Origin of the sequence: Picosynechococcus sp. PCC 11901 (genome assembly GCF_005577135.1) — a bacterium.
Lineage (GTDB): Bacteria > Cyanobacteriota > Cyanobacteriia > Cyanobacteriales > MRBY01 > MRBY01.
The window spans coordinates 3040439-3081514 of sequence record NZ_CP040360.1 but is presented as its reverse complement, the minus strand read 5'-3'; the positions used below and the strand labels follow the sequence as shown (position 1 = coordinate 3081514).

Genomic DNA, 41076 nt, shown 5'->3' with positions numbered 1-41076 from the left:
TGGTACTGCACAAAATAATTTAAAAAGAGGATTTAAAACCTAAGAAGTTACCGACCAATATAACGAAGCTAAGGCGATCGCCACCGTTGCTCCCACCAAAGTATTGAGAATGTTCACCACCTCATTGGTAAGAACCGCAAATTTTTCTTGAACCGTTGCGCCGATCACGCTTTCGATATTCGTTGCCACAAAAGCCGCTACCACACACCAGAAGATTCCCAGAGGATCGATTAAGCCGACCCCATACCCCACCAAGGCGATCGCCACCGAAGCCACCATCCCAGCTAGGGTTCCTTCTAAGCTCACGGCCCCTTCTGTACCCCTAGGGACAGCTTGGAAAGTAGTGATTAAAAATGTGCGTTTCCCGTAGGCTTTGCCCACTTCACTGGCGCTGGTATCCGAGAGCTTCGTGCAAAAACTCGCCACATAACCGAGCAAAAGTAGAGGTTGAATCGTTTCTGGGGCAATTAAAGTTCCCAGGGCGCAAATGGTGCCGATTAAGGCCGAGCCCCAAACATTTTCTGGCCCCCGCAAGCCCCCCCGACCTTCAGCGATCCCAGCGGCTTCTTTAATGTTTTTGCCAATTTTTGTCACCCCTACCCCCACGAGGAAATAAAACATCACCACCCCATAGCCCTGCCAACCCAGACAACCCCACACCAGTACCCCCAACAGCCAAGCGTGGAGATAACCCCAGGGGGTCAGTAATTTTTTCGGCACCAAGAAGGCAAGCAAAATCAGGGTTGAATTTAAGGCGATCGCCACGACCCAATTATTTGTCAGAACGTCCATCACAAAAACCAAACTCACTTTTCAATATCTTATTGAATCGCTTTCCCCATTGACCTTCTAGCCGAGGGGAGAGTCTATGATGAAAGCAGATTGTATTTGCGGTGTCAGTAATGGTGAAAAAATCTTGGTTTGCTGTCGGATCGATCGCTCTTTTACTGGGTGTTGGTGGGATCGCGGCCTTTAGTCAATCCCAGGCCCAGGGGGATCAGCTCCGCCTAGTCGAAAATCAGACGCCAATACCCAGCCAGGTGATCGCCGCAGAAGTTTACCGGACGCCTACCTGTGGTTGTTGCGGCGCTTGGGTGGATCATTCCGAAGCCAATGGCTTCACTTTTACGGACAATATTCAGCCGGACATCACCGCCATCAAAGAACAATTCGGCATCACCCCAGAACTTGCGTCTTGTCACACCACTGTCGCCAATGGCTATGTGTTTGAGGGTCATATTCCCGCCGCTGATATCCAACGGTTTTTAGCCAATCCTCCCGCCGATGTCGTCGGTTTGACCGTGCCAGGGATGCCCATCGGTTCCCCAGGGATGGAAGCGGGCGATCGCCAACAGGCTTACCAAGTTCTCGCGCTCCATAAAGACGGCACAACTTCTGTATTCCAAGAATATCCAGGTAATTAAGGGTTACAGACAATGGGCATTAAGCGGCGTGAGTTTCTCGGTTTAACGGCCTTGGGCGCAACAGGAGCATTGCTTTGGCAGGGGCGCAATCTCCTCCGAAGCCGAAACTCTAGTCCTTTAGCCGCCCCCATACCAGAGATTTATCGTAGTGAAGGGGGTTCCCTGGAAATTAACCTCGAAGCCCGCTATGAAGATGTAATCCTTGGGGGAGAACCCACGCGCAACATGATGACCTACAACGGTCAAATCCCTGGCCCCCGCCTAGAAGTTCAACCGGGCGATCGCCTAATTATTCACTTTAAAAATAGCCTCGATCAGCCCACAAATCTACACTTCCACGGACTGCACCTTTCCCCAGAAGGCAACCAAGATAATGTGTTCCTCCACATCGAACCAGGGGAAACTTTTCACTACGAACTGGAGATTCATCCCCAACAGCGGGCTGGCACTTACTGGTACCACCCCCACCACCATGGTTTTGTCGCCGAACAGTTATTTCAGGGGTTAGCTGGGCTGATCGTTGTGCGGGGGGACTTGGATGAACTGCCAGAAATCCGCGCCGCCCAAGAGGAATTTTTTGTTCTCCAGGATTTTAACCGCGATCGCCCACCCCAAGGAATGATGGACTCCCACATGAATTTGATGGCGGGTCGAGAAGGGAATCTAATTACGGTCAATGGCCTTTTTCACCCAGAAATCGCTGTGACCAAAGATTTACTGCGGCTGCGGTTGCTGAATGCGTCCCCCTCGCGGTTCTATCGTCTCCAACTCTATGGCCAAAAGTTAATGCAAATTGCCGGAGATGGTGGTGCTTTTTCTCAACCCCTGGAGCGGGATGAATTACTTTTAACCCCAGGTCAACGGGCGGAGGTGCTCATCAAAACCCAGGATCTACCGAAAACGCCGATCCATTTACTCAACCTTCCTTATCAACGCGCCCAGATGGGGATGATGGGCCAGCAATATAACAATGCCACCGTGGCGATCGCCGATTTTACCCCCAGTGCTCAAACCTTTGCCCCGGTGCAAATTCCTGCCCAATTAATTCCCGTTGAATCTTTACCGGAGCCGAGCCGAACCCGTCGTTTTACCCTGAACCATGGCATGGTACCAGGACAAGGAATGGCTTTTTTGATCAATGGGGAAGCCTACCGGGATCAACCCCAAACCACCGTCCGCTTGAACGATGTGGAGGATTGGGAAATTGTGAATACGGGCACAATGGATCACCCCTTCCATGTCCATGTGAATGGCTTTCAAGTGGTGAGCCGCAACGGTGTACCGGAAGAAAATATTGCCTGGGCAGATACGGTACTGGTGCGGGTCGGGGAAACGGTCAAAATTAGAATCGCTTTCCGGGATTTCAGCGGCAAAACGGTTTACCACTGCCATATTCTCGATCATGAAGACCTTGGCATGATGGGCCAATTGGAAATTCTACCCGCTTCATAAAACGTGAAATTGCGGCCTTGACTCTCCAGTGCACTAGAGCTTTTATCCTGGAGCCAGCACTTGAATCATCGAGGAAAGTTCGCCATGGAAACCCGCCAGTTTCAGATCAAAGGGATGGGCTGTGCTGCCTGTGCCACCACCATCGAAACCGCCCTCCAGAAAACTGCAGGGGTACAGGCCGCCCAAGTGAACTTCGCCGCCGAGCAATTGCGGGTGGAGTTTGATGGCACTCAGATAAATGGGGAAACTCTGCAACAGGTGGTCAGTGATGCGGGCTATGAAGCGATTCCCCTCATGCAAGGCGATCGCCAAAGTCAACTCGACCAACAGGAACGGGAACGGGCACAGCAATTGCGCAAATTAGCCCATAAGGTCTGGTTGGCGGGGGCCTTGAGTGCGGTGTTAGTGGTGGGCAGTTTACCAATGATGCTGGGGACAGAAATTCCGGGAATTGCCCATTGGTGGCACAATCCCTGGTTGCAGTGGGCTTTGACAACGCCGATTATGGTCTGGCCAGGGCGAGATTTTTTCGTTGGTGCCTGGAAAAGCCTCAAAAAACGCACTGCCGATATGAATACCTTGGTGGCTCTGGGGACAGGGGTGGCCTATGGTTATTCGGTGCTGGCGACGGTGTTTGCGGTTCAGTTTCAAGCCTGGGGCTTCATTGGGGAAGTGTACTTTGAAGTTGCTGCGGTGATTATTACCCTCATTCTTGTGGGCCAATGGCTCGAACGGAAGGCACGGGGGCAAACGGCGGCAGCGATCCGGGAACTGATGGGCTTGCAAGTGAAAACAGCGCGGGTGCTGCGGGGAGAAACCACCGTTGATATTCCCGTGGAACAGGTGCAGGTGGGCGATCGCCTGTTGATCCGACCGGGGGAAAAAATTCCGGTGGATGGCGAAATTTTAGAAGGGGATTCTACCCTCGATGAAGCTTTGGTGACGGGGGAATCGTTGCCCGTGGAAAAAACCGTGGGCGATCGCGTTATTGGTTCGACGTTGAATAAAACAGGCCGTTTGATCCTGAAGGCGACCCATGTGGGGGAAGATACGGTTTTGGCGCAGATTATTCGCCTCGTCCAGGAAGCCCAGGGGAGTAAAGCGCCGATCCAAAAGTTGGCGGATCAAGTGACCGCTTGGTTTGTGCCTGCCGTGCTGGTGATTGCGCTGGTTACTTTTAGTATTTGGGCGATCGCCGGTAATCTTTCCCTGGCAATCACGACTTTAGTGAGCGTTTTAATTATTGCCTGTCCCTGTGCCCTGGGGTTAGCGACGCCCACCTCGATCATGGTCGGTACGGGGGTTGGTGCCCAGCACGGCATTTTGATTAAAGATGCCCAGAGTCTTGAACTCGCCGCCCACCTCAGCACCATTGTCCTCGATAAAACGGGTACCCTCACCCAGGGGAAACCCAGCGTCACCAACTGCCAGAGCCTCATTGACGAAGCGCAACTATGGTCTTGGGTTGCCAGTGTGGAACAGTCCTCCGAGCATCCTTTGGGAGAAGCGATCTTTCAGCACGCCCAAGCAAAGGATATTCCCCTCGTGCCCCTGGAAAATTTTCAATCCCAAACGGGGCAAGGGGTACAGGCCACAATTCAGCAGCAAAATATCTACATTGGTACGGCCCATTGGTTACGGGATCTCGGCATTGACACAGAACAATTACAGGCCCAGGCCACAGCTTGGCAAAACGAAGGGAAAACGGTGATTTGGGTCGCCATTGACCACCAACTCGCAGGCATCATTGCCCTGGCTGACCAGCTTAAACCCACTAGCTCCAACGTCGTGAAACAGTTACAAAAATTGGGTTTAAAGGTTGTCCTCCTCACCGGAGATAATCCCCGCACCGCCGCGGCGATCGCCAAACAGGTGGGCATTGATCACGTACAGGCAGAGGTGCGCCCCGACCAAAAGGCTGCTGTGGTGCAACAGTTCCAAAGTCAGCGGGAAGTGGTCGCCATGGTGGGGGATGGCATTAATGACGCTCCAGCTCTGGCCCAGGCGGATTTAGGGATTGCCATCGGCACGGGTACTGATGTGGCGATCGCCGCCAGTGATCTCACCCTTATTTCTGGGGATTTGGCAGGGATTTTAACGGCGATTAAACTGAGCCGCGCCACCCTCCGCAATATCAAACAAAATCTCTTTTTCGCTTTCTTCTACAATGTCGCCAGCATTCCCATCGCTGCGGGGATTCTCAGTGCTTGGGGGATTTTCCTGAACCCGATGATCGCTGGGGCGGCCATGGCCTTTAGTTCTGTTTCGGTGGTGACGAATGCTCTACGTTTGAAAAAAGTTAGTCAACGGCTTTAAAAAGCTAGTCTTTGTTTAACTGTCTCTAGAGAAATGCGTTCTTGATTTTCTGGGTTGGTTTCGGCTGCGATCGCATCATGAACATCTAATAAATCTTCTAATTCTTCGGCATCGATAATAGCTAATTTGCCTTGAATAATTTGTTTAAAAAAATCATCGACAGAAAGATTTAGTTGTGCGGCAAGGGTAGAAATACCCTGTAAAGATTCAGCTGAAATCTGTAATGAAGTCATGGCTTTTAGAGACCATTTATAAAGTAAATCTTTAGGAAACTAGCCGACGCAACATCAGACGACTCATGGAAGCATAAATCCCTGCCTCCGACACTTCTGATAATTGCTCATAGTCTTTACTAAGGCGACGATAATAATTCAACCAACCAAATGTACGTTCAACAATCCAACGCTTCGGGAGTACCATGAATTCTTTACTGTTTCTACTAATCACTTCCACCTTGGCTTGCACCATTAACCAGAGACTTAAGGCAAAGCGTCCTCCTCGATATCCAGCATCTACCCACATCAACCGCAATCGCTTCAACATCTGCTGTTGCTGCTCCCTTAGCTCCATCACTGCAGCAAGGGCAAAGGTTCGTTCTGAGCTATTTCCCTCGGAGACTATCACTTTGTAAAGTAACCCTAAACTGTCGACTAGCAAGTTTCTCCGTCTTCCTTTGACCTGTTTCCCGCCATCGAAGCCATAGACATCGCCCTTTTTTCTGTCGTCTTGACCGATTGGCTATCGGCAATCAGGACGCTAGGTTCTGGGGTTTTCCCCACTGCTTGACGGCAGCGAGTCCGCAAAGCATGGTTGATGTTTTCCCAAACTCCCTGCTTCTGCCATTTGCGATAGTAGTAGTACACCGTGGAGGAGGGAGGAAAGTCCTTGGGCAGATAGGCCCATTGACAACCGGTTTTGAGGAGATAGAAAATCCCATTGCAGACCTGTCGCATATCAGTAGTACGTGGATGACCGCCGGACTTTGGAGCAGGAATCAAGGGTTCTAGTAAAGCCCATTCTGCATCGGTCAGGTCACTGGGGTAAGAAGCTTGAGACATTGGTGCTATTCTCCTGTGTCGTTACGCTTATGCTTGACCTTAACGACTTCACGGGCAAAAATCCTGTTCTCTTTATCTTTACTTTATAAACACCCTCTTAGGGGATCTCGAAAAATAGCTTGAAGCGAAGCAAGAATATGAGATCATAGATACCAAAGTATCGCCAAAGCAGTGTCTCAAGATGAGTCAATTAGGATTCTGGGATTGGGAAAAACGACATCAGTATTTGGAGGAGAAACAAGATATCCTCGTCAAGCTCAATGAATGGATTCCTTGGGAAGAATTTAGAGAGATTCTCAATCAGGTTCAACCAAAAGAGAGAAAAAGTAAGGCGGGCAGGAAAGCAATAGATCCCGTACGAATGTTCAAATTGCTGATACTGCAAAGGCTCTACGGTATTAGTGATGAAGCTCTAGAATATCAAGTCAATGACAGGCTATCATTCATGAAGTTTGTCGGTTTGGGCATCGAAGATAAAGTACCAGATGCGACAACAGTCTGGCTATTTAGACAAAAGCTAGTAGAGCAAAAGCTAGCGGCAGCACTGTTTGAGAAATTTGAAGGCTATTTGCAAAAACAAGGATATCAAGCAGAAGAAGGACAAATAATTGATGCAACACTCATCCCAGTACCGAGACAGCGCAATCGTCGGGAAGAGAATGAAGTAGTGAAATCAGGCAAAATTCCCGAAGACTGGAAAGATAAGCCCAGGAAAAAGCGACAGAAGGATTGTGATGCTCGCTGGACAAAGAAAAATCAGGAGAATCACTTTGGCTACAAGAACCACATCAATGTCGATGTGAAATATAAACTCATCAGAAAATATGCAGTGACAGCAGCTTCAGTGCATGACAGTCAAATGTTTGCGGCAGTCTTGGATGGCAGTAATAGAGGGGATGGCATCTGGGCAGACAGTGCTTACCAAATCCAAGTACGGGAAAGAGTATTAGCACTGATGGGTATGGACAGTCATATTCATGAGAAGGGGAACCGTAATCATCCCCTAAGTGAGACACAAAAAGCCAGAAATAAAGAACGCTCTCATGTCCGTTCGAGAGTGGAGCATATCTTTGGTACTTTTGTGACCTCTATGGGGGGCAAGATGGAAAGGGTGATTGGTCATGCTCGTATTGAGACACAAATTGCCCTGAAGAACTTAGCCTACAACTTCCGACGGTACGTCTACTTGCAGCAATCTTGTGCCTAAAATCAAAAAAAATGGAGGCAAATAGGGTGAATTGACAACATCATATGAGCAAATATTTTTGCTTTTATGCTGTGACTGATAGTTTTTCTCAAAGCCTATCCATTTTTTGAAAATTTCGAGGTTCCCTTTACTTGTAAATAGTTTCTTCTAAGGCATTACTGATGCTTTCTATAAAATGTTTTACAGATTAAAGCAAGGTTTAAGAGGCGGCTTGATAGGAGAAAACGTCCATTGTGATTGTTCTTGCTGGCTGTTGATCTTCATGGAGCATTTTGCGGATTTTTTCTGTTGTTTCACGACTAAAAGTTTCTTCTCCGCACTGTTGACAGACTTCCACAGGGATATTTTCAACTAAATAAAATTTACCGTTAGTTTGAAAAGCTTCACTGGTCACTTCTTGTTTTGAATGCTTAGATTGGCAAATATGACATTGAAAAATTTTCACTTCATTAAGCTGGATTTCTAAATAATTGAACAATATCTTCAGGCAGTGGTTCATTGAATTTATCAGGAACAATAAACTCCCCTTCACACAGTCTAAAAGGACGAAATTTTTTTTGACTGGTCAATATTCGATTTTTCTTGTTTTTCTTCGAGTAAGATTTCCAGAATTTTATGGACTAAATAATCTGGCATTTTTTCGATTTCTTGGATCAGTTGTTCTCTTTCTGTCATGGGTTGATGCTGGTGGCTCTGATTTATTTTGGTGGGTTATCGATCGCCCAGGGGCCAACTATATTTTCGCCATTTTTTTCTTTTTCGGCCAGGGCAAGGTTCAAGCCTAAAAGTTTTTCGAGAATGTCGTCGTCTTTTTTGAAGCCGTAGGCTTTGAGCACAAGGGCATCGAGCTTTTTGTGGAGTTTATGGAGTTGGCTGGCGGGTTCGTCGAAAAAGGCGTTGTAAAGTTTGGTGATGCCCCATTGTTTGGCTTCCATTTGGGCGGTGCGGTAGTTATGGAGATCGATCATCGCTTGGCGGATCTGTTGGGTGAGTTTTGCGATCGCCACCTGGGGAAAGGGAAAGGTTTCAAAACAGGTATTGTGGGTGTAACGGGTTCGATCTTCTAGGGTTGAGCTTTGGGCTTTGACCCATTGACAATGAACATCTGATGTCAAAAGTCCCAACACATAAAAATCATCCGAAGCCACAACAGTTGTTGAATCAGCAGGAAGCCAATCTAATTTACAGGGAATAAAAATAAACCATTTAGAATGTCTTGGAACTGCAAAATATTGGGATAGTCTCTCAATTGCTTGTCGCATTGCAGGACGTTTTTCTCCAAATTGCCACCAGTTTTCTCGCGTTGTTTGTCGTCGATTTGTATCACGTATGGGTTTCACAAATTCCTTGAGATGATTGAACGGTAGTTTGTAATCGCTAGCATCTTCTAAAGATAAATCATTAAAATCAATAATCCAGCGGCTCGGCTCTCCATTTATTTTGTCAGTCAGATCACCCGCTGAAACTGACCTTTTTAAAACTTGTTTATTAGATGAATCTTGCTTAATCCAAGCTTCTGCAATGTCTGACTTTATATAAAAGTCTTTTCCGACGGGAATTATTCCTTGAAATGAAAAATTCTTATTTTGCTGAAGTCGTGGGGCTTGACTAACATCAAAAAGTTCCGTCAGAGAACTGTTAATACTTTTGACTTCTTGATTATCCAAAAGATAATGCTCTGGTTTTTGCTTTGCCCAATTTACTAAGCTGACATGAACATTTGCCTCCCCAGACCAGGGTTGCGTTGAAACTGCTTCGTGAATAAATCCGCCATTTTGCACAATATATTCCAAAGAAGCTGTGCGGCTTTTCCCTTGACTAATCGAATTTGTTCCAACTAAACCAGCTCGACCGTTTTCATTGATCTGATCGTGAGCTTTCCGAAACCAATAGGCGCAAAAATCAACCGAATCTTTTACATCAGCAAATTTTCTAAAAACCCGCTCCATGTAATCATCACCTAGAGCTAAACGCGCGTGTTTGCCGCCAAGAAAAGGCGGATTTCCAATAATCGCGTCAGCTTTTACCCAGTCATTAAACAGCGCATCTTGGCAGACAATATTTTGATCCAAAGAATCCAACGGCAAAGCAGGCTCAGTCAACCCAAACTTATCAATCGCAATCTTCCGGGCGATCATCATCGTCACCCGCGCCAACTGCACCGCGAACGGATTCGTATCCATCCCAAAAAACTGCAACGGCGTCACAATCCCAATTTCTTCCTGCTGTAAAACTTCCCCCTGGAACCGCTTGCGCCGCTCATAGATTTTGTTGAGCAAAACCCGTTCCAGCCGCTTCAACTCCTGATACGCCACATAAAGGAAATTTCCTGAACCGCACGCCGGATCCAATACCCGATATTCCCGTAATTCCTGCTTCAGCTTTTCGAGATCTTCGTAGGTTGTCGCCTCGTCGATTTTCCCTTCCCAATAGTCCGAAATGGTCGGGCGCACAATCTGCCGGATATCCTTCTCAGAAGTGTAATGAATTCCCCTAGCGTGGCGCTCATCCGCATCAATGGCACTCTCAAAAATATTTCCAAAAATCGACGGTCGGATATTCGCCCAATTATCCCGCGCGCACACATCGAGAATTTCTAACTCGTTCTTTTCTAAGGGAATCGGCTGAATTTCCCCAAACAAACCCCCATTAAAATAATCCACCCCCTTGTAACGACCCTGGGGCACGATCCCCGGCAAGTTCATCGCCCGAAACAAACCACTAAAGGCATCGTAGGCATTATCCCGCCCCGCTAAACAGTCCTGCACCAACCCCACAAACAGATCCCGTGGTAGGAGATTCCGGTCTTCGGCAAACATCGCCAGCACACATTGCAGGGTAAACCGTTGCAGTTGCGCTTCTGTGAAATAGACAAACTTTTCCCTTTCGCCCCGCGATCGCACCAACCGATAAAATTCCCCCATGCGCTTGGCCGTGCGTTCCGTCACTTCGACCTGATTATTCCGAAAGATCGGCTCCCGACCACCGATCTCCATAAACGAAAATGTCCCTACCCGGTTCGGGAGATCTTCTAGCTTGACCCGGTCTACAGGCTCATCGACCTGGTTGTTAAAGTCATAGACCCAAAACTCATCAAAATTACAGAGAATCGAATAGCGTGGTTTTGGGGTCAGCCGCAGCCAATATTTTTCAAGTTGGGAATAATGCAGCGCCAGATCTGTCCCGCGCTTTTTCATCTCCACCACGACTCCCTTTACCCCAGGGGCGGGCGACCAGACCAAATCCGCAAAACCTGTTTTATCTTTCTTACTCGCTTTTTTGACCCGCTCCTCAAACTCGGCCCCAACTTCTTTGATTCCCGCATGGCCAAAGGCTTGGAAAAATCGCGTTAAAAATGTCTGCGCCTCCGACTTCTCATCCCCTTGGATATAGGCATTACAGTAATCCACAAACACCTGGAGAGAATCACGGGTTACTGCCATTGGTCACTCAGCCCACAAGAAAAAACAATACAAAGATTCCTCCATAGTATCGCCCAACCCCAACACCATCCACCCAAAAACCACCGACAGAATTCACTGTGAGCAAGTATGATAAAAGTCATACCCTGCAGCTTGAGTCAAGCGCCCATGAAAAAGACACTGTACATCCCGGATGAGCTGTGGCAGCAGCTTGATCAATACCTCCAAACTCACCCCGAAGAAAATGCCTCTAGCCTCGTCCAGAGCGCCCTCAGAGATAAGTTACGTCCCCGGAATGGTCAGGATTTGCTAGATTTAGCAGGCCTAGTTCGTAATGCCCCTGTAGATGCTTCGACGAATCCCTTGGAGCGTTGATGGAACGACTGGTACTCGATGCAGGCCCTCTGATTGCCCTCGTTTCTCGCCAGGATCGATATCATGAGCTAGCTCAGTCCGGCTTTACCCAAATCCCAAAAGCTTTTGGAGAGATCATTACCCCTTTACCGATTGTTTTTGAGGTTTACAAATTTGTTTCACGCCGTGAGTCAATTCAAGCGGCTCAATTCCTTTTGACAACTTTGCAGACAAATACAGTCATTCAGACTATTTCTCCAACGGATTTTCAAGAGATTTACGAACTCAGCATTCGTTCACCCCAATGGCGAGGCAGTTTAGAAGATGCTTCTGTGCTGGTTGTAGCAAAACAAATGCAAGCAAAGGTTTGGACAATTGATTACAGAGACCTCGGCTTCTTTGAAGATATTGGTTTTTGGCATCCCTGAAAAAAGATTGCATCATAAAATCCCCCACAAAATTATTACTCTACGAGAATGTCGTGGGGGAAGTGCATTAAGATGCGCTATTCAGCTTGGCGTCAGGCTTCGACTTTAATGTTGACCTTCGTTTCTTTGTCAGCAGTTTCTTGGTAGAGCTTGAATCCAGAGACGAGATCCTTTTCTCCGGTAATCAGACGGGCACCCCGACCTCTGGTGAAGTAGTTCCAACCCCACTGGAGCATTACCACCATCTTGTTATCAAACTCAATCAGGTAGTACACGTGGGCAAAAATCCAGATTAACCAGGCCAGGAACCCAGAGAATTTCACAAAACCGAGATCCACAACGGCGGCATTTTGCCCAATGACAGCTAGGCTACCCAATTCCATATAACGAAAAGGCGCCATCTCCTGACCATTGACCCGTTGTTTGATCAGTTTTGCCACATATTCCCCTTCTTGCATCGCTACTGGCGCAACCCCAGGTAGAGGCCGTTCATTTTGGTGGGGGAAGTTGGCCAAGTCCCCAATCACAAAGACATCGGGGTAGCCGGCAACGCTTAGGTTCGGCTCGACGATGACCCGACCAGCTCGGTCTAGGGTCGCGCTTAAACGGTCTTCGAGGACTTTACTCATGCCAGACGCTTTCACCCCAGCGGCCCAGACAATAGTTTTCGCGGCGATTTCAAGCTGGTCATCGCCCTGCTTAAAGGTGACAAGGTGGTCTTCGATATTCGTCACGAGGCTCTTGGTTTGTACCTGAACCCCCAGATTTTCCAGGGATTTTTGCGCTTTCGCCGACAAACTTGGATCGTAGGGGGGCAAGACCCGATCCATTCCTTCTAGGAGAATAATCCGGGCGCGGGTAGTATCAATTTTGCGGAAATCTTTTTTCAGAACGCTGTAGGCAATTTCGGCGATCGCCCCGGCCAATTCTACCCCCGTCGGGCCACCACCCACGATCACAAAAGTCAACCAAGCCTGTTGGAGTGCCGGATCTGTTTCTTTTTCCGCAGCTTCAAAGGCCATAAAGATGCGGTGGCGAATTTCGAGGGCATCTTCAACGGTTTTCAGGCCCGGTGCGTAGGGTTTCCAATGGTCATTTCCAAAGTAGTGATGGCTGACCCCCGTGGCGACGATCAAACTGTCATAGTTGACGATCCCTTCGTTCATTACCACCGTTTTGTTATCGGGATCAATGTCAACGACTTCATCAAGGAGCACATGGGTGTTTTTGTTGCCGCTGAGGACACCGCGCAGGGGCGAGGCAATATCCGCCGGGGAAAGGGTACCTGTTGCTACTTGGTACAGCAGCGGTTGGAACAGGTGGAAGTTCCGTTTGTCGATCAGGGTGACATCCACGGCAGCCTCATATTTACCGAGGGTTTTCGCGGCATAAAGACCACCAAAACCGCCACCGATAATCACCACTTTATGCTTGTCTGTCTGGGGGGTGAGATTGGGGAGTTGGGTATTGACCATGGGTTCGCTGGGGTTGGGGAAAATATAAACTTTTATTTCAATCGGCCTGTGTTAGGTAAGAATACTAACAGAAATCTACCCAAAGAGATAAAAGGTGAGATTTCAATGGTGCTATTGCTCGAAAAAATAGGGCGGAGACGGTTAATTTAATGCAGCGTTTGGTGGTTTCTGAGGCGCAATTTACTGATCTTTCTAGGGTTAATTTAACGACAGAACAACGGCATTATCTGCTAAGTGTGCTACGGTTGCGCGCGGGCGATCGCCTGGTTTTGTTAAATGGTTTAGGCCAAGCTTGGCTTGGTGAACTGACGGAGACTGAGCAGATTCAATTAATCGAATCCCAGCACCTCCAAACAGAATGCCCGATTCCAGTGAAATTAGTGGCCGCCCTGCCGAAAAATGGCTTCGATGAAGTGGTGCGTTGCTGTACAGAATTAGGAGTAACGCAGATCTATCCGGTGATTTCTGAGCGGACAATTTTAAAACCGAGTGAGAACAAGTTAAAACGCTGGCGTAAAATTGCCACCGAAGCCGCAGAACAATCGGAACGGGCGATTGTGCCAGAAATTGCCGCACCCCAACCTTTTTTCAATCTTTTAGAAACCCTTTCCCCAGAGCAAACCTATCTCTGTGGCGCACGGGAAAAGTCATTGCATCTCCTGGATGCGTTACCCAAAACGCTCCCGCCAGAAATTACGGTGCTGATCGGGCCGGAGGGGGGCTGGACAGAGACGGAAATCCAACAGGCGATCGCCAAAGGTATTCCAGTCGTCTCCTTGGGAAATTCGATCCTGCGGGCCGTGACGGCTTCGATCACGGCGATCGCCTTAGTGAATAGTCACTGTCGTCCAGGAAATTAACTGGATTTAACTTTGGGAATCCCGCCGGGATTTTTCGATGGCGATCAAGGTTTTGCGGAGGGACTCTATTTCCCCCTGGAGCTGACTCGTATAAGTCGCGTTACTCTGGGCTGCCGTGAGGAGTGCCGCCGCCTGGAACGCTGTATCGGGGGTGATATTCCCCTTATAGGTCATCATGATGCGTTGATAATGTTCGCCAAGGTCATCATGCATGATGCTCATAAAATCAGCGAATTCACTCATTTTCCCGCTTCTCCAAGCCGTTAGGGGATTTTAGTTACCTTACATGGCCATGGTAGCGGAGATGCAAGGCGATCGCCGGAGAAATTTACCGAATGTATTTTTTTTCGTCCGCCCTCAGGCCACAATAGGGAAGATTTTTCACCGTTGGAATTTTCCCAGTTTAATGAGCAACTCCATTAACCCCATCGTTTGGCAAGAAGACCGCGTCCTCCTCGTGGATCAAACCCTGCTCCCCCTCGCCTGTAAAGTCGTCGAAATTAAAACCTACCAGGCCATGGCTGAGGCGATCCGCACGATGATTGTCCGGGGAGCGCCGGCGATTGGGGTTTCGGCGGCCTATGGTCTATACCTGGGGGCAAAGGAGATCCAAACCACAGACCGCACCATTTTTCTGGAAAAACTAGAGGCGATCGCCGCAACCCTCCGCCAAACCCGTCCCACCGCAGTCAATCTTTTTTGGGCCATTGATCGGGTAATGGCAACGGTTCAAGAGGCGACTGGTAATATTCCTGAGTTGCAAAATTTAATTCTTGATACCGCCAAGGCGATCCACAATGAAGACCTCGCCACCTGCCAGGCGATCGGTGATCAGGGGTTGGCGGTTCTTCCCGAAATCCCCGAAAAATTAACCATCCTCACCCATTGCAATGCGGGTGGTTTAGCCACAGCGGGTTATGGCACAGCTTTGGGCGTGATTCGTTCAGCTTGGCGGGAAAATCGTTTAGGGATGGTCTATGCTGACGAAACTCGGCCCCGGCTCCAGGGTTCCAAGCTCACTACCTGGGAATGCGTCCAGGAAGGGATTCCGGTGACGCAAATCTGTGACAACATGGCGGCCCACTGTATGCAACAGGGTCGCATCGATGCAGTGGTGGTGGGAGCCGACCGGATTACGGCCAATGGCGATGCCGCGAATAAAATTGGCACCTACAGTTTGGCGATCGTCGCGAAGGCCCATAATGTTCCTTTTTTCGTGGCGGCTCCTTTATCGACGGTGGATTTTTCCCTCAGCGATGGTAAGCAAATTCCCATTGAGGAGCGCGATCCTCAGGAAGTCTATCAAATTGGTGATACGCGCATCTGCCCGGAAGGGGTGCAATTTTATAATCCGGCTTTTGATGTGACCCCGGCCCACCTGATCACGGCGATCATTACAGAAAAAGGGGCCGTGGCTCCCGACCAGTTGATTCATCTCAAGGGCTAGAAACCTACCCCTCTATCCCCTCCCAGGCGGTGAAGATGACTTCAAAATAGCTGGGTCAAAATGGGCAGCAACCCCAACACACTAAAGCCCAGCAAAAAATACAAACTTTGTTGTCCCGTTTGGCGATCGCCAAAGGAGCGGGCATAAATTCCTTTGACCGCGTTGTTACTCGCCGTCGCAATCAAAATCGAAATACTGGCTAGGGGTAAAGACAAGGACTGGCCCGCCGATTGGGTCAAGCTCAGAATAAAGGGATCTACGTCGGTGATCCCCATAATCGCCGCAAAAGAATACACACCGCGATCGCCTAAATAATCAACAATGTACCGGGTCAAGAGGGAGATCACCACAAAGAGCAGCGCAAAACTAAAGGCCGCCTTTAGTTCCAAGGGGTTGCCCTGGGGATGGGTCGCGGCGATCGCCTGGGGATCCGTCCCATTTTTTTTCCGGAGGGCGATCGCCAAGCCCCCCACAACTCCCACCAACCCTAACAGGAAAAACGAACCCATCAGCCGCTCAGACAAAGCTCCATTAAACAATTCCAATAGCAAAATTAAGCGCCAGTACATCATCCCCGAAGCCATCACCATGCCTCCCACATACCGCTGGGAATTTGCAGGATCGACGCTAGAACGTTTCGCCAGGGCGACGGTGGTCACGGTCGAAGAATAGGCTCCCCCCAAAAGAGCCGCCAGGGGAATGCTGCCTTGACCCTTAATGAGCCTTTGGAGCAGAAAGCTGCCGTAGGAAACGGTACTCACAGCCACCACCACCAGCCAAGTTTTAAAGGGGTTGAGATCAAAGGTAGTCAGGGCTTGATTGGGCAAAATGGGCAAAATAACGATGGTCAGCAGCAGAAATTTGGTGAAGGTGAAAATATCCTCCTCAGAAAACCGCTCAGCCAATCCTTCGAGAAACGTCTTCAGTTCCAACAAAATCAAACTGGCGATCGCCAAGGAAGACGCCACCCAAAAATGCCCGTGGTAGACCAGCGCCCCCAGAATATAGGTCGCCAAACCCGCCATCTCCGAAGTAAGACCAACCCGTGACGTTTCCGCCTTGTGCCAATAGGAAATCATCATAAAGCCACCAATCACCGCCAAACCGCCGATCACTGCCAGCATTTGGGTTTGGGCCAAAAAAGCGACACTATAACCAATCAGACCAATGAGCGGATAGGTGCGCACGCCCCCAAAGGCATAGCCCTTATTGAGTTTGTGTTCCTCCCGTTCAAGGCCAATGAGAAACGACAAAAATAAAACCACCAGAAGCTTATAGGCATCTGCTGGGACGAGGCTGAGGAGTTGGGAGCCCATTACCAAAAATGTGTTGCGATTTTACGATAGCAATATTTGCCGCTCCGCACCCAATGACAAACAAATGATTGTGCTTGGGGCCGAACGCGATGTACTCACCTTACCAGCAGCCGAGGTAGTAAACATCTTCGTAGTGTTCGGTGCAACCTTCACTGCCAATATTATTCAAAATATTCATGCTGGTGTTGTGGAGCATTGAACTGACATAGGATTGCTGTTCGGCGGAAACCGTAACGCCTCCACTCGCCATTAGCTGGGCTTGGTATTGCTGGAGGTAGGCGATTAAAACATTCACCATCACCCCCGAATAGGGCCAGGGGGTAATCGCCGCTTCGATAGTGTTTGGGTCAACGGCGATCGCCTGATTATTTTGCATTCTGTAGGTGGCAGTGGGGGTCAGGGCATAGAGAATTTTTGGGTCATTATTGGCGTTGGCCTGGGCGAAAAAAACCGTCACCTGACTCGGCGAAAAATAACTGATCCGTCCTTGAGCATCCAGATAAATTAAACCCTGATCATCGGAAAAAGGGCCGATAATCCCAGTATTGGGGGGGACAGGAGGAAAGCCGAGCTGTTGGGCCACAAAGACGGCATTGGCATCCCCTTGGAACTGAATTCCCACTGGATTAGCTTGGGCTGGTGCACAGATCATTTGCCCCATGAGACAACCAAGGCCCACACTGGCACTCAGATAACGACGCAAAACCTGGAACATCACAGCTTTCTCCCTCAGTAATACTTTATTTCAAATAATCACAACAGCATTGGGGGCACTTTTCAGGATTTTTCCGCCGCCCGAAAATCTGCTCCATTAGTATAGTGAGCTTTTCCCAGAAGCCTTTTAGATTGCAACAAAAGACAAAATTTTCACCGACAGCCCAGGACAAATTCGGTAGCGATCTTAACGGCCTTGGGGAACAAACTGCATAGGTTCTGGGGGGCCGCCACTACAACCCCGTGGAGGTTAGTCCCTAATCTCTCAATTTATTCTCCTTTGCAATGGAGCAAAACCATGAAATCAACACAAGGTATTGGCGTACAGTTGTTGGATGGTCTGTCTTTGGGGTTGATGGTGCTGTTGTCTAGTGCCCCAGCGGCGATCGCCACCCCCACAGAAATGACCTGTCCAGAGGGATGGCGTCTCCATACCCAAGAACTCAATCCCCAGATCCGTATCTGTTTACCCAAAAATATCCACCTCCCAACGCTCGCGGATCTCAGCCGACAACCTGCCCAGGTGCAGGTACAACAACTGCGAATTATCCAAACTGGCGCTCAGATCGATCCGAGCCACCCCAAGGAGTCCCACATTCAAAGTTCGAGCCGTACCTCAATCCAGGTTTACCAACATACCAGCCAGTAACAATTTGGCGAGTTGTCGGGGGTTGATATTGTGCCAGAGTCAGCAAGCTCTGGTTTTTTGTTGGCGAAAGTGACTGGGGAGATTTTTTCTGATCTAGATATTCCTTGGAATGGCAGGAGTATTCAGGCCGTTGGCAGCCGATTTTTTTTAAAAGTTTTTTAAAAATTGACCGCAATTAACAAAAGAGGTTTTCTGGGCTGGTTAAAGTAGGGAATCAAGCAAGATTTTTGCCATAATTTTAAGGCAAGCTTGCGTTTATCTTTGCGCCTCCAGTCTCCTCACACCCATGCTAAATCAATCTTTTCGTCAGTGGAGCCTCTACACGACTTTCCTTATCCTCGGGGGAAGCCTGGGGTTTTTGGGCCATGCCTATTGGTTCCAAAGACAGCTAAATGCATCTTTGCAGGCCTATGGTGAGTTTCGTCAATATGAGCAATCCCTGGCTGCGCTGGATCTCAACCAAGACTCGGTAAATTTTATTGCTGAAGCGGTCAAAACCGTTGGGCCGACCGTCGTGCGCATTGATGCCCTAGATCAGACGGAGGCCTCGGCATCACCCACACCGTTATTTAAGAGGTTTTTTCAATTAGAAGAGGGCTTTCCCACCTTTGACGGCGATCGCCAACCCCAAGGCACGGGCTCCGGTTTTATTCTCAGTAGTGATGGCCAACTGGTGACCAATGCCCATGTGGTGGGAAATAGCTCTAAGGTAAAGGTGACTCTCAAGGATGGCCAGGTCTTTGAAGGGCAAGTGATGGGTGTTGATGAGCTAACGGATATTGCCGTGATTAAAATCGACGCCACGGGGTTACCTACCGCAACATTAGGGAATGCGGCGGGTCTGACCCCAGGGGAATGGGCGATCGCCATTGGTAATCCCCTCGGTTTTGACAACAGTGTCACCGTCGGCATTATCAGTGCCCTTGACCGCCCTAGTGCCCAGGTCGGCATTCCGGACAAACGGGTACGTTTTATCCAAACCGATGCCGCCATTAACCCTGGTAATTCCGGTGGCCCCCTCCTCAATGTGCGGGGGGAAGTGATTGGCTTAAATACAGCGATTCGCGCCGATGGCCAAGGTCTGGGATTTGCCATTCCCATCGAAACCGCCCAACGCATTGCCCAACAACTCTTTACGGAGGGGAAAGCGACCCACCCTTACCTGGGGATTCGGATGCTGGCATTGGACGGAGAAGGGAAAAATCGATTGCGAGAAACCCTGCCCGCCATGGCCCAGGATCTTGATTTAAATCAGGAAACAGGGGTGTTGGTGATTGAGGTTGCCCCAGATTCTCCGGCGGCGATCGCCAATATCCAGGTGGGAGATATCCTCAAGCAGGTGGGGGATCAACCCGTCCTGACCGCCTTTGATGTCCAGGATGTCGTAGAACGGAGTAGCATCGGTGCTGATTTACCCATTGATCTCAAGCGCCGGGGCAAAATGCGGCAGTTAACCGTCCAGCCTACGGAGTTTCCGAGTTAGGCCAGGGTTATGGATCAATGGTGGGCCTTAATGATTGGCAACTCTCGTCTCCATTGGGCGACATTTACGGGGGATACCTTGCAAACGGTGCACCACACAGCCCATGGCACTTGTCTCCCTGGCGTGAAACAGTTGCACTATCTGGCTTCGGTCGTCCCCCAACAAAGCACTTGGATACGGGCTCATTTTCCCACCGCCAAGCCCATTACCTTGGCCGATATTCCCCTCGAAAATCTCTATCCCCAATTGGGGATTGATCGCGCTCTTGCGGTCTGGGGGGCCGGACAACGGTATGGCTTTCCCTGTTTAGTGGTTGATGGGGGGACGGCCTTAACCTTTTCAGCGGCCAACGGCGATCGCCAATGGATCGGTGGTGCGATTCTACCGGGTTTAAACCTCCAGTTTCAAAGCCTCACCCAGCACACTGCCGCCTTACCCAAAGTCCATTTACCGACGCAATTGCCCCCCCGTTGGGCCAATGATCCCGCCGGGGCGATCGCCAGTGGCATTACCTACACAGTTCTTGCTGGGGTCAAAGATTTTATCCGCACTTGGCAAACCGAGTTTCCCCAGGGTCAGATCTTCAGCACCGGGGGAGATGGGGCGTGGCTGGCCCAACAGTTACCTATTTTGCATTACGATCCGGGGCTTATTTTCCACGGATTTGCGGCCCTGAGACGTAATCGCTGATCCTAACGGAGTTGGTAAACCTTGCCATCGAGCAGTAGGCGGGTAATGCCCTTGGCCGCGAGACAACCGCTCGTTTTGAGGAAAAGGTCGCCATTGGGAATTTTGATGATTTTTTGGGTGCGCCCCCGGATAAACCGTTTGGCGACACGGTGGTTATCAAAAATGGGAAGGGTTTTTTGGCTGATTTCTTCGTCGGGAATTTCCCCTAAATCCTGAAAATCCTGCATTGGCCGGGCGATCAACTCCGACAAACGATCCGTCACCACATAGCAATTGCGGGGGAACTGGGCTGCTTCGAGGGGCAAAACTTCCACCGTTTCCGAGTGGGCGACCGGGGTCACATCAAATTCTTCATCGTCGTCGTCATCATCATCAAATTCCTCATCGTCGTCATCATCATCAAATTCATCGTCATCACCGATGTCTTCTCCCAATAATTCCTTGAGGGCCTGTTGGCGATCGCCCAACTGAATTTCCTGGGCTAGGGCGAGTAAATCCGGATTAATTTCGATCTCCTCAAAGGTTGCAGCTTCCGGTTCAGGCTCAGAATCCTCTAGGGCCAATGCGGTCACTGCGTCGGAGGTGTCCAGCTCTGGGATTGCCTCTGGCTCTGGGTCGCGGGATTTACGTCTGGTGCGCCGCCGTTCCGTTTTGGGTGGCGTGTCCTCGGCTGTATCGGTAGATTCTGGAGCTGTCTCAACCCGTTTAACTAGCTTTGGTTTTTCCACGGTTTTAGCCGTCGATGGCTCCGGTTCGGGGGTTGATTTTGTCCCACGGTTGCCACGACCCAGGCGTTTGCGTTGGATCAATTCCTCATATTCACTGGCACTGAGACGACTCTTAAGAAAGCGACTAATGGTAGAGCTGCTCACGCCATAGCGGGACGCCAAAGTAGAAGTCGTTTCTGCCGTTTCACGGTAGGCAACGAGTAATTCTTCTTTGTCATGGTCGGTTAGTTTGCGGGGACTCATAGCGTCGATACAAAATGCAGATAAAGGTGAGCAGCCTGGGTCAAAGCGTGCCAGCACATTAGTTTAACCTGTGTGCTCTATTAGTGTATCCCTTCAAGGAACCAGCGGTTGCGGGATACACAGAATTTCTCCAGAAATTCCTGCAATTATCGCGGTGTCGGGAATTGTAATTGGTTTTTCTCTAGGGGGATGTTTCTGTGGAATCTTCTGGTACCACTGTAGGGCCAGTGGGAGGGATTTTTTCGCGGACAATTAGGGCCTGGAGCACATCATGGACGACGGGAGCGGCGACAGTCCCCCCAAAGGAATTGGGCTCTGTGGGTTCATCGGCAGCGGCAAAGACCACATAGCGGGGATTATCGATGGGGAAGATACTGACGAAGCTTGTGATGTAGGCTCCCGGAATATATTGGCCGTTGCGCGCTTTTTGGGCCGTGCCTGTTTTCCCACCAATCCGATAGCCGGCAATTTTTGATTTTTCGCCACTGCCATCGTCCACAACGGTTTCCATCATGTCGAGTACAGTTCTCGCCACCGCCGGGGAAAAAATTTGTGGGTTCTCCGAGGCTGTCGTTGTTGCCGCAAGCTGCTGGGCACTGTTGGGGATTTCTGCTTTGGGAGTGACGGTTTGGGGTTCCCCTTGGCTGTTGAATAGTCCCCGCACCAGATGGGGTTCGACGAGGGTACCGCCATTGGCGATCGCCCCATGGAGTTGCACCAACTTAATGGGGGTCACGGTTAACCCTTGGCCAAAGGAATTCACCGCCGCTTCAACGGGGCTAGCGGTAAATTTTTCACGACTCTTGAGGGTGCCTGTCACTTCTCCTGGTAGATCAATGCCCGTGGGTTCGGTGATTCTCAGGCTTTGTAGTCGGTCATAATAATCATCTCGGGAAAGATTTTGCATCAGCCGAATCATCCCCACGTTACTAGAGACCCGCAAAATTCCCGCCACATCAATCACACCGTTTCCGGCACCGTTGTAGTTTTTCATCCGGTGGGGGCCAACCTGAATTGATCCAGGATCATTCACCGACGTGTTGGGGGTAATGGCCCCTGCATCTAGGGCGAGGGCGACATTAATCGGTTTAAACGTCGAGCCTGGTTCATAGAGATCCGTGACGGCCCAATTTTTAAAAACACCATAGTTTTCGGGTTGGACTTGGGCGTAATTGTTGGGATCATAGTTGGGTTCTGTCACCAGGCTCAGCAGTTCCCCAGATTGGGCGTCCATGACAATGACAACACCCCGTTTCGCTTTGTAGGCAGCCATCTGTTTTTGGAGGGCTTGGCGGGCGGCCTTTTGGAGGGGAAGATCAAGGGATAGTTCTAATTCCCAATCGTCATATTTCATCGCCTCTGCCTGGAGATCTCCCGGCAGGATCGCTCCATTGCCATTGCGCCGGAGACTGAGGGAAATGGGCTCCCGTTGGATCAAATTTTCCTGGGAGAGTTCAATGCCGGCTCGACCTAGGTGGTCGTCTTTTTGGACATAGCCAGTAATTTCTGCAGTCGCGTCCCCCTGGGGATAGAACCGACCGTAACGTTCCACCAGTTCCAAGCCATCAATGCGTAATTGCCGGATGTCTTCAACTTTGGTGGCGTCTAGGCTGGCACGCAACAAGATACCACTTCTTTGGCGGCGTAATGTGGTCTCTAGGTCTGCGGGGGAAACATCGCCCAAAATGGGGGCGAGGTAATGGGCAACGGCCTTCGGGAGGTCTGTGGGGGCGATCGCCTCCGGGAGATTGTCTACTAACTGCTGGGGCAGTCGAAAACCGACAGGATGGGCATAGAGGGTATGGGAGATGCGATCTAAGGCGAGGATATTGCCCTCACGGTCAACGATAGTGCGTCGAGGAATGTAGGGACGGAGGGTGATCTGGTGCTGGGACTGGGCGATCGCCCCTAGCTTGTCGTAGTCAATGATCTGTAAGTAGAACACCCGGACAGCCAAAGCCAATAACCCCACCACAAAAATGCCCCAGACGAGGAATAAACGCCGTTGGAGCAGCTTCGGTGCGGGCGGCCGAGACCGGATGGCTTGTTGCTTGCGCCGATACAGTTGCCGTCGTTGTTGGTGGGAGTGGGGGGAAGGCATGGTCATCGGTTTGACCCCTGATTGCTAAGGGCAAATCTGCTCAACACTCTACCAAGAAACCAATGATTAATAGCCAATGGGAGATTGTTCGCGGACGTGGGGGAGATTATCTTGGGGCGCGGCGGGGAGAGAGACCTGGGCAGGCGTTTTGACATAAACGCTGTGGGCTGGGGTTGGCGCCACAAGTCCTGCGGTCGGTTGCTCTGCTTGGTGCTGGAAAAATTCGCCGAGGCTGGCACTGGTGGCGATGAGATCTGCCTCGTAGTCTTGGAGTTGGAGGAGGTGACTAAACGCTTCACTCCAGCCCTTTTGGTAATAGGCTTTTCCGGCATATAAACCCATGGCCGTTGTCACGGCGGCGATCGCCACCCATTGGGTCACCTGCTTACTGATTCGGAGCGTGTGTACCAAAGGGGTTGTAGAGGGCTGTTCTGGCCGCGCTGGCAAGCTGCGAACCTTGGACTCTACCACTTTGAGGGGTCTGGATTTTTGCGGACGAGAGGGGGAAACCTGCCAGGGTCGAGGTGCAACTGCCATATCTACTTTCTATCGCCTCACACAAAAGATGTTGTCATTATGGGGTATTGTAGTCGCGCCTTGATCGATTTTCCCGTGTTTTTTTCGATTTTTACTAATTTTTCAAAAAAGCAATATTGATGTACTTTTCTTTCTAAGAAAAATATAAAGAAAGATATCAATGGGCAAAAAAAGTTCCCTGATTTTTATGATTTTTATGAAGTGGTTATGGCGAACAATCGGTGGCGATCGCCTATGGTAGTTCCCCTTGTGGAGCGGGCTTTAGGCGGTTTTGCCAAGTTTGGCCCTGGGCGCGGATGGCCTGCAATTCATCTGGGGAGAGCCGTTCTAAATGTTTGAGGATTAAATTCATCCGACCTTGGCTGCGGAGTTGACCTTGGTGGCGGTCGAGGAAGTGCCAGTATAGGGTATTAAAAGGACAGGCATTTTCTCCGTGGCGATCGCCTTTGTGGTAGCGACAGTCACGGCAGTAATCACTCATTTTATTGATGTAGTTGGCCGAGGCAGCGTAGGGCTTACTGGCAAGGATTCCCCCGTCAGCAAACTGCCCCATGCCGATGACATTGGTTTGCATCACCCAATCGTAGGCATCGATAAACGCGGCGTGGAACCAAGCTTCTAGGGCCTGGGGCTTGACCCCCAAGATCAAGGCAAAATTGCTGAGGATCATCAAGCGTTGGATGTGGTGGGCATAGCCCGTTTGTTCTACTTGTTGTAAGACCTGTTTGAGGCAGTTGAGATCGGTTTTGCGGCTGTCCCAATAAAAATCGGGCAGGGGCTGTTGGTGGTTGAAATGGTTTTTCTGGGCATAATCAGCGCCCACGTAATGGTAGAGGCCATGGAGATATTCCCGCCAGCCCAAAATTTGCCGGATAAAACCTTCGAGATTATTGAGGGCGATCGCCTTTTGTTCTCGGATTGCCTCTGCTTTTTTGATCAATTCCCAGGGATGCAACAGACCCAGATTGAGATAGGGCGAAATCAGACCATGCCAGAGGGTATATTCCCCCGTGACCATCGCATCTTGGAAGGTGCCAAATTTTTCTAAGCCCGTAGCGAGGAAATGCTCGAAGACCTGGAGGGCTTGGGTGCGGGTCACGGCCCAACGGAAAAGTTCAAGCTGCCCGTAGGTGACAAGACCTAAAGCTTTAACCCGGTTGATCACGGCTTGGGTCAGCTCATCGGGCGCAAAGGTTAGCGGTTGGGGAGGATTGAGGTCTTTCTTGGGCGGTTTGCGGTTGTCTTTATCAAAGTTCCACTGACCCCCAAGGGGTTGCTGTGCTTCATCGAGCAGGATCTTAAACCGTTTGCGACCCGCCCGATAAAAGTCTTCGAGGACGAGGCGTTTACGATTCTTGGCCCAGTTGTGAAATTCTGCCCGCGACCACAGGAAGTGATTATTAGGAATGAACTTGAGGGAACAGGGGAGATCTAAGGTCTGGATAAAAGTTTCAAAGGGGCGATCGCTAGGCTGCATCACCCACAATTCCGTGATTCCTTCAGTGGCGATCCAGTCGGTTAGGGCACTTTGAAAATCAGCGGCGATCGCATAATGGACAGACCAGCCGGCCTGTTTTAGCTCTTGGGCAAAGTGACGCATGGCCGACCAAACCAGCACCAACTTTTGACCGTGGTAGGGCCGTTGGCGGGCATAGTCTGCCGCTTCGATCAACAGAACCGGCGTTGTTGAGCGTTGGTCTTCCCGTTGTTGGAGGGCGGCCTGGGTGGCCCACAGTTGATCCCCCAGTACCCAAATCCCGACGGTCATGGGCTTTTCTCTCCCGAAAAATGCTGTTGGAGAGTGTAACACAGGCTTTTTTACGGCGGCGGCAGTGTGAGCTGGAGCAAAGACAATTAAATTTCTGTGAACCCGTGGGCGATCGCCAGAAAAACCCTTTAACGTGAAAAGGAATCCCCACAATTACAGGTATTTTTATGTCCGGCGAAGAACTTTTAACCCTGGCAACCCTCCTTAGCCCTGGGTTGGCCCTGTCGTTTATTGTGATGATCTGTTTTGCGAAGGGGGGTTAACTTTGGATTGTTTTTTCGGTGGCTTTGATCAAGGTCTCCTGGAGGAGGGGCGAAAGATCTTTATTTAAACGGCCTACCCGGATAAATTCGGCATAGGTGTCCGCCTCGATATCCAGGAGGGTATCGCGCAACTGCTTCATATCCAGTTCTTGCAGTTGGGGATGGCTGCCTTTGAGTTTTTCAATTTTTTCTTCGATGGTTTCTAGCTCCCCTTCGACGAGATCCCGTTCATAGCGGTAAAATTCCTCGTCCACATCGGCAGCGAGGTTTAACTGGTCGAGGTAATTTAACACTCGTTTGAGGGCGACACGACGGGCAAGATACTCGGAATATTTCTGACGAATCGGTTGATCACCAATCAAATCGAGTTTTTCTAGAACCCACTGGGTTGTCAGGCCCTGTACCAGGAGGGTGAATAGCACCACCCCGAAAATGATGTTGATAATTTCTTGGCGATCGCCGAGCACCACGGGCACGCTCAAGGCCACGGCAATAGAAACTGATCCCCGCAGACCGCCCCACCACAGCACCGTTTGTTCAGAGAAGCTCAGGGGGTTATTGCTAAATTGATTCGAGAGCCAACCCAAGCCATAGACGGAAATGGCCCGCGTCACCAACACAGCGGCGATCGCCACAAAAATTGCATCTAAACTTTCCCCCAGGGTGCCAAAATTGACCTGATCACCAATCAGCAGAAATACAATCGAATTCACAAAAAACGCGAGGAATTCCCAAAATTCCGAAACGACTAGGCGGGTGCGGGGATTCATGCCAATATTCGAGCCAAAATTCCCTAAAATCATCCCCACAGTCACCACCGCAATCACCCCAGAACCGCCCAATTCCTCCGTCAATAGGTAAGTACCATAGGCCGATACCAGGGTTAAAGATTGCTCCACGAGGGGAATATCGAATCGTTGGGTCAAGAAAGAAATGCCAAAACCAATCAAACAACCGAAGCCGACACCAATGCCCACAAACACCAGGAAAGTTGCCACCGTCGCCGACATCGAAAAGGTCTGGGTACCGAGGGGAATTCCCACCAGCAACAGAAACGCCACGACTGCGACTCCATCGTTAAAGAGGCTTTCCCCTTCCATCACCATCGTGAGTTTTTTACTGGCTCCCAACTCCCGGAACAAAGCCACCACCGACACCGGATCCGTCGCCGAGAGGGCCGCCCCCGCTAGCAAGGCAGAACTCAGGGCCAAGCTCGTCCACTGACTGAGGGCAAAACCAATCCCAAAGATGGCGATCGCCACCCCAGCCAAGGCAAACAACGCAATCGGCAACCATTGTTTCTGGAGTTCGCGCCAACGAATATTCCAAGCAGCTTCAAACAAGAGCGGTGGGAGGAAAATTTCAAGGATTAGCTCCGGCGAAAGATTCACTAAACGCACATTAATAAAAGCCAAACCCAGCCCCACAATCACCAACAAGAGGGTATAGGGGATCTGACGCAACCAACTAAAAATCCGTGAAAAGGTTGCAACGGTTAGGGAGATCGATAAAACCAACACAAACTGTTGCAAGTTTGTTGAAATCGCCGCTTCTGCAAGTTCTGCTAAAACAATCATGACCAAAGGCATGTCTAGATAATCTCTACAGATGCTAACAGGCATTGACCTCTGTCATCAGAAATATCAAGAGTCTTTAAATTTTTGAAGGCGATCATTAGCCCAGAACATCTTGTATTTCAAAGGTATATTGCATAGAAAAGCATTTAATTCACGCTTCCGTCACCTTGTTGTTTTTGTGTCAATTTAATAATTACAAAATGTTGACTTTTAGCATTGACTTGAATTCTTTATGAATCTTTTATGTAGAATAAAAGCCCAATCAATTGTTAATACAATAATAAAACAATGGATAAAAGTATATTTGAAGAATTTATCGATTATTACATTAAGGCTTGGCAAAATTATACAAACTTTAGTGGTAGAGCCCGCCGCAAAGAATTCTGGTATGTTTTTATCATCAACCTCTTGATTTCCCTTGTCTTGGGTGTTTTCCAGGAAACATTTCTTGGGGCGATCGCCTCTTTGGTTAGTATTATCTATTCCTTAGCCTTTATTTTACCTGGAATAGCCCTTAGCATCAGGCGTTTGCATGATACTGGCCGCAGCGGTTGGTGGCTCTTAATTGGATTTGTACCAATTATTGGTGTAATTGTCTTAATTGTCTTCTTTGCTTCCGACAGTCAACCAGGCCCCAATCAATATAATGCTGACACGATGGCATAACTTTTAAAAACTAACCTGCAAAAGGATAAACACCCCAAACCTTTGTTGGTAAAGGGTGTTTTTTAAAATCGAAAAATTAAAGGGTGATCGGTCTAGTTGGGGACAACTAAATTTTCAGAGCCATTAACAACTTTAGCCGCAATGATCTTGTCAGCTTTGCTGAGACTTTCAAGAACATCTTGGCCAGCGACAGTATAGCCAAACACAGAGTAACGACCATCCATCAAGTTAAATCCGGGTGGCGCTAATTCATTGTCAAATTTGAAGAAGAAAATCTGGGAAGAACCACCATTGGCATCATCGGCGGGACGGGCCAGAGCCAAGGCACCATAGGCATTAAAAGGAAGATTGATCTCTGCTAGGTAAATGCCGAGGTCTTCTAGGGTTGCCCCATAGGTCGCTTCATGGTCGCCAGTGAGCATAATTTCCATGGGGATGGCGCGGTACTCATTGGTTTTCGGGTCAATGAAACCATCGGCATCACCTTCAGGATCACCCGTTTGCAGAATGTAGAGATCTTCAGCCCGGTTAAACGGTAGGCCATCATAGAAGCCCCGCTGCACCAAATCAACAAAGTTTCCGGCATTAATCGGGGCGTTGTAACCGTCAACGACAACAGTAATGTCCCCTTGGGTGGTTTCGAGTTCGACGGTGGCCCGACCCAATAGGCGCGGTAGATTGGCATAGTCTTCGGGGATCGTGGTCGGATATTCGGCGATCATATTTTCTTCGATCGTACCGACTTTGTTGAGGATTTCCCGACGTTTTGTCCAGATCACTTCACGGTCTTTGGCGGCGATCGCCTCTCTCATGGTAGCGACATCCTGTTCCATTTCGCTCAGGAGCGTTTGGGCCTGTTCCTTAAAGCTCGGTACGACATCTTCGAGGATGCCATCTTGGCTAATGGAGAGGACGCGGCTGGCTTTCTTGGCATTGGCTGCAATCGGCCCCCAGCGTTTCGCCCGTAGATCCTTGGACATAAATTCCATGCTGTCCTGGAGGCGGCGAATGGGCTGATTTTCAATGGGCAGGGCGTAGCGGAGGATGGCTTCGGGATCAGTGATCGCATCCCCTTGGGCGAGGGAGGCGAGGGTGAAACTCGGTTGTGGTAAAGCCGAGGCCGGTTGGGTCACGCCAAAACAAACGGCGATCGCCAAAGCCACAGATAGGCAATAGTTTAAAAATTTGGTCATGACGGAGGGAAATGAGTTTGTTTGAATTTCTTTGTTTAAAAGAGTGCAGTTTGACTGGTCTCTTGTCATATTCTGCGTTTCCCTCTGGGCTTGTCAACAAAACATCACGACTCTTCAGATTCTTGCCACAACAAACCCCCCTGGGCTAACCTAGGAGGGCTGTTTTCTCTTCTTACGAGCCTGGAGAGATTCGAACTCCCGACCTGCTGATCCGTAGTCAGCTGCTCTAATCCGCTGAGCTACAGACCCATGGAGAAGAGTTGTGTTGTTTGACCAACAGTCATCTAATCTAACAGACGTTTTGGGTAAATGCAAGAGTTTTCTGAAAAAAAGATTTCCCTCCCTCCCCTGAGCCATCTCAACGCCCACGGTGAAGCGCAGATGGTGGATGTTTCTGAAAAGAACGTGACAAAACGGGAGGCGATCGCCACGGGGATAATCACTATGACCCACGCTTGCTTTACGGCGATCCAAGCGGGAGATGCCCCCAAGGGCGATGTTTTAGGTACAGCTCGCATTGCTGGGATCATGGCAGCGAAACAAACCTCGAACTTAATCCCCATGTGCCACCCGCTACCGATTAAAAAGGTGACGGTAAATTTTATTGCTGACGCAAACTTACCTGGTTATCGCATCGAGGCCAGTGTGACGACCAAATCCGAAACGGGGGTCGAAATGGAGGCGTTGACGGCGGTTTCCGTAGCGGCCTTAACCCTCTACGACATGGCGAAGGCAATGGATAAAGGGATGGTGATTTCTGAGATTCAACTGCTGAAAAAAACCGGGGGCAAATCCGGCGATTATACCCGGCAAGCCTGAAGAAAATCCTTGTGATAGGATCACCTGTGTTCCGTAAATGTGATGGGTAAAACCTATGCCTCGCAGTTGGCCGCGCAAACCTGACCGTAAAACTGATCCTGAATTCCGTCGCGCCGAAGACCGGATGAATTTTATTGTCCATGTGATGGTCTACCTCGCGATTAATTCGCCCATTTGGTTTACTGCCATGATTCAAACGACGGTAGAGCGTCCCTGGGTAAAACCGTTTAGCCTTGTTTGGCTGGGCGTTTTAGGGTTACACCTGCTTTACATTACGGCGATCGCCGATTATTCGGAGGCTTCCAATGGCTAGCACAATTCAAATCGAAAAACTCGCCGCAGAGATTGGTGAAAATATTTATATCGATGTGTCTGGGTGGCATTTGTATTTAGCCGATGCCCATTTACACACCACCGTCGCTGAGAAAATTTTCCCGGCCATTGAAGACCGTACAGTGGACGAAGCAAAAGTGATGGATGTTTTACGCTCGATCCAAGTTCCCCTGGGGGGCAAACAAGCTTTTGTCACCCTGGCCCAACTGATCCCCACCGCCGGCCAAGGGGATCTGCTCAAGCTCCTCGAAGACTATCAAGACAATTGGTAAATTAAAGCGATCAATGGCAGAAATTATTCTGTTAGAAAATGCAGCCGCCACCCAAGCTCTTGGGGTAAAGCTCGGTCAAAGGTTGCCAGAAAATACGGTGATCTTGCTCAGGGGCGATCTGGGGGCCGGAAAAACAACCCTCACCCAGGGCATCGGTCTCGGCTTGGGCATCACCGAGGCGATCGCCAGTCCCACCTTTACCCTGGTGAACGAATACCACACCGGACGCATTCCCCTCTATCATCTGGATTTGTACCGCCTTGACCCTGCACAAGTCGATGGTCTCTACCCCGAAACCTACTGGGAAGGCGAAGAATGTGACCCTGGCCTGACGGTCATTGAATGGTCAGAACGCTTACCCTATCTCCCGGAATCTTATTACCAAATTGAATTGAGCCATACTCGCAATGACCAGCGGCAAGCGACTGTGTCTGCGGTTAATGCGGATTTAAAATTGCTTGTCTCTTAGAAATTTTCAGCTAAAGTTAAGGACGAACCATCAGCCTGGGGCACACCATGGAATTTCTCGCAATCTTGATGTCCGGTTTTCTGACGGCCCTTTCCCCAGTGGGCTTGATCCTAGAGGAGGTCAGCGGTAAACGCATTGGCGATCGCCTCCAAGCCGCAGAAACCTTTGAAGTGCGGGTCGATAATGTTCCCAGTCACCAACTTCTCAAGGGCAAAATTGACCGCGTTCAGATTGCTAGTCGTGGCGTTGAACTTTTTCCTGGCCTACGTTTTGAGGTTTTAGAACTTGAAACCGATCCCCTCAGTTTTGACCTGGCTAAAGTTCGCAGTGGCAAACCTGGCCCCGGTGTTTTGGATCAGCCCCTCCAGGCAGGCGTGCGCTTTGTTCTCACCGAAGCTGACCTCAACCAAGCCTTAAATTCTCCGCAAATCACAGCTTTGGTTCAACCTCTCATTAATCGTCTACTCACCCGTCCCGGCAGCACCAATCCACCCCGTTTCCAATTAGAAAATGCCACCGTCGATTTCCTCGGCGAAAACCGTCTCCAGTTCACCGGAGAAATGTTCCAGATCAATCCTGAAACAGGCGAAGCAGAACGGGCGACGCTCCAACTCAGTTTTACCCTCGGCCTCGCATCTGGTAGCCAGTTCCAACTCACAGACTTTGAAGGGGCAGTTAATGATCAACTCCTCCCTCCGCCCCTCCTGAATGGCTTTGCCCAGGGGTTTAGTCGTCGCTTCAATCTGCGGATCTTCCAAGACCGGGGTTTAACGGCCCGCTTTCTCCAACTTCAAACCGGCGATCGCCAAATCCAGGGGGCGATGTTCATTCAGTTGGCTAACCCCACCCCCCAATAAATAACAAAATCTAATCACAGCCCTCAAAATTTTTGAGGTTTTTCTTTGCCCCAATCCATAGATATAACAGTATAGTTTACCTAGATTGCATAGCCCAAAAACAATATCTAGGACACCGGAGCTCAGTCACCATGGATCAAAACTGGATTGCTTTTCTCATTACCGCTGATGTCATGGCCTTTTTGCTCATTTTGGGATTGCGGACATGGCTCTTGCCGGAAGAAAAATAAAAGCTTTCGTCGAATAGCGCAAAAAGAAATCCTCCAGGGTATGGAGGATCTAATTTATCAATCTCAATTTTGTTTTAGAGCTTTATTTCTGGAATTTATTCCGGAGAAAAATAGCTGTGCCATTCATCGCCAATAATACCACCATCAAAACAATAATCCCCGCTGCTGCCACCGTGTGAAACTCTTCTTGGGGGCGGGAAACCCAGTTAAAGATTTGAATCGGCAGCGCCGTAAATGGCGTCTGGAGCCCTTCTAAGGATAAAGAAGGCAAGAAAGCGATAAATGTTAAAGCCCCTAGGGTGATCAGCGGGGCTGTTTCACCGATTGCACGGGAGAGAGCCAAGATAGTCCCTGTTAAAATCCCCGGTAGGGCGAGGGGAAAAATTTGTTCGCGCACCACTTGCCATTTGGTCGCTCCGAGGGCTAGACCAGCTTGCCTGAGGCTATCGGGTACAGCCTTGAGAGCTTCGCGGGTTGCGACAATAACAATGGGCAAAATCAATAGGCTGAGGGTTAAAGCACCAGCTAAAACACTGCGTCCCCCTGTCATTGGAGAAAGGAGCCGGACAAAAACCTGTAGCCCCAAAAGACCATAAATAATTGAAGGAACGGCAGCGAGATTGTTGATGTTGACTTCAATGATTTTCGTGAAAGTATTTTCAGCGGAAAATTCCTCTAGGAAGATCCCCGCACCCACACCGATGGGAAAGGTGATTATGGCAGTTAGGATCATCAACCAAATTGTCCCGACAAGGGCTGATTTGAGGCCGGCATCTTCGGGGCGTCTAGAGGGAAAGGAAGTTAACAATTTCCAATCGAGGCGCGGCAGACCATCGAAAAAAACGTCGATCAAGAGAACGGCCAGCACCACAATGCTTAAAATTACAGCGATCCAACTGAGAGTTTGAAATGCGGTATCCCAGCGGTAACGGGTTTTAAGACGAGTATCGAACAGGGTGTTCGTATTTTGGGAATTGGGAGGGTTACTATTCATTCGTATTTCTGTCTATAGCGACGCACAACCCAGTAACTGAGGATGTTTAGGGTCAGGGTGATCAAGAATAAAGATAAACCAACGGCATAAATGGTCTTAAAAGCCAAACTGCCAGCCGGGGCATCCCCAAGACTAACTTGAACAATAAAAGCAGTCATGGTGGCGATGGGCACCGTGGGATTGAGGGTGAGGGTCGGGTTTAAACCAGCGGCAATGGTCACAATCATCGTTTCTCCGACGGCCCTAGAAATAGCCAAAATAAAGGAAGAAACAATCCCGGACAAGGCGGCGGGTAAGACGACATTCACGATGGTTTCTCGTTTGGTGGCCCCCAGTCCGTAGGAACCTTGGCGTAGGCTATCGGGCACGGCATAGATTGCATCTTCACTGAGGGAGGCAACCAAGGGCAAAATTGAAATCCCTAACACTAAACCGGCACTCAAGGCATTAAAGGGAGAAAGCCCTGGAATAATCGCCCGTAGCGCTGGAGTCACCAATAACAGGGCAAAATAACCATAGACAACGGAAGGCACCCCTGCCAGAATTTCGAGGGCAGGCTTGAGCCATTTTCGGATCCCAGGGGAAGCATATTCACTTAAGCAAATAGCGGCCAACAGACCCAACGGCAAGGCCACGGAAATGGCGATCGCCGTCGTCATCAGGGTGCCAGAAACCAGCACAAAAATACCAAATTGTGGATCGACAAATAGTGGCGTCCAGCGGGTATCTGTTAGGAAAGTAAACAGGGAAACCTCATTAAAGAAGCCCGCCGCATCGACGACCAATGTGATGACAATTCCAAACGTGGTTAACACTGACACCAGAGCAAATAAACCAAAAAGCCCCACGATTAAACGTTGGCTCCATTTACTAAATGTCCGTGTTGTCCGCCAGAGTCCCGCATCAGCAAGGGGGGGGAAAGGACTAGTTGTCATAATTTTTAAATACTTATGATTTTGATTTATCAGCGATGCCACTACAAAAACAGCGGCATTCATTCAAAGCATAAAGGGAGTCGGGCCTTTTCTGAATGAATCTGCCCCACTCCCCAGCGAAACCTAAAAATAAAACCTAGAGAACTTCACCCAATCGAACACCGACGGTGGAACCACCATTAAAGATCGAACCAGTGGTGCGAGCAGCAAGGCGTTCCTGGGCCTTGGCGTAGAGTTCAGAATTGAGGGCAACATAGCCAACTTCAGAAACGAGGGAAGAATTTTCTTCAGCCGAGTAGAAGTCCATGAAGGCTTGAACCTGGGGCTTCTCATCCAAAGACGCTGCACTGACATAGATGAAAATCGGGCGAGCCAAAGGCTGATAGGTAGAGTCGTCTACCGTCGCAGTGCTAGGAGCCACACAGCCATCACCATTGCTGGGATCGCCGTCATCAATGGCCGCTGCATTCAAGTTGTCAGCATTTTCTTCGTAGTAAGCCAAACCGAAGTAGCCCATGGCGTTAGGATCATTCACAACCCCTTGGACAACAACGTTGTCATCTTCACTGGCAGTGTAATCACCCCGGCTAGCTCCTTCTTCACCATTGATGGCGTCGGTGAAGTAGTCGAAAGTCCCAGAGTCAGTCCCTGGCCCATAGAGAGTGAGGGGAGCATCCGGGAAGCCTTCCCGTACTTGACTCCAGTTGTTAATTTGAGAATCAGGAGACCAAATGCTAGCCAATTCTTCGGTGGTTAAACAAGTGGCCCAGTCGTTTTCGGGGTTAATAACAACGGAAATCGCATCATAGGCAACGGGAATTTCGATATATTCGATGCCAGCCTGTTCACAAGCTTCGATTTCTTCGGTGGAAATCGGGCGGGAAGCGTTAGAAATATCGGTTTCGCCAGCGCAGAACTTAGAAAAGCCACCACCAGTCCCGGAAACCCCAACGGTTACGCGGGTATCGGGGTTTGCGATTTGGAATTCCTCGGCCATGGCTTCGGTAATCGGGAAAACGGTACTAGAACCATCAATGAGGACATCGCCAGACAAACCAGACGCACTATCTGCAGGAGCATCAGTTGTGCCAGTGCCTTCAGTCGGTGTTTGGGTAGTATTACAAGCTGCAAGTGCAGCGGTAAGGGTGAGGCCAGCAAGACCCAAAGATAAGGTACGGAGGCGAGTAGCGCTCTGTTTCATAGTTTCCTCTATTGTGTACTGTGCAATTAAGCGTAAGTGAGCGATGGATTAAAACTTTTTAGCGAGATCGAGGCTTTCAGGCATTGACTGCTAGTCAGAGATTAAGATTAGAGCGATTTTTCTAGGCTTAAACTCTCTGAAGCTCTGATGAATTTGTAAATCTTCGAAAAAATGAATTGAGATTCACAAAACTTTTCAAGATGTTTATACCATAACTACAGAAAATCAATGCAGAATTTATGTTTGTTTTTTCTCTCCTCTCTCCAAAAAGTCCATCAGCCTTAAGCAAAGTTTTTAGGGAGGTTAAATGAAGGTTAATCTTTGCAAAAGTCGAGGTAAATTCAGGGGGGATTTTCAGCCAAATATCAAGGCAGTGACCAGTTTAGTTTGATTTGACTGCTTAAAAATCTTGGGCGACATTCAGGGCATCATGGGAGGCATTTAGATTATTGATGGTTCAAGAAGTAATCCTTTTTTGAAGGACTGACTTAAATCGTGAAAAACCAGTTCACAATAGCATTATTTTAGCAATCATAAAATAGTTTTTATGCCCAAAAAAATAGTGCCATTTTGACTAAAAAGTAATGTACTTTTTCTGAAAATATTGTACTTTCAGTTTTTGTGGAAAGCTGTGGGTTCGAGACAGCAGAAATGAAGTTAATTCCCAATGGTTATTCACGGCAAGTTTACGGATCAATGCATTGATTGTCTTTTTGGCGATCGCCTTTTAGCCTAGGGAGTTACTGATGCGGGTTCAATCCCCAGAGTTTTAGGAAGCATAAAGTTTTAAAAAGCTTACCGGACAAGGTTTTGGGGGGCGATCGCTAAAAAAATGAAAAAGTCTGCGATACTGGTATCCGGTCAATTGTCAGAAGGGAAAAATTATGGCAGGTAGCGAAGTCAAAGCCGACTATTGGATTAACGAGTACATTACGCCCTGGGATATTTATAGCCACGGGATCACCAAGATTTTGGCCTATAAACAAACCCAATTTCAGGAGATGGCGATCGTTGAAAGCGGTGCCTATGGTAAAGCCCTGGTGCTGGATGGAAAATGGCAGTCCTGTACCGGCGATGAATTTCTCTACCATGAACCCCTTGTTCATCCGGCGATGATTGCCCACGGTGCGCCGAAAAAAGTGTTGATCCTCGGTGCTGGGGAAGGGGCAACGGTGCGCGAAGTGCTGCGCTGGCAGTCCGTCGAAAAGGTGATGATGGTCGATATCGACGGCGAAGTAGTGGAAGCCTGTAAGGAATATTTGCCAGAGATGCACCAGGGGGTCTTTGATGATCCACGCCTCGATCTGCGCATTGAAGATGCCTTTAAGATTTTAGAAACCACCACCGAGAAGTGGGATGTGATCATTTCTGACCTGTCTGATCCCATCGAGGAAGGCCCTTCCTTTAAGCTCTTTACCAAGGAATATTTCACGCAATTGAAGGATGTGCTCGCGCCCGGTGGGGTTGTGGCGGTTCAGGCTGGCCCCACGGCTCCGGCGAATCTGCGGCTCCATGCGCGGCTGGTGAACACCCTCAAGGCTGTTTACACGAATGTTTCCTCCTACTCGACGCCCATTTCGAGCTACGGCTCCCCCTGGGGTTTTGCGATCTGCACCGATGGAGATTTGAATCTGCGTCCTGACCCGGAAACCGTGGATCAACTTTTGGCTGAGCAAACCACCGGTGGCTTCAAGATTATCGATGGCTTAACGCTGTTGGGAATGTTGCAAACTTTCCGCCATGTCCGCGAGGCGATCGCCACCCACACCGAAGTCTTTACCCTAGCGGAACCGCCGAAATTTTTCGGGAAAGGTCACAAAGCGCAGTAGAGACATTTTTCTAAGTTCTCTCCAGTTTTAAAAACCCCTCTAACTCTCCTCTAGGGGCCACCCCTTTAGCTCCCCTCAAGGGGAGAAGGTTTTTGGGATTTTTGGGCGGCACGGGCCATGATCCAGGCGAGAACGGCCAGGAAGAGAATGCCCCAGAGACCGCCGAGGGGATTGCCATCAACGCCCGTTAGCCAAGGGGAAACGCCTTCTTTGGATTGGATCAAACCCCCCACATTAAAAATGTAATAGCCCCAAACTAAGCCCCCATGGAGACCGATGGGTTTGCCGAGGCGACCAAAGCGCGATCGCTTCGCCCAAACCAGGGTTAACCCCAGCAGCACTAAGCCCGGAAATACTGGCAGCGTTCGGATCATCTCCGGGAGGGGTTTCAGAAAATGTAAAACCGCAAAGGCGATCGCACTGCCCCAAAGCACTATTTTTGAGCCATAGTCCCGCTCTAGCTCGTCATAAACCCAGCCCCGAAAGACCAATTCTTCTGCGAGGGCCACTCCCAAACCGCTCAAGGCTCCTTCGATCACAATGCGAATCAAGGCCGTTGTAGGCGGAATAATCTCGATAAAACCCAACAGATCTTCAAAAATCAGCAGTGCCCAGGTAAACCCCAGGCCGTAGGCCAAACCTGTAACCAAATCCACGCCATTCGCCCGTTGCCACACCAAACCATAGCGCCGGAAGGGTTGCGTTTCCCCGTGGACTTGCTTCACCCAAAAGGGCAGGTAAAACAAAAATTCCACAAACAACAGTCCCATGGTCAGGATGGTGGTCAGGTTTTCGTCGGCGCGAAAAATCAGGTACAACGGGGCCGCGAGGGGAAGCCAGATGATCCCCAAACTCAAGAAAAAAAGTCCCAGCCGCAGGGGTGCTGGGGTGGTTTTACAGAGATGCCAAAATCGTTTCAAGGGAAAAAGTCGTTGAGGTTTGCCACTTTCTATTTAATCTGTTTCTGGGCCGCAATCTGGCGATCGCCTTGATTAAAAAAGCAAAATATCTCTACTCGTCCGGCTCGATGGTGCTGGTGAGGCCGTGCATTTTCAGGGTTTCACAATAAAATTCCGCATGTTCTTGCACACAGGTGATCACCAAGGCAATGCCGTTGGTGTGGGCTTCCATCATGATACTGACCGCCTGGGGTTGGGTCAGACCGGCCACCGTTTGCATCAAGGTCTGTACCACATGTTCCATGGAGTTAAAGTCGTCGTTATGGAGCAGTACCCGGTAGCGGGGGGCTGGTTTACGGATGGTCGAAGTGGAACGTTGTTCGATCACACCGGTAGACATGATGAAGAAACCTCCTAGGCAATATTGGATTCAAGGGAAAAGATGAACTTTTACTGTCTCGGCAACTGTTGAGTTTTTGCCGCAGTAAACAATGTCACAATCAAAAACCGTCGCTTAGGTTATAGCACAAATTTCACGGGAACCTCACCCGGCGATCGCCCCAGAACCCCCCGGAAGAAAACGATACAATGGCAGTAGTTAACATTTTTTTACAAAAAAATCTCCGATGAGTGCGACCGTTTCCCCCCATGTTCTCGCTGAAAATCCCCCCAGTCAGTTTTGGCGATGGCGGGGTTACGACATCCACTATGTCCAGGCCGGCACCAGCCAAGGAAAACCGCCTTTACTCTTAGTCCATGGCTTTGGGGCTTCCACAGACCACTGGCGCAAAAACATCACGGTACTGCAAGGGGATTTTTCGGTGTGGGCGATTGATTTACTCGGCTTCGGGCGATCGCCAAAGGCTCCCGTTGTTTACAGCGGCGCTCTGTGGCGGGATCAACTGCGGGATTTTATTAACGAAGTCATTGGTGAACCCGTGGTGTTAGCCGGGAATTCCCTGGGGGGTTATGCATCCCTCTGTGCAGCAGCCCAATGTCCAGAGGTGGCCAAGGGTTTAATTCTCCTCAACAGTGCTGGCCCCTTCAGTGACCAAGTAAAAGCCCAACCTTCCCCCTGGAAAAAAGCCCTCCGCAAAGTTCTGTTTAGTCCCCTTTCAACCCAGCTTATTTTCCAATACACCAAACGGCGCGCCACCATCCGTAAAACCCTGCAAAAGGTTTACATCAACCAAGGGGCGGTGACCGAACGTTTGATCGACGAAATTCAGCGCCCTTCTAATGATCCGGGGGCAGCCAAGGTTTTCGCGGCGGTTTTTAACACCCCAGAAGGAGCCAAAGTCGATCATCTCCTGGAAGCACTAGATCGACCGTTACTGATGATTTGGGGCGAAAAAGATCCCTGGATTCGGGCACGGGAACGGGGGGCAAAGTTTAAACAACACTGTCCCAACCTCGTGGAATATTACCTAGAGTCCGGCCACTGTCCCCACGACGACACACCGGAACTGGTCAATCCTTTAATTCGCGATTGGCTCAACCAAACGTTTTAGGAAATCAAGCAATTTTGGTGCAATGACGATGGCGACCACTTTTAATCTTTCACCCCTCATCCGCATTACCCTGTTGAGTCTCTATGTTTCACTCACAGTCCCGATTCCGTTTTTAGCGGACGTCACCCAAGCCCCTGTTTCGCCAGTGCTCCTCTGGGTTGGTTTGGGGTTGGGGGCGATTTTCCTCTACGGTGCCCTCAGTGAAAAGGTCTGTCTGGATGAAACCGGAATTACCGTCACCTATCCGACTTGGTTCCGCTGGCTGACCCGTAAGGGCTGGTCATTGCCCTGGAAAAAAATCGACCAACTGAAAATGCGCACCACGGGTCAAGGGGGCTTGGTTTATTATTTCGTCACCCCAGAACGCGATCGCGCCTATTTGTTACCGATGCGGGTGGCGGGCTTTGCGAAGATGGTGGGCTTGATTGAAGCACAAACCAATATTGATACCAGCGATGTGCGGCCCCTGTCTCAACCGTGGATGTACATGATTTTGCTGGGGTTTACGGTGCTGCTGTGCCTCGTGGATGGTTGGGCGATCGCCACCGCCCTGACTTTGTCCTAAGCTCCGGACATTATCTGCGGTTCTGGGCTTCAGATCTAAGATTTCCTTCTAATGTGGAAACAAAGTCATCTGCAAGGGAAGGAAGAAAAAACATGGTGCGAGTCAAACCTTACCTATTTTGTTTGGCGATCGGGTGTTGGCTGGGTGCGACCCCAGGGGCGATCGCCAACCCGGAACCCGGTTGGGAACCCTGGCGACCCAACGAAACAGAAGACGACAACTGGTCGTTTAGTGCGGGGTTTTCTAATCTGGAACTGGGGGGCTACATGGACTATGAATATACCTGCACCCAAGCCGCTACAGCAGCAGGGCAAGAACCCGTTTTTGAATATCGCTTAAATAGTTTAGTGAAAGCCATTGGCACAGGTCAGGTGCAATATCGCTGCCTCGTCAATGATCAAGTCGTTGCCCAGCACACCAGTACAGCCACCTTAAATGATCAACCCTCTCGCGGTTGTTTGATCGTTCAGAGTGATTTGGGGACGGGTCTTAATGTTAGGCAGGAACCCACTGTCGCAGCGCCAGTTGTGGGATTTCTCAGCAACGGCAGTCAGATTATGGTGACAGGATCGCCCGCCTACCTCAGTGAAGACACCACCGGGCGAACTTGGCTTTATATTCCCTTTCAGCAGGATTACGCCTGGACGTCTGTCATGGCCGAAGCTGGCGGTCACATTAATTACCGTTTCTGTGATTAATCAGGCTCAATTTTTGGTTTGCGATTCCCCAGGCGATCGCCACTGCCTTAACCTGGGCATAACACGCTAAAATCAGGGTTCTGTTTCGGGACT

The 41076-nt window shown here is 49.6% G+C and carries 42 protein-coding genes and 1 tRNA gene; 21 read left to right on the top strand and 22 right to left on the bottom strand.

The annotated features are described in order from the left end of the window. Nucleotides 1-39: 39 nt before the first annotated feature. Nucleotides 40-792, bottom strand: coding sequence for a TIGR00297 family protein (locus FEK30_RS15875; protein WP_138073709.1), 753 nt, complete (start codon nt 790-792; stop codon nt 40-42). 110 nt (nt 793-902) lie between these two features. Here FEK30_RS15875 and FEK30_RS15870 point away from each other — a divergent pair, with 110 nt between their 5' ends. From FEK30_RS15870 to FEK30_RS15860, 3 genes are all read left to right on the top strand, one after another. Continuing rightward, nucleotides 903-1424 carry a DUF411 domain-containing protein gene (locus tag FEK30_RS15870; RefSeq protein WP_232314976.1) on the top strand — a complete coding sequence of 174 codons (522 nt, stop codon included), beginning with the start codon at nt 903-905 and terminating at the stop codon, nt 1422-1424. 12 nt (nt 1425-1436) lie between these two features. Further along, complete coding sequence (locus FEK30_RS15865) at nt 1437-2876, top strand: multicopper oxidase family protein (protein WP_138073708.1); 1440 nt, start codon at nt 1437-1439, stop codon at nt 2874-2876. An 84-nt stretch (nt 2877-2960) separates the two neighbouring features. After that, the gene (locus tag FEK30_RS15860) at nt 2961-5192 is read left to right on the top strand and encodes a heavy metal translocating P-type ATPase (protein ID WP_138073707.1); all 2232 of its coding nucleotides are present in this window, start codon (nt 2961-2963) and stop codon (nt 5190-5192) included. On the opposite strand, the gene FEK30_RS15855 is transcribed toward FEK30_RS15860, so the two are convergent. Continuing rightward, complete coding sequence (locus tag FEK30_RS15855) at nt 5189-5425, bottom strand: hypothetical protein (RefSeq protein WP_138073706.1); 237 nt, start codon at nt 5423-5425, stop codon at nt 5189-5191. The genes FEK30_RS15860 and FEK30_RS15855 overlap by 4 nt on opposite strands. Before the next feature lie 31 nt (nt 5426-5456). Continuing rightward, nucleotides 5457-6250, bottom strand: a protein-coding gene (locus tag FEK30_RS15850; protein WP_138071976.1) for an IS5 family transposase whose coding sequence is annotated in 2 segments (ribosomal slippage) — nt 5457-5917 and nt 5917-6250 — 795 coding nt in all. Because the reading frame shifts where the segments join, the coding sequence is not laid out codon by codon here. A gap of 181 nt (nt 6251-6431) precedes the next feature. Here FEK30_RS15850 and FEK30_RS15845 point away from each other — a divergent pair. After that, on the top strand, nt 6432-7457 hold the full coding sequence (locus tag FEK30_RS15845; protein WP_138071033.1) for an IS5 family transposase: 1026 nt from the start codon (nt 6432-6434) through the stop codon (nt 7455-7457). 199 nt (nt 7458-7656) lie between these two features. Here FEK30_RS15845 and FEK30_RS15840 read toward each other — a convergent pair whose 3' ends face one another. The 3 genes from FEK30_RS15840 to FEK30_RS15835 are packed head-to-tail and all read right to left on the bottom strand — an operon-like array spanning nt 7657 to nt 10900. Beyond that, the gene (locus tag FEK30_RS15840; protein ID WP_255447911.1) at nt 7657-7956 is read right to left on the bottom strand and encodes a YgiT-type zinc finger protein; all 300 of its coding nucleotides are present in this window, start codon (nt 7954-7956) and stop codon (nt 7657-7659) included. Nucleotides 7957-7994: 38 nt separating this feature from the next. Beyond that, nucleotides 7995-8132 carry a hypothetical protein gene (locus FEK30_RS16805; protein WP_168191156.1) on the bottom strand — a complete coding sequence of 46 codons (138 nt, stop codon included), beginning with the start codon at nt 8130-8132 and terminating at the stop codon, nt 7995-7997. Nucleotides 8133-8155: 23 nt separating this feature from the next. Further along, nucleotides 8156-10900, bottom strand: coding sequence for a DNA methyltransferase (locus FEK30_RS15835; RefSeq protein ID WP_138073705.1), 2745 nt, complete (start codon nt 10898-10900; stop codon nt 8156-8158). Nucleotides 10901-11047: 147 nt separating this feature from the next. Here FEK30_RS15835 and FEK30_RS15830 point away from each other — a divergent pair, with 147 nt between their 5' ends. Beyond that, on the top strand, nt 11048-11254 hold the full coding sequence (locus FEK30_RS15830; protein WP_030007371.1) for a hypothetical protein: 207 nt from the start codon (nt 11048-11050) through the stop codon (nt 11252-11254). Continuing rightward, the gene (locus FEK30_RS15825) at nt 11254-11661 is read left to right on the top strand and encodes a type II toxin-antitoxin system VapC family toxin (protein WP_012307908.1); all 408 of its coding nucleotides are present in this window, start codon (nt 11254-11256) and stop codon (nt 11659-11661) included. The genes FEK30_RS15830 and FEK30_RS15825 overlap by 1 nt, the downstream gene beginning before the upstream one ends. Nucleotides 11662-11753: 92 nt before the next feature. On the opposite strand, the gene FEK30_RS15820 is transcribed toward FEK30_RS15825, so the two are convergent. Further along, the gene (locus tag FEK30_RS15820; protein WP_138073704.1) at nt 11754-13136 is read right to left on the bottom strand and encodes an NAD(P)/FAD-dependent oxidoreductase; all 1383 of its coding nucleotides are present in this window, start codon (nt 13134-13136) and stop codon (nt 11754-11756) included. 149 nt (nt 13137-13285) lie between these two features. Here FEK30_RS15820 and FEK30_RS15815 point away from each other — a divergent pair, with 149 nt between their 5' ends. After that, complete coding sequence (locus tag FEK30_RS15815; RefSeq protein ID WP_138073703.1) at nt 13286-13996, top strand: 16S rRNA (uracil(1498)-N(3))-methyltransferase; 711 nt, start codon at nt 13286-13288, stop codon at nt 13994-13996. A 6-nt stretch (nt 13997-14002) separates the two neighbouring features. Here the strand turns inward: FEK30_RS15815 and FEK30_RS15810 are convergent, their stop codons facing one another. Further along, nucleotides 14003-14239: a hypothetical protein gene (locus FEK30_RS15810; RefSeq protein ID WP_012307905.1), complete on the bottom strand. Its 237-nt coding sequence runs from the start codon at nt 14237-14239 to the stop codon at nt 14003-14005. A 163-nt stretch (nt 14240-14402) separates the two neighbouring features. On the opposite strand from FEK30_RS15810, the gene mtnA reads away from it, so the two are divergent. Next, nucleotides 14403-15443, top strand: a complete 1041-nt coding sequence (gene mtnA / locus FEK30_RS15805; RefSeq protein WP_138073836.1) for an S-methyl-5-thioribose-1-phosphate isomerase — start codon at nt 14403-14405, stop codon at nt 15441-15443. A gap of 41 nt (nt 15444-15484) precedes the next feature. Here the strand turns inward: mtnA and FEK30_RS15800 are convergent, their stop codons facing one another. After that, the gene (locus FEK30_RS15800; RefSeq protein WP_030007367.1) at nt 15485-16759 is read right to left on the bottom strand and encodes an MgtC/SapB family protein; all 1275 of its coding nucleotides are present in this window, start codon (nt 16757-16759) and stop codon (nt 15485-15487) included. 100 nt (nt 16760-16859) lie between these two features. Further along, the gene (locus FEK30_RS15795) at nt 16860-17474 is read right to left on the bottom strand and encodes a hypothetical protein (protein ID WP_099238964.1); all 615 of its coding nucleotides are present in this window, start codon (nt 17472-17474) and stop codon (nt 16860-16862) included. Nucleotides 17475-17771: 297 nt separating this feature from the next. On the opposite strand from FEK30_RS15795, the gene FEK30_RS15790 reads away from it, so the two are divergent. The 3 genes from FEK30_RS15790 to FEK30_RS15780 all read left to right on the top strand — a co-directional run bounded on the left by FEK30_RS15790 (nt 17772) and on the right by FEK30_RS15780 (nt 20295). Further along, on the top strand, nt 17772-18122 hold the full coding sequence (locus FEK30_RS15790) for a hypothetical protein (protein ID WP_065716906.1): 351 nt from the start codon (nt 17772-17774) through the stop codon (nt 18120-18122). Nucleotides 18123-18408: 286 nt separating this feature from the next. Further along, on the top strand, nt 18409-19605 hold the full coding sequence (locus tag FEK30_RS15785; protein WP_138073702.1) for an HhoA/HhoB/HtrA family serine endopeptidase: 1197 nt from the start codon (nt 18409-18411) through the stop codon (nt 19603-19605). 9 nt (nt 19606-19614) lie between these two features. After that, nucleotides 19615-20295, top strand: a complete 681-nt coding sequence (locus FEK30_RS15780; protein ID WP_138073701.1) for a pantothenate kinase — start codon at nt 19615-19617, stop codon at nt 20293-20295. Between the two features lie 2 nt (nt 20296-20297). Here the strand turns inward: FEK30_RS15780 and FEK30_RS15775 are convergent, their stop codons facing one another. The 5 genes from FEK30_RS15775 to FEK30_RS15755 form a co-directional block, all read right to left on the bottom strand. Continuing rightward, the gene (locus tag FEK30_RS15775) at nt 20298-21266 is read right to left on the bottom strand and encodes a hypothetical protein (RefSeq protein WP_168191155.1); all 969 of its coding nucleotides are present in this window, start codon (nt 21264-21266) and stop codon (nt 20298-20300) included. 181 nt (nt 21267-21447) lie between these two features. Further along, on the bottom strand, nt 21448-23373 hold the full coding sequence (locus tag FEK30_RS15770; RefSeq protein ID WP_138073699.1) for a peptidoglycan D,D-transpeptidase FtsI family protein: 1926 nt from the start codon (nt 23371-23373) through the stop codon (nt 21448-21450). Nucleotides 23374-23433: 60 nt separating this feature from the next. After that, a complete protein-coding gene (locus tag FEK30_RS15765; protein WP_052349673.1) occupies nt 23434-23904 on the bottom strand; it encodes a hypothetical protein in 471 nt (156 codons plus the stop codon). A gap of 232 nt (nt 23905-24136) precedes the next feature. After that, nucleotides 24137-25672 carry a cryptochrome/photolyase family protein gene (locus tag FEK30_RS15760; RefSeq protein ID WP_138073698.1) on the bottom strand — a complete coding sequence of 512 codons (1536 nt, stop codon included), beginning with the start codon at nt 25670-25672 and terminating at the stop codon, nt 24137-24139. Between the two features lie 259 nt (nt 25673-25931). Further along, complete coding sequence (locus tag FEK30_RS15755; protein WP_030007358.1) at nt 25932-27512, bottom strand: Na+/H+ antiporter; 1581 nt, start codon at nt 27510-27512, stop codon at nt 25932-25934. Between the two features lie 288 nt (nt 27513-27800). Between FEK30_RS15755 and FEK30_RS15750 the strand changes: the two genes are divergently transcribed. Further along, nucleotides 27801-28178 (top strand): DUF805 domain-containing protein, encoded by a 378-nt coding sequence (locus FEK30_RS15750; protein ID WP_173867233.1) that lies wholly within the window; start codon nt 27801-27803, stop codon nt 28176-28178. 92 nt (nt 28179-28270) lie between these two features. On the opposite strand, the gene FEK30_RS15745 is transcribed toward FEK30_RS15750, so the two are convergent. Together FEK30_RS15745 and FEK30_RS15740 are read right to left on the bottom strand one after the other, a co-directional pair. Continuing rightward, nucleotides 28271-29371, bottom strand: a complete 1101-nt coding sequence (locus FEK30_RS15745; RefSeq protein ID WP_030007356.1) for a peptidylprolyl isomerase — start codon at nt 29369-29371, stop codon at nt 28271-28273. A gap of 175 nt (nt 29372-29546) precedes the next feature. Further along, a tRNA-Arg gene (locus tag FEK30_RS15740) sits at nt 29547-29620 on the bottom strand. Nucleotides 29621-29680: 60 nt separating this feature from the next. Between FEK30_RS15740 and moaC the strand changes: the two genes are divergently transcribed. The 5 genes from moaC to FEK30_RS15715 are packed head-to-tail and all read left to right on the top strand — an operon-like array spanning nt 29681 to nt 32121. After that, nucleotides 29681-30190, top strand: a complete 510-nt coding sequence (gene moaC / locus FEK30_RS15735; protein WP_062435523.1) for a cyclic pyranopterin monophosphate synthase MoaC — start codon at nt 29681-29683, stop codon at nt 30188-30190. 55 nt (nt 30191-30245) lie between these two features. Next, complete coding sequence (locus tag FEK30_RS15730) at nt 30246-30503, top strand: hypothetical protein (RefSeq protein WP_138073697.1); 258 nt, start codon at nt 30246-30248, stop codon at nt 30501-30503. Next, nucleotides 30496-30795 (top strand): DUF3181 family protein, encoded by a 300-nt coding sequence (locus FEK30_RS15725; protein ID WP_012307887.1) that lies wholly within the window; start codon nt 30496-30498, stop codon nt 30793-30795. Before FEK30_RS15730 ends, FEK30_RS15725 begins: the two co-directional genes overlap by 8 nt. Before the next feature lie 13 nt (nt 30796-30808). After that, nucleotides 30809-31264, top strand: coding sequence for a tRNA (adenosine(37)-N6)-threonylcarbamoyltransferase complex ATPase subunit type 1 TsaE (gene tsaE, locus FEK30_RS15720; protein ID WP_138073696.1), 456 nt, complete (start codon nt 30809-30811; stop codon nt 31262-31264). 47 nt (nt 31265-31311) lie between these two features. Then, a complete protein-coding gene (locus FEK30_RS15715; protein ID WP_138073695.1) occupies nt 31312-32121 on the top strand; it encodes an LmeA family phospholipid-binding protein in 810 nt (269 codons plus the stop codon). 312 nt (nt 32122-32433) lie between these two features. Here FEK30_RS15715 and pstA read toward each other — a convergent pair whose 3' ends face one another. From pstA to FEK30_RS15700, 3 genes are all read right to left on the bottom strand, one after another. Continuing rightward, the gene (pstA, locus tag FEK30_RS15710; RefSeq protein WP_012307883.1) at nt 32434-33345 is read right to left on the bottom strand and encodes a phosphate ABC transporter permease PstA; all 912 of its coding nucleotides are present in this window, start codon (nt 33343-33345) and stop codon (nt 32434-32436) included. Then, entirely contained in the window at nt 33342-34280 is a 939-nt protein-coding gene (gene pstC / locus FEK30_RS15705; RefSeq protein WP_012307882.1) for a phosphate ABC transporter permease subunit PstC, read from the bottom strand. Before pstC ends, pstA begins: the two co-directional genes overlap by 4 nt. Before the next feature lie 136 nt (nt 34281-34416). After that, nucleotides 34417-35481, bottom strand: a complete 1065-nt coding sequence (locus FEK30_RS15700) for a PstS family phosphate ABC transporter substrate-binding protein (protein ID WP_030007350.1) — start codon at nt 35479-35481, stop codon at nt 34417-34419. Nucleotides 35482-36365: 884 nt separating this feature from the next. On the opposite strand from FEK30_RS15700, the gene FEK30_RS15695 reads away from it, so the two are divergent. Next, a complete protein-coding gene (locus tag FEK30_RS15695; RefSeq protein WP_138073694.1) occupies nt 36366-37310 on the top strand; it encodes a spermine/spermidine synthase domain-containing protein in 945 nt (314 codons plus the stop codon). A 65-nt stretch (nt 37311-37375) separates the two neighbouring features. On the opposite strand, the gene FEK30_RS15690 is transcribed toward FEK30_RS15695, so the two are convergent. After that, the gene (locus FEK30_RS15690) at nt 37376-38230 is read right to left on the bottom strand and encodes a type II CAAX endopeptidase family protein (RefSeq protein WP_138073693.1); all 855 of its coding nucleotides are present in this window, start codon (nt 38228-38230) and stop codon (nt 37376-37378) included. A 91-nt stretch (nt 38231-38321) separates the two neighbouring features. Next, complete coding sequence (clpS, locus tag FEK30_RS15685; RefSeq protein WP_012307878.1) at nt 38322-38609, bottom strand: ATP-dependent Clp protease adapter ClpS; 288 nt, start codon at nt 38607-38609, stop codon at nt 38322-38324. A 226-nt stretch (nt 38610-38835) separates the two neighbouring features. On the opposite strand from clpS, the gene FEK30_RS15680 reads away from it, so the two are divergent. The 3 genes from FEK30_RS15680 to FEK30_RS15670 all read left to right on the top strand — a co-directional run bounded on the left by FEK30_RS15680 (nt 38836) and on the right by FEK30_RS15670 (nt 40983). Then, nucleotides 38836-39720 carry an alpha/beta fold hydrolase gene (locus FEK30_RS15680; RefSeq protein ID WP_138073692.1) on the top strand — a complete coding sequence of 295 codons (885 nt, stop codon included), beginning with the start codon at nt 38836-38838 and terminating at the stop codon, nt 39718-39720. A 22-nt stretch (nt 39721-39742) separates the two neighbouring features. Beyond that, nucleotides 39743-40285 (top strand): hypothetical protein, encoded by a 543-nt coding sequence (locus tag FEK30_RS15675; protein WP_315862696.1) that lies wholly within the window; start codon nt 39743-39745, stop codon nt 40283-40285. 92 nt (nt 40286-40377) lie between these two features. After that, a complete protein-coding gene (locus FEK30_RS15670) occupies nt 40378-40983 on the top strand; it encodes an SH3 domain-containing protein (RefSeq protein WP_138073691.1) in 606 nt (201 codons plus the stop codon). Nucleotides 40984-41076: the final 93 nt, after the last annotated feature.

Coding starts and splice junctions, on each gene's coding strand:
- FEK30_RS15875 (WP_138073709.1), bottom strand. CDS start 792: ATGGACGTTCTGACAAATAATTGGGTCGTGGCGATCGCCTTAAATTCA.
- FEK30_RS15870 (WP_232314976.1), top strand. CDS start 903: ATGGTGAAAAAATCTTGGTTTGCTGTCGGATCGATCGCTCTTTTACTG.
- FEK30_RS15865 (WP_138073708.1), top strand. CDS start 1,437: ATGGGCATTAAGCGGCGTGAGTTTCTCGGTTTAACGGCCTTGGGCGCA.
- FEK30_RS15860 (WP_138073707.1), top strand. CDS start 2,961: ATGGAAACCCGCCAGTTTCAGATCAAAGGGATGGGCTGTGCTGCCTGT.
- FEK30_RS15855 (WP_138073706.1), bottom strand. CDS start 5,425: ATGACTTCATTACAGATTTCAGCTGAATCTTTACAGGGTATTTCTACC.
- FEK30_RS15845 (WP_138071033.1), top strand. CDS start 6,432: ATGAGTCAATTAGGATTCTGGGATTGGGAAAAACGACATCAGTATTTG.
- FEK30_RS15840 (WP_255447911.1), bottom strand. CDS start 7,956: ATGAACCACTGCCTGAAGATATTGTTCAATTATTTAGAAATCCAGCTT.
- FEK30_RS16805 (WP_168191156.1), bottom strand. CDS start 8,132: ATGACAGAAAGAGAACAACTGATCCAAGAAATCGAAAAAATGCCAGAT.
- FEK30_RS15835 (WP_138073705.1), bottom strand. CDS start 10,900: ATGGCAGTAACCCGTGATTCTCTCCAGGTGTTTGTGGATTACTGTAAT.
- FEK30_RS15830 (WP_030007371.1), top strand. CDS start 11,048: ATGAAAAAGACACTGTACATCCCGGATGAGCTGTGGCAGCAGCTTGAT.
- FEK30_RS15825 (WP_012307908.1), top strand. CDS start 11,254: ATGGAACGACTGGTACTCGATGCAGGCCCTCTGATTGCCCTCGTTTCT.
- FEK30_RS15820 (WP_138073704.1), bottom strand. CDS start 13,136: ATGGTCAATACCCAACTCCCCAATCTCACCCCCCAGACAGACAAGCAT.
- FEK30_RS15815 (WP_138073703.1), top strand. CDS start 13,286: ATGCAGCGTTTGGTGGTTTCTGAGGCGCAATTTACTGATCTTTCTAGG.
- FEK30_RS15810 (WP_012307905.1), bottom strand. CDS start 14,239: ATGAGTGAATTCGCTGATTTTATGAGCATCATGCATGATGACCTTGGC.
- mtnA (WP_138073836.1), top strand. CDS start 14,403: ATGAGCAACTCCATTAACCCCATCGTTTGGCAAGAAGACCGCGTCCTC.
- FEK30_RS15800 (WP_030007367.1), bottom strand. CDS start 16,759: ATGGGCTCCCAACTCCTCAGCCTCGTCCCAGCAGATGCCTATAAGCTT.
- FEK30_RS15795 (WP_099238964.1), bottom strand. CDS start 17,474: ATGTTCCAGGTTTTGCGTCGTTATCTGAGTGCCAGTGTGGGCCTTGGT.
- FEK30_RS15790 (WP_065716906.1), top strand. CDS start 17,772: ATGAAATCAACACAAGGTATTGGCGTACAGTTGTTGGATGGTCTGTCT.
- FEK30_RS15785 (WP_138073702.1), top strand. CDS start 18,409: ATGCTAAATCAATCTTTTCGTCAGTGGAGCCTCTACACGACTTTCCTT.
- FEK30_RS15780 (WP_138073701.1), top strand. CDS start 19,615: ATGGATCAATGGTGGGCCTTAATGATTGGCAACTCTCGTCTCCATTGG.
- FEK30_RS15775 (WP_168191155.1), bottom strand. CDS start 21,266: ATGAGTCCCCGCAAACTAACCGACCATGACAAAGAAGAATTACTCGTT.
- FEK30_RS15770 (WP_138073699.1), bottom strand. CDS start 23,373: ATGACCATGCCTTCCCCCCACTCCCACCAACAACGACGGCAACTGTAT.
- FEK30_RS15765 (WP_052349673.1), bottom strand. CDS start 23,904: ATGGCAGTTGCACCTCGACCCTGGCAGGTTTCCCCCTCTCGTCCGCAA.
- FEK30_RS15760 (WP_138073698.1), bottom strand. CDS start 25,672: ATGACCGTCGGGATTTGGGTACTGGGGGATCAACTGTGGGCCACCCAG.
- FEK30_RS15755 (WP_030007358.1), bottom strand. CDS start 27,512: ATGATTGTTTTAGCAGAACTTGCAGAAGCGGCGATTTCAACAAACTTG.
- FEK30_RS15750 (WP_173867233.1), top strand. CDS start 27,801: ATGGATAAAAGTATATTTGAAGAATTTATCGATTATTACATTAAGGCT.
- FEK30_RS15745 (WP_030007356.1), bottom strand. CDS start 29,371: ATGACCAAATTTTTAAACTATTGCCTATCTGTGGCTTTGGCGATCGCC.
- moaC (WP_062435523.1), top strand. CDS start 29,681: ATGCAAGAGTTTTCTGAAAAAAAGATTTCCCTCCCTCCCCTGAGCCAT.
- FEK30_RS15730 (WP_138073697.1), top strand. CDS start 30,246: ATGCCTCGCAGTTGGCCGCGCAAACCTGACCGTAAAACTGATCCTGAA.
- FEK30_RS15725 (WP_012307887.1), top strand. CDS start 30,496: ATGGCTAGCACAATTCAAATCGAAAAACTCGCCGCAGAGATTGGTGAA.
- tsaE (WP_138073696.1), top strand. CDS start 30,809: ATGGCAGAAATTATTCTGTTAGAAAATGCAGCCGCCACCCAAGCTCTT.
- FEK30_RS15715 (WP_138073695.1), top strand. CDS start 31,312: ATGGAATTTCTCGCAATCTTGATGTCCGGTTTTCTGACGGCCCTTTCC.
- pstA (WP_012307883.1), bottom strand. CDS start 33,345: ATGAATAGTAACCCTCCCAATTCCCAAAATACGAACACCCTGTTCGAT.
- pstC (WP_012307882.1), bottom strand. CDS start 34,280: ATGACAACTAGTCCTTTCCCCCCCCTTGCTGATGCGGGACTCTGGCGG.
- FEK30_RS15700 (WP_030007350.1), bottom strand. CDS start 35,481: ATGAAACAGAGCGCTACTCGCCTCCGTACCTTATCTTTGGGTCTTGCT.
- FEK30_RS15695 (WP_138073694.1), top strand. CDS start 36,366: ATGGCAGGTAGCGAAGTCAAAGCCGACTATTGGATTAACGAGTACATT.
- clpS (WP_012307878.1), bottom strand. CDS start 38,609: ATGTCTACCGGTGTGATCGAACAACGTTCCACTTCGACCATCCGTAAA.
- FEK30_RS15680 (WP_138073692.1), top strand. CDS start 38,836: ATGAGTGCGACCGTTTCCCCCCATGTTCTCGCTGAAAATCCCCCCAGT.
- FEK30_RS15675 (WP_315862696.1), top strand. CDS start 39,743: ATGACGATGGCGACCACTTTTAATCTTTCACCCCTCATCCGCATTACC.
- FEK30_RS15670 (WP_138073691.1), top strand. CDS start 40,378: ATGGTGCGAGTCAAACCTTACCTATTTTGTTTGGCGATCGGGTGTTGG.